Below are 57550 nucleotides of genomic sequence, written 5' to 3'. Positions count from 1 at the left end.
CGAAGCGGTGGCCGCGCGCGGCAAGTCACAGGTTGGCCAGAAAACCATGCTCGATGTGCTGCAACCGGTGCATGACGCGTTAGCCGGGGGAAAGACGGTAGCTGAAATAGTCGACATCGCCGACGCCGCCGCCGAAGCGACCGTGCCGATGAAGGCGCTGCGTGGGCGTGCCTCGTTCCTCGGCGACCGCTCGATCGGCCATATGGATGCCGGCGCGCGCTCGACCGCGCTGCTGGTGCGCACGGTGGGACAGGCGATCGGGGAAAGCGCATGAGCAATGTCGGGATCGTGATCGTCTCGCATTCGCCGCTGGTCGCGGAGGGCACAGCCGACATGGTACGCCAGATGGTGGGCGACGAAGTGCCGCTTGCATGGTGCGGCGGAAACGGCCATGGCGGGCTCGGCACCAGTGTCGAGGCGATCATGGGCGCCATCGACAAGGCCTGGTCGGAAGCCGGTGTCGCCATCCTTGTCGATCTCGGCGGCGCCGAGACCAATTCGGAGATGGCGGTGGAGATGATCGGCGAACCGCGCGCGCAGAAGATCATCGTCTGCAACGCGCCGATCGTCGAGGGCGCGGTAATGGCGGCGACCGAGGCCTCCGGCGGCGCCTCGCTCCGGGAAGTGGTGGCGACGGCGCACGAATTGTCGCCGTCGTGAGTGAACGGGGTTTTTGAAGACATGTCCGCAACCGCAGAAGCGACCGTCCTGATCACCCACGATGTGGGCCTGCATGCGCGTCCTTCGGTGAAGTTCACCAAGCTGGCCAAGAGCTTTGCCGCCGATGTGGAAATTGCACTCGCCGCCAACGGCCCGTGGTTCGACGCAAAAAGCATCGTCAAGGTGATGGCAGCCAAGGCGCCGAAGGGCACGGTGCTGCATATCAGGGCCAAAGGCGATGGCGCCGATGATGCGATCCGCGCGCTGATCGAACTGGTGCAGCGCGATTTCGACGAGGACGCCGGCCATGTCCGCTCGGCTTGAGGCCGTTGCATGCCTTGGCCGGCCCGCAGGGAATGCGGGCCATGCGCATTGAAGGTGTTCCGGCCTCGGCCGGCTATGCCGAGGGGCCCCTGTTCGAACTGGACCGGCCTGCCGGCGTCTATGCAAGCAAGGCAAGCTCCGCCGAGGAGACGTTGTCGCTGGAAGCCGCGATCGGCAAGGCGGTGAGCCGGCTCGTGGCCATGGTCGGGACCGCCGACAGCGATGCCGCCGGCATACTCGAATTCCACATCGCCATGCTGGAAGACGATGCGCTGAGCGGGCCGGCCTTCGCATCGATCGCTTCCGGAAAAACCGCCGACGCGGCCTGGCGGCAGGCACTCGATGCCGAGATCGCCGGCTACGACGCCTCGGACCAGGATTATTTCCGCGCCCGCGCCGCGGACCTGCGCGATATCAGGGACCAGGTGCTGCGCGCGCTCACCGAGGACGGTGACAGCACGGCACCGGCCGGCGCCATTCTCTGCGGCGAGGATATCGCGCCGACGCGGTTTCTCGAAACCGACTGGAGCCATGGCGGCGGCATCGCGCTGAAGGCAGGCAGCACTGCCAGCCACGTCGCCATGCTGGCGCGCTCGCGTGGCGTGCCGATGGTCGTGGGTCTGCGCGAGCCGCTCACCGCTGGTTCCGGCATGGCGCTGCTCGACGCCGAGCACGGGACTATCGTTCTGGCGCCCTCGCTCACGGAGATCGGCTCGTTCCGACAGGCGTCGTCTTCCTTCGCGGCTCGACAGGGCAAGGCACAGACATTTCTGGCGCGGCCGGCGGCGACGAAGCGCGGCACCGCGGTGCGCGTGCAGGTCAACATCGCCGACCCCCGCGATGTCGATGCCATCGACATCGCGACCTGCGATGGTGTCGGCCTGATGCGTACGGAATTCCTGTTCGGCAAGACGCTGCCGGATGAAGAGACGCAGTATCGCGCCTATCGCAAGGTGCTGGAATGGGCCGGCGAAAAACCGGTGACGATCCGCACCGTCGATGCCGGAGGCGACAAGCCGGTGCCGGGCTTCACCGTCGAGGAAGGAAATCCGTTCCTCGGCCTGCGCGGCATCAGGCTGTCGCTGGCCAGGCTGGATATATTCCGTGTTCAAATCAGGGCATTGCTGCGCGCCGCACCACACGGCAATCTCAAAGTCATGTTTCCGATGATCGCCACATCAGAAGAGTATGAACGCGCCGCCGCCCTGTTCGCCGAGGAGCGGGCGGCGCTCGCCGCGCGCGGCGTCGCGCACAAAATGCCGCCGCTCGGCATCATGGTCGAGGTGCCCTCGGTGGCCATCGCGCCGGAGGCGTTCGCCGGCGTCGCCTTCTTCTCGATCGGCTCCAACGACCTCACGCAATATGTGATGGCGGCTGCCCGCGACAATGCCGCGGTCGCGCATCTCAACTCCGTCCGCCATCCGGCCGTACTGCGGTTGGTCGGTTCGGTCGCGGCCTTCGGACAGGAGAACGGTATCCCCGTCAGCCTGTGCGGCGACGCCGGCGGTGATCCTGCTTCGATCCCATCGTTGCTCGAGGCCGGCCTGCGCGATCTCTCGGTCGCGCCGGCGCAACTCGCCATGGCCAAGGCGGCCATCGCGGACGTCCCGGTCTAGGCGGCTGGCATGATCGACAACGCATACCAACCCGGCTCCGAGGAGGCGATCCGCGCCTACAAGACGATCCTGTCGCAGGTCATCGACCAGCGCCCGTCGGGCATGCGCCAGCGCCTCGCCGACGCGCTCGGCAAGCACCGCAGCTTCGTCACGCAGATTTCGAGCCCCGCCTATTCGATCCCGATCCCGTCAAAACATCTGCCCGCCATCTTTTCCGTCTGCCATTTCAGCCCAGCCGAGCGCGACCAGTTTCTCGCCGCCTATCACCAGGCACATCCCGGGAAGATCTCGGTCGCCGCGGGCGCACGCAAGACAAGGCACGTTTCGCTCATCGTGCCGGATTTCGGCGATGACAAGCAGAATGCAGCGCTCGACCGCGCGATCAACGAATTCATCCAGAAGGTCACCAGCATCACCGGCAAGAGTGGCTGATCGACCCTTGATGCCAGGCTATTTCGGGAGGAGACGGCCGTGAAGAAATTCATGAACTCGGTGGACACGGTGCTGACCGAGAGCCTCGACGGTTTCGTGGCCGCCCATGCCGACATCCTCGTGCTTGGCGAGGAGCACAAATTCATCCGCCGCAAGGCCCTCGAGCCGGGCAAGGTGGCGCTGATCTCCGGCGGCGGCTCCGGCCACGAGCCGCTGCATGGCGGCTTTGTCGGCCATGGCATGCTGGACGCCGCCTGTCCCGGCCAGGTGTTCACCTCGCCGACGCCGGACCAGATGCTGGCAGCCGCGCAAGCTGTCGACACTGGCGCCGGCTGCCTGTTCATCGTCAAGAACTATGAGGGCGACGTGATGAATTTCGACATGGCGGCGGAGATGTCGGAAGGCGTCCTGCAGGTGGTGACCAATGACGACGTCGCCGTCGAGAATTCGTCCTATACGACCGGACGGCGCGGCGTCGCCGGCACATTGGTGGTGGAAAAGATCGTCGGCGCTGCCGCCGAGCACGGCCTGGCGTTGCCGGCGTTGAAGGCGCTGGGCGACCGCGTCAACGAGGCGACCCGCTCGATGGGCGTGGCGCTGACCAGCGGCACCGTGCCGGCGGCCGGCAAACCGACCTTCGACATCGGCGATGGCGAGATGGAATTCGGCGTCGGCATCCATGGCGAGCCCGGCCGCCGCCGCGACACCTTGAGGAGCGCCGATGCGATCGCGCACGAGATCTGCGCCGCGATCCTGGGCGATCTCGGCGACAGGGCGAACGGCCCGGCGCTGCTGTTCGTCAACGGCTTCGGCGGCACGCCGCTGATGGAGCTCTATTTGATGTACAACAGCGCCCGCCGGATTTTCGAGCAGCATGGCGTGACGATTGCCCGCTCGCTGGTTGGCACCTATGTCACCTCGCTCGACATGGCCGGCTGCTCGGTCACGCTGACCCTGCTTGACGACGAATTGACGGGCTGGTGGGACGCACCTGTCCACACGGCGGCGCTGCGCTGGGGCATGTAACGCTGGCTTCCCCTTGGCTTTTCTGCGACCATCCGGGCGATCCCGCTATCGGTAACACCTGTCCGGATTGATGCTGCCATCCCTTACGCCCGCCGAGGAAAAGTTGCTGCTGCGCTTCGCCGACCCGGAGGCCGCCGCGGTCGAGGACAATTTGTCGGCAAAGGCGCTGTCGGCTCTGCTCGACAATGCCGAATTCCACGGCGTCCTGCCGATCATGCTGCGCAAGCTCAGGGAGCGCGGCGACGCGCACCTTCCGTCGAACGCTGGCTTGCAGGACAAACTCGACGATCTGCGCCAGAAGGCGACGATCGCTACCGGCCAGTCGATGCTGCTGCAGTATCATGGCGACCGCATCATGAAGGGGATGGCGGCGGAAGGCATTCCAGCGCGGATCGTCAAGGGGCCGGTGTTCGCGCGAAAACTCTACCGTAACGCATCCGACCGGCCGTTCACCGACATCGACATCCTCGTCGAGCCCGCCAACCTTGCACGGGCAAACCAGGTGATCGCGGCGTCAGGCTTCGAGCTTGGCAGCAACGAGGCGGAATCCTACCAGCTGCAGGAATTCAAATGGCTGGAAAAGGAGAATTCCAGCCTGCTGGTCGAGCTGCATGGCGACCTTGTGCACGACACCGGCATGCGTCGCCGCCTGTCGCTGGGGTTTCGCGAGCTGGGCATCATCGACGGCGAGGCTATGGACACGCCGGCAGCCCTTTTGACAATCGCCATCGTGCATGCCGCCGGCGGGCATAAATTCCACCGGCTGCAGCTTTGTGTCGACGTGCTGCAAGGCGTACGCGCGCTGCGATCACCCGAATCGGAAGCCCGCCTGCTCGACGCCGCCCGCATGACCGGCATCGAACTCGAACTGGCGATCGTGCTCAACGTGACCGGCCGCCTGTTCGGCGAACCGCATGCGCTCGAACTTGCCGGGCGGATCAAACCCGACCTGTCGATACGGTTGGCCAAGAAGCTGATCACGACGAACACGCTGCTCAGAGTCAATTCCAGGGAGAAGATCGGCTCGCGCCTGCGCCGCGATGCCTTTCGCTGGATCCAGCGCCTGGCCAAGGCCAGGCCATACGCCGCTTGAAGTGGCCGTCAGTCCCGTGATGTCAACGTGGCGCTTATCAGCGCCGCCGCATCGGCCGGGCGCGCGCCTACTTCCAGCGTGAAGGTCGGCACCGACGAGACCAGTCTGCCGATCGTCGCCAGCCGGCGCTTCTGCAGCGGCAGCAGGCCGGTCGCGCCGGTTCGGACGTTGTCCATCGCCAGCGCCACCATGGCGTCGGTCCTGGCCATCGGCACGAGCCGGGTCTCTTCGTCGGCGGATCGCGCGAGGTGCAGGAGCGCGGCCACCGGACGGGCGGTCGGGGTTTCGATTTTCACGATCCCGCCCAGCTTTTCCAGCGAAACAGCCTGTTCGCCATTGCGGTCCCAGGATGGCCCGAGGCATGGCGCCACCTGCGGGATCATTCGCGCGGTCTTCTCATGGATCTTGACGTGGCGTGGCAAACCCCAGGCAACCGGCGTGGCGCCAGCGACATTCAGGATCATGGCGTCGTCGGAGCACAGGCCGAAACCATGCGTTGCCAGGGCCAGCGAGGTCGTGGTCTTGCCGGTACCGCTCGGGGCATGGATCAGCACGACGGCATCCCGGCCCGGCAGCGTCAGGCCCGCGGTATGCAGCATATGCTGGCCGCCGGCATCGAGCGCGGCGTCCAGCATCAGCATCGACGGCGTCCAGGCGGCCTTGCTGTCGGGCACGATGCAAAGCCGAGCCCAGCCCTTCTCGCTGATCTCGACGGTCTGGCGTCCTGGCAAGACCAGATGGACGCTGGCGCCGTGGGTGATCATCCGGCAGTAGCCGTCGTCCGGTATCTCGCCCTCGAAAACCAGGGATCCGGCGGGTGTCTCGTCCAATGCTTCCGCGTCGGCGATGTCGAAACGAAAATCCGCTTCGGTCGAACCTTCGACGCGCAGGCCGGCGAGCATCCTGTCGAAGTCTAGCCATAGTTCGGCCCGTTCGGCTGAAATGCCGAGCACCTGGCCGTTGAGATCATAGTAGACGCAAGGTCTGGTCAAGCGGGGCGCACCTTCGTGGCGCGGTCATGGTGGCGATAGATTTCGACCATGCCGGGAAGGCTGTGGCTGACCACCGGCCTGCCGTCGAGGCAGACCCAGCAATGCGCCGACAGCCGGGACGCTTGCAGCGACTTCGGATCGACGCCGAAACGCAACTCCGGATCGAAGCCGGCGAGGCGCAGGAAACGGTGGCCGAGCAGCCCTTCCCGCAGGCATCTGCGGTCACGCATCAGCCAGGGATGGCGGACAATGCGGTTGACGCGAGCGACAATGTAGGCGGCTGGCAAGCCACGATAGGGCGTCGGCGAGGCAAGCGGCGCCCATTTCAGCACCTCCTCGAAGCTGCGGTTGGCAATGAGGACCGGCATCAGCCGCGCGCTTGCCCAGAGATGGCAGCGGAACAAGGCGCGCAGGAGAGGACTGTCCGCCATCAAGCAATACTTTCAGCTATCAAGTCCCGGAGCGGCCAGAATGCCTTCCGAGACCAGATCGGCGGCCAGTGCCGCCATGTCCTCGTCAAGCGTGCCCTTGTCGACTTCGAACTCCTCGCAAAGCAGGCCGACGATCTGGCCGAGGCTGCGCGCGCCATCCACCTTGTCGAGAAAGGCTTCGGTCGTGCCGTTGCAGGTATAGAGCTGGCCGCTCCGGGCCAAAAGCACGACCGCGCCGTCGCCGACATGCTGGACCGAGGCATCTTCCGCCAATCTCAGAACCGTTCCAGAGGCAATTTCCATCACGAACCCCAAAAGCCATGCGAAACCCCGGAATGAGATAGCGCGGTGGTGGGGCTCTGTCTATCGACCGGCTGGGGGATGGCCCGCGCAGCTCTGTGTGAGCGACAGATCCTTGTCAGTCGCAACATCCATCCACAGCTGAAATCCTCCCAGAAATAGCCGCCGGAATGACACGCGAGGCAAGCGCGTGGACCGGCAGGACCGTTGCTTTTCTTCCCTTAGGTAAGGTAAGAACTCCCCGTATCTTGGGGAGATAGGGTATGCGTTACAATTGGGAGCGGGCTCCGACGACTTTCGAACGTCATCGAAAAGCGCTTGCGACAGCCATTTTGATCTTCGGCGGCGTCGGCCTCATGCTGGTGGCCTTGCCGATCTAGCGTGATCGACTTTTGTCCAGCAAATCCGGTTCTTTAGACGGCTATCGACGGGTTGCTCAGCGGGGTTGTCCGGTCACCGCGATGAAGCGGCGATCGCGCCCCTCAAAGCCCTGGCTGAAGCGCTGCACCAGCACAACGATCACCGCCGACTTGCCGGCCGGTTTTTTTTCATAGGATTCCGACAGGCTGTAGCCCGGCACGGCCTTGTCCTCATGCAGGGTCTTGAACCAGCACAATCGCGGGCCCTGGCGCGATACGCCACCGATGGTGCATTCGTTCACCCCTCGATGGCGCGCTTCACGACACCGCGCCTATCAGGTCAAGACGCGGCCAACTGAGACGAAAATGCAGGGAGACAACGCCCGAAGAAACAACATAGGCTACTGGCGAGGACGGCAGATGGTTCCTGGGGAGGATATGGATGGCTTCACGCTATCACGAGGTCTATGACGGCTGGAAACGCGACCCGGAAAAATTCTGGGCCGACGCGGCCGAGGCCATCGACTGGTATTCGCCCTGGGACAAGGTGTTCGATGCAGCAGCCGGCGTCTATGGCCGCTGGTTCACCGGCGCGACCTGCAACACCTGCTACAACGCCCTAGACAGGCATGTCGCCGGCGGGCGGGCCGACCAGATCGCACTGATCCATGACAGCGCCATCACCGGAACGGTGAAGAAGTTCACCTATGCCGAACTCAAACGCGAAGTGGTGGCGCTGACCTCGGTGCTGAAGAACCGCGGTATCGGCAAGGGCGACCGCGTCATCATCTACATGCCGATGGTGGCGGAAGCGGCCATCGCCATGCTCGCCTGCGCCCGCATCGGCGCCGTGCATTCCGTCGTGTTCGGTGGCTTTGCCTCGCATGAGCTTGCCACCCGCATCGACGACGCGAAGCCGAAACTGATAATCTCGGCCTCCTGCGGCCTGGAGCCGGGCCGGGTCGTCGCCTACAAGCCGCTGCTCGACAAGGCGATCGAGATATCTCGCCATAAGCCGGACGCCTGCCTGATCCTGCAGCGCGACCAGTTGCGCTGCGATTTGAAGGACCATTTCGACATCGACTATGCCGACGCGGTCGCCCGCGAACGGGCGGCCGGCGCCAATGTCGACTGCGTGCCGGTGCTGGCCACCGACCCGCTCTACATTATCTACACCTCGGGCACGACCGGCCAGCCCAAGGGCATCGTGCGCGACAATGGCGGCCACATGGTCGCGCTGAAATGGACGATGGACAACGAGTTCGGCGTCAAGCCGGGAGAAGTATTCTGGGCAGCGTCCGATGTCGGCTGGGTGGTCGGGCATTCCTACATCGTCTACGGACCGCTGCTGCATGGCTGCACCAGCGTGCTCTTCGAAGGCAAGCCGATCGGCACGCCAGATGCCGGCACCTACTGGCGGGTGATCTCGGAGCACGGCGTGGTCGCGCTGTTCACCGCGCCGACCGCCTTCCGCGCCATCAAGGGACAGGACCCCAAGGGCGAGTTCGTGCCGAAATACGATCTGTCGAAATTCCGCACGCTGTTCCTCGCCGGCGAACGCGCCGACCCCGAAACCATCAAATGGGCGGAGCAAAAGCTCAACGTGCCGGTGGTCGACCATTGGTGGCAGACCGAGACCGGCTCGCCGATGACGATCAACCCCGCCGGGCTCGGCCTCTTGCCGGTAAAATACGGCTCGCCCGGGGTGCCGATGCCGGGCTACGACATCCGCGTGCTCGACGATGCCGGCCATGAAGTGCCCCGCGGGACTCTGGGCAATGTCGTGGTCAAGCTGCCGCTGCCGGCCGGCTGCCTGCCAACGCTGTGGAATGCCGGCGACCGCTTCCGCCAAGCCTATCTCGATGAGTTCCCCGGCTTCTACAAGACGGCCGATGCCGGCATGGTCGACGAGGACGGCTATCTCTACGTGATGGCCCGTACCGACGACATCATCAACGTCGCCGGCCACCGGCTGTCGACCGGCGCGATGGAAGAGGTGCTGGCCGCCCATCCCGATGTCGCCGAATGCGCCGTCGTCGGCATCGCCGATGCGATGAAGGGGCAAATTCCGCTCGGTTTCGTGGTGCTGAACGCCGGTGTCGCGCGCGACGGCGGCGCCATCGAAAAGGAGGTCGTCGCGCTGGTGCGCGAGCGCATCGGCCCGGTCGCTGCCTTCAAGACGGTGATAACGATCAAGCGGCTGCCCAAGACACGGTCGGGCAAGATCCTGCGCGGCACCATGCAGAAGATCGCCGACAAGGAAGCGTGGACGATGCCGGCGACCATCGACGACCCCGCCATCCTCGAGGAAATCACGGCGGCTCTGAAGGCGCGCGGTATCGGCGTCTGAGGAGCACTGCCGGCAGATGAGTGGAGCTTCAGTTCCGCGATGTTGCGGCGCGGCGAACTTTGTGATGGACGCATCGCACAATCGTTGATTGTGCAATGCAACATTCCGCCTTACAGTTCGCGTGGGGGGCCATTCGATGGGATCGCATGGCTCAGCAAAAAACAACGTTCGGCGGCATCGACATCCTGCGGTTTCTCGCCGCCGTGCTGGTCATGGTCTACCACTACGGCTTCTGGGTGTGGGCCTATCCCGACGGCATCTCGGCGCAAGCGACCGGCGGCGTTCCCGCACAGCCCGGTATCGGCGCCTGGGTCGAATCCGGCTGGGTCGGCGTCGAGATCTTCTTCGTCATCAGCGGTTTCGTCATTGCCTTCAGCGCCGAGAATTCGACGCCGCTGCGGTTCTTCGAGGCAAGGGTCAAAAGGCTGGCGCCGGCGGTGTGGATCTGTGCGCCGATCACCGCGGCGCTGTTGCTGCTGATTGGCTCGAGCTGGCCGACCGATGCGGTGGTAAGGCTCGCCCGGACGGCCCTGTTCGCGCCCTATGGTCCGTGGGTTGACAGCGTCTACTGGACGCTCGGCATCGAGATCGCCTTCTATGCCATCGTCTGGGTGCTGCTGCGGCTCGGCCGCTTCCATCTGATGGAAGTGGTTGCCATCGTCATCGGCCTGGTCAGCACGCTGTTCTGGTGCCTCTATTATCCGCTCGGCTGGTCGGACTTCGCCGAGACGCGCTGGCTGCAGCTCATCCTGGTGCATCATGGCTGCTTCTTCGCGGTCGGCGTGCTCATCTGGCTGATGCGGTTCAAGGCGGTGACGCCTTCCCGCCTTGGCTTCTGCCTGCTGTTCCTCGGCGGCGGCGTGCTGCAGATCGCGAGTTCCGTCGACGTCCACAGCATCAAGGTCGGAGCCGTGATGCTCTACGCACCGCCAATCCTGATCTTCCTCGTGGCCATCGCACTGATGGCGTGGTCGCTCAGGCTCAACCTCAGCTGGAGCGGCTGGCGCCGGATCGGCCTGATGACCTATCCGCTTTATTTGATCCACGACGTCATCGGCGCGGCGATGCTCGGCGCCATGGTCCGCGCCGGGCTGCCATATCTCTTCTCGATGGCGATGGTCGCCGCGACCATGATCGCGGCAAGCTGGCTGGTGGCAACCGAAGCCGAGCCGCGCATCCGGCTACTGCTCGACCACACGGTTTTCCGCTACCGGCTTAAGGCAGCGTAGCCGTCCAGCTTCGCCGCCGCGCTTCTTGTCCAGCCGCATAAAGGCGGCGGCAGACGGAACTTTGCGTAGTCTCGAAACAAGAAGCGCAGCGCGCTCTCAGGAGATGGTAGGCAACGGCCTATCTCAGACCGCTGTCTTCGACCGCACTTCCGACTTGTCGAGATAGTAGCTCGAGTACTTGTCGAAGAATTTCTCCGATGCGCCGAACGATCCGTATTTGGCCAGCTTCTTCAGGTCGACCTTGTTCAGCACCGCGCCGACGATCTTGTTGGCGACATAGGGTTCGGATTCCAGCATCGAGCGCACCATGGCGCGCGGCGTGCGGCCCCATTCGGTGACCAGCACGAAGCCGTCGACGAGCGGCGCGAAGGCCTTCGCGTCGACCACCGGCCCGAGCGGCGGCAGATCGACGACGATGTATTCGAACGTCTCCTTGGCGTTCTCGATGAAGCGCCGCATGCCGGCCGAGGAGAGAAGCTCGCTGGTGTGCGAGAAATGCCCACGCGACACGGCCGGGATGATGGCCAGCTTGGTCTGCCTGTCGATCTTGCCAACGGACTGCCATGTCTGGCCGCTCACCACCGCTTCCATCAACCCTTGCTCGGCTTCCATGCCGAGGCTGCGGCTGAGGCCCGGATTGCGCAGGTCGCCGTCGATGAGCAGCGTCCTGGCGCCATTGGCGGCGAGCAACCCGGCGAGATTGGCCGCGACCGTCGACTTGCCTTCGCCGGGCAGGACCGAGATCACGCCGATGACGCGGCTGCCTTGCCCTTCCATGACGACATCGAAGGCGATCTTGGCACTGCGCAGCGTTTCGGAGAACATCGATGCCGGAGCGTCGATACTCACCCGCATTCGCGCCCGCCTTTCGATGGCGGCCGGCGATCTGGCGACCTTGAGATCGGGCTCGGCCGGCTTGTCTTCCTTCGTCGGTTTGCTACCGATGGTGGGCAGGTAACCGAGGAATTTGAGGCCGACGCGGTCGCGCACCTCCTCGCCGGTCCTGAAGAACCGTTCGTTGAACTCGTTGAGGCCGCCGAAGCCCGCGCCCATCAGAACGCCGAGCACCAGCGAAAGACCGAGCACGATGATGGTGCGCGGGCTCGAGGCGGCAAGCGGGGTCGACGCATCCGAGATGATGCGGATCTTGCCGACCGGGAAGGACTGCTGCTGGGCGGCTTCCTCGTAGCGGCCGAGGAACGTCTGGTAGAGCGTGGTCAGCGCCGTCGCCTTCTGGTCGAGATCACGCAACTGGACCTGCGACTGGTTGTCGATGGAGCTCTTGCCCTGCGCGGCGGCGACATTGGCCCTGAGCGCGGTTTCGCGCGCCAGCGCCACCTCATACTCGTTGCGGTAGCTTTCGGTCAGCTGCTTCAGTTCGCCGAAGATCTGCGCCGATATGTCGGCCTTCTCCTTGGCGAGCGCCACCGCTTGCGGATGCTGCGGGCCGAAATTCGCCTCGACATCCTGCTGCCGTTTGGCGACGGTGAGGTAGCGTGTCTTCAGCGCCGCGATGACGGAGCTGCTTGGCTGGTCGCTGGATATTGCGGCGTCCTTGAAAGCGTTCTCCGAACCGCTGTCGACGATCGACTTGTATTGCTGGTAACGGGCGCTGGCACGCGCGGTGTCGGCCTGCGCCACGATGAGCTGGGCATTCAGGTCGGCGAGTTGCTTGGCGCTCATCAGCTGGCCGTCGCTGCTGGCGGACAGGCCATGTTCGGCCCTGAATTTCTCGACCGCCAGCGATGCCTGCTGCGAGCTTTCGCGCAGTTCGGTCAGCCGGCCCTGCAGCCAGACCGCCGCGCGCTCGGTGGCGTCGAAGCTGGCATCGAGCTGGTCGGCGAGATAGGCGTCGGCATAGGCCTTCGTGATGGCCTTCGCCAGCGCCGGATCCGTCGCCTGGTAGCCAAGCGCGATGACGTAGCTTCGTCCGACGCGATCCGCCTGGATCTCGTTCTGCAGCTTGAGGATGGCGTAGTCACGGCCGGATGCGGCAATCAACGCGTCGCGCGCGGCGGGGTCGAGCTTGCTGATATCGCCGACGCCCGGCATGACCGGGCTTGGCCGGACATATTGGATCAGTCCGCGGATCAAGCCGATGCCCTGGGCAAGCGCCGATTGCGGCGGGTTCATGAACGCTTCGTTCTGATCGAGCTTGAGCTTGTCGACGACCACGGCGGCGAGCCGCGTCGAGGTCAGGATCTCGATCTGGCTGAGAATGGCCGAATCGGTCTGCATGGTCGTCGACGCCGCCGAAATGTCGTCGACGATCTTGTTCAGCCCCTCATCGATCAGCACGCTGGAGACCGACACGAATTTTGGCGGCGTGGTCTGCAGATAGAGCATGCCCAGGAAAAGGCCGATGACGGCGCACACGCCAACCACCTTGGCCTGCCGTGCGGCCATGCCAAGCAGCCGCTCGATATCGATGAAGTCGTCGCCGTCTCCTGCGTCCGAATTCGGCAATGGCATCCTCTTGTCGAGAGGAAAGTTGGCATAATTCATCTTCGGTCCAATTCTGGCTTGTCTCGCTCGCAGGCCCCAGAAAGATCGGGAGCATCGGCGGACGCGACACACGCTTGGTGCCGGACAGCGCGGAGCCGGCCGGCCCTTCCGCCGTCAGCCACCCGACAATACTCCCGAAAGATGGGCATTATGCGGCTTCTTCCTGGCGTTCATGCGTCCGGACGAACTCCCGGAGCATCTCGAAAACCGGGCCCTTCATGTCGTCGCGCGCCAGCGCGAAGGCGATATTGGCCTGGATGAACCCTTCCTTGGAACCGCAGTCGAACATGCGGCCCTTGAAAGGCTGGGCAAAGAATGGCTGCTCCTGCGACAGGCGGACCATGGCGTCGGTCAGCTGGATCTCATTGCCGGCGCCGCGTTGCTGGTTGCCCAGAAGCTGGAAAATCTCGGGCTGCAGGATGTAGCGGCCGTTGATGTAGAAGTTCGACGGCGCGTTGGCCGGCGCGGGCTTTTCGACCATGGCCGTCACCTCGAAGCCGCCGCCAATGTCGGCGCCACGGCCGACGATGCCATATTTGTTGGTCTCGGTGGGATCGCAGCGCTCGACGGCGATGACGTTGCCGCCGGTCTCGGCATAGAGGTCGGTGATCTCGGCCAGGCATCCGCGACCGCCGAAGGAGACCATGTCAGGCAAAAGCAAGGCGAAGGGCTCGTTGCCGATGACCTCGCGCGCGCACCAGACGGCATGGCCGAGGCCTTGCGGCGATTGCTGCCGGATGAAAGAGGTGGCGCCGGCCACCGGCAGCATGCTTTCGAGCGCTTCCAGCTGTGTCTTCTTGCCGGTCTGCTCCAGGGTTCCGATCAGTTCCGGATGAAGGTCGAAATAATCCTCGATGACCGCCTTGTTGCGGCCGGTGACGAAGACGATGTGCTCGATCCCGGCCTCGAAGGCCTCGTCCACCGCATATTGCACGACGGGCCTGTCGACCACCGGAAGCATTTCCTTCGGCATCGACTTGGTCGCCGGCAGAAACCTTGTTCCAAGCCCCGCCACCGGTATCACGGCCTTCCTGATTTTCTTCATCGCAAATTCCTTCTGAGGAGATCGACTACAGTCCATTCACAGGCCACGAAAAATCCCTCCATGTGCCTGCATCTTCACCTCCCCACCCCCACGGCAAACTGTGCCGCTACTCGTCGCAACCGCACGGCGATCGGCATGCCCATGTGCCTGACCGCCGCCGGGTCGCTGAGCGCCGTCCGGATCGCCTTGAGCGGGGACCGCGCCTTGATGTGCTGGACCATCGCCAGGAACGAGGCCGCCTTGCGCAAGCTGCGGCCGCGCCGGGCGAAGGCTGCCTGGGCCTCCTCGTCCATCCGATGGGTTTGCGCGAATTCGGCATCCGCCTTGCGCATCGCCTCGACATGATGAGGCTCGAGCACGCGCGAGATCGAACCGCTGCGGATATGATAGGCATAGCCGATATCAGGCTCGACCACGCATCTGCCGCCCATGGCCAGGGCTTCGGCAAAAAGGATGTAGTCTTCGCCGATCCTCAGTTCCTCGTCATAACGCAGCCGGTTTTCGTCGAGGAAACTGCGCAGGAAGATCGGCTTGAGGTAGCCGAGATTGAATTTCGATTCGAAGACGACATTGCCGGCGATGTAGGTGGCCAACGAAATCTCGCCCAGGCCTTCCAGATACTGGCGCGGGAACATCGCGTCCTCGACCACGCCGTCCTCACGGACGACCTGGAGATTGTCGACGGCGATCTCGGCGTTCGCCCTTTCGGCGCGGCCGATCATGGCGGCGATGCGGCCGGGAAAGACGGCGTCGTCGGAATCGAGAACCGCGATCCACCTGCCCCGGGCGGCGGCGAGCCCGGCATTCCTGGCCCCGCCGGGGCCCCTGTTCTTGTCCAGCGCCAGGACGCGCACGATGTGCTCCGGATAGGCCCGCGCCACATCGAGGGTGCCGTCACGGGACTTGTCGTCGACGACGATGATCTCGAAGCTGACACCCTTCTGGGCGATGGCGCTGGCGATCGCCCGATCGAGGGTTGCCTCGGCGTTGTAGGCAGCAATCACAAAAGAAACATCGGGAACGGAGGAAATGTCAGGCCGCACGCTTGCCTCCTTCCCCTGGTGAAGGCTGGCCGTAGAGGCGCAGTTCGCGAACGCCGACAAGGCCGCTGACGACGCCGACATGCATGATGCCGCGCAGCACGCTGCGGTTCCTGCGTATCGGGCTGGCGACAACCGGAAGGGCGGCGGCAAAGCAATAAGCGGCCTTTGCCGCGGCAAGGGCGGCCTGCTTCACCCGTGCAATGCCGCCGGCGTCGCGGCCCAGGAGATGGCCGTGCGTCTGGCCGACCCGGAAACGGCGGCGGCTGAGCCAGTCGAATGCCGCCCTGGCCTGTGGCACGGCCTCATCCACCCATGCCTCCGGCGCAAACGCGATCCGGCCGCCTGCCTTGTGCATCTGGTCGAAGAATTCGGTGTCCTCGCCGCCGGTCTGACCGCGCGCCAGGCTGAAGCGGCGGCCGCGCAGGCTGTCCGACCCCATGCGCAGCAGGACGTTGCAGGTGTAGCCGGTGCGGATTTCGCCGCGCACTCGTACCGGCAAGGTGGAATGGAAATCGCCGCGGCGCATCCAGTCCGGCGCATCCGGACGGTAAAGCGCGCGCACCGGGCCGAGCACGGCTGTTGCACCGCTTTCCTCAGCTGTCGCGACCAGCTCGGCCAGCCAGCGGGCGGTGGCGGTTTCGTCGTCGTCGATGAAGGCCAGGAAATCCGCTTCGCTGGCATCGAGGCAAGCGTTGCGGGCAATCGAGATGTTGCGCGCCGGGCAATGCCGGTAGCGGACCGTCAGCTTCAAGTCCCGTGACAGCGTCGCCACCAACTCCCTGGCGCTTGGCGTGTCGTCATTGTCGGCGACGATGACGCCGACCTCGAAGCCGTCAGGCATGGCAAGCGCGGCAAGCGAGCGCAGCGTCTCGGCCAGTTCCGGCCGCCGGAACGTGCACACGCCGATGTCGATGCGGCGGTTCCTGGTCTCAACCGCCATCACACCGCCCTCCGCCGTGCGCCGAGGCCGAGAAGCTGCAGCCAGAAGCCGACGGACCAGCCGAAATGCATGACCATCGCCGAGACGCCGGCAAGCGCGATATCGGCATTGCGCTGGCCGATGGCCGTCACCAGGCCGTAGCCCAGGCACACCGCCACCCACAGCAGCAGCGGCAGCGCCGCAATCCAGTGCACGAACGAGAAGGCCGCGAGAAGGACCACCGGGAAGACCGCCAGCGGCACCATCTGCCTGACCTTCGGGATCACCCGATGTTTCAGCACGTTCTTGGCCCGACCGCGGCCATAGCCGAGATACTGGAAATAGAGGCCGCGCAGCGAGGTGCGCGGATAATAGACCATCTGCGTCCTGCCGCTCATCCAGATCCTGTAGCCGGCCTGCCTCAGCCGATAGTCGAGTTCCGCATCCTCGTTGTGGCTGAACGTCTCGTCATAGCCGCCGACGGCCTGGAAGGCCGATATCCGCATCAGCGCGTGATGGCCGTGGTCGACCCATTCTCCGGCGGAGAGGTGGCGGTGCTTCGAGCCACCGGTGCCGAGCTTGGAATTCTGCGCCGCCGCCGCCGCTTTCTGCACGGTGCCGCTGCCGCTGGTCAGCATCGAAACCACGACCGAATCGGCACCGGTGGCCTGCGCCTCCTCGACCAGCCGGTCGCAATAGTCTTCCGGATAGCCGCCATGGGCATCGATGCGGATCAGATAGTGCGCGCCCTCGCCAAATCTGGCCACCGCCAGGTTGATCGCCGCGCTCTGGATGCGCTTTTCATTGTGAAGCAGCACGATGCGCGGATCGTTCTTCTGGCGCTCGCCGACAATGGCGAGCGTGCCGTCGGTGCTGCCGCCATCGGCAACGACGATCCGCGCGCCAAGCCGTTCCGCCGCCGGGCAGAGCTGGTCGAGCAGCGCACCGATATGGGTTGCCTCGTTGAGACATGGGATCACGATCAGGCTGGGGGCAAGCGCTTGCGTCATCGGGCGATGTCCATCCTATGCCAAGGCTTCGGCTGCGAGGGGCTCGCGCATGGTGGTCAGGCGGCGCAGTTTTTCGACCAGGGCGCTGCAGTCGCCGCGATCGTAGCTCCACATCCTCGGATTGTGGGCCAGCACGCGCGTCTTCAGCCTGCCGAAACGGTGCTGCTCCATCCCGCCAAGCGCGGTTTCCAACGCCTCGGGCGTGGCCTGCGGCAACAAAACGCCGATATCGCGCTGCCGCAGGAACCGTCCGGTCTCGGTGTTGTCCATCGAGATCGGCACCGCGCCGAAGCGGCAGCCTTCATAAAGGCGGTTGGGCAGCAGCCATTCGGAGTTCTGTCCCTCCTCGAAGAAATCGATCGCCCAGGAGAAATGGACGTCCTGATAGATCGCCGCCATGTCCTCCGGATTGCGATACGGCCCGCCAAACGACAGGTAAGGTTCGGCCTCAACGAAGGCATGGAAATCCGGGAATTCGGAAAGTGCCGGACGGCCGCGCAGCACGATCTCGAACCGGCCCTCCATGCGGCGCGTGAACCCGGCAAGCAGTTCGAGCGAGCGGCGGCAGCGCAGCGCCCCGAACCAGCCGATCCGCCATGGCGGGGCTACGGGTCCTTCGACCGCCTCAGGCTCGCCAGGCAGAACAGCCGCTGCCTCGAAATATTTGTTCTCGACCAGTTCCACCGGTGCCGCGACCTGGCGGAAGGGCCTGAAATAATTGGCGATGAAGGCGGGCGAACTGGTCACCAGCAGCTTCACGTCGCGCGCCAGATGGCGCTCGGTGGCGCGCAGCGCCTTGCCCAGAGCATCATCGCGGAGCACCAGGCGGTGAATGTCGAGGCATTCATAGACGATCGGGACCGCGGCGCCGAAAGCCGACCTTGCCCGGCGCGCCAGCGCCAGCATTTCCAGATTGCGCGCGATGATGAGATCCGGCTTCGGCATGCGCTTGAGCTTCGAACCTATCGATACCGCTGCTTTCGCCACCGCCGTCAGGCGCTGCGCGAATCGGCCATCACGCGTCGCGCCAAGGTCGATGGGCCGCAATCCTTCGATATCGGCGACAGGGGCGGCGGTACGGCGGAAGCCCGCCAGGGTGACCCGGGCGCCACCTGTCCGGAGCATCGTGATCCGTCGGCGAACCGCCGGGTCGGAAATATCGTGCACCAGGTACAAGACATGCAGCATGAAAACTCGACCGCTGTTTGACCCACCCAGGGAAAGCCTAGTACAGCTCTTGCTGCATCGCAACATTTTTGGCACGGCGATCCACGTTTTCTGTTGCACTGCAAAATTATTGCCGTAGTTTGTGGTCGGCGGCGGTTGTGGATTTCGGGCCCCGGAATCCGCGCAAAGATCAGGAATCCTGAATTTGGAAGCCAATCCATTCGATCCGCCGGAAGGCTCTCTGCGCAAATCGGTCGGCCGCGGCGCCGTCGTGACCGCCATGGCGCAGTCGGTGCGGGTCGCCACGCAGATCATATCCGTCATCGTGCTGTCGCGGCTCTTGTCGCCGCAGGATTTCGGTGTCGTGGCCATGTGTGCGCCGGTGCTCGCCTTCATCGCCCTGTTCCAGGATTTCGGCCTGACCCAGGCGACGATCCAGAAGACAGGCATCCGGCACGAGGAGGTGAACTACCTCTTCTGGATCAACGTCGCCGTCAGCGCCATCCTGGCCTGCGTGCTCGCGGGCGCGGCACCCCTGGTCGCTGCCTTCTACGGCGAGCCGCGTGTCGCTGGCCTGGTGGCGGCATTGGGGCTGCAGATCCTGGCTTACGGCCTGGGCGCACAGCATCTGGCGCTGCTGACGCGCCGCATGCAGTTCGGCCGCCTGGCGATCATCGACGTCGCCGGGGCCGTGGCGGGTCTGGCGGTATCGATTGCCTGGACCTTCATCGACCGCTCCTACTGGGCGCTGTTTGCCGGCACGCTGACCGGGGCGGTGCTTCCGACGCTCTGTTACTGGGCAAGCTCGCGCTGGCGCCCGGGCATGCCGCGCAAGGTCGCGGGCATCAGCGAGCTGATCAATTTCGGCGCCGGCATCACCGGTTTCAATTTCGCCAATTTCTTTGCCCGCAATCTCGACAACGTGCTGATCGGCAAATACTGGGGCGAGGCCCAGCTCGGCCTTTACGACCGTGCCTACAAGCTGCTCCTGTTCCCGCTCAGCCAGATCACCAATCCGCTGTCGAAGGTGATGGTGCCGGCGCTGTCGCGGCTGAAGGACGAGCCGGACCGCTATCGCAGCGCCTATCTGCGCGTCATGCCGCTGATCCTTTTGGTGGCGCTGCCCGGCGTCGCTTTCGCCACCGCCATGTCCGATGTGCTGATTCCCTTCGTGCTCGGCGAGCAGTGGCGCGCCAGCGCCTCGATCTTCCTGGCGCTCGGCTTTGCCGGCCTGCTGCAGCCGCTCAACAATCCGGCGGGCTGGCTTTTCGTCAGCCAGGGCCGCTCCGGAGACTTCATGCGCTGGGGCATCATCACGGCGGTGACCTCGGTGCTTGCCTTCGCGCTCGGCCTACCCTACGGCGCGCTCGGCGTGGCGGTCGCCTATGCGGTCAGCGAGTATCTGCGCACGCCCTTCCTGTGGCTCTATGTCGGCAGGAGCGGACCGCTGCAAGCCGGCCATGTGCTGCGCGCGGCAACGCCGTTCGTGCTTGGCGCGCATCTGGCGCTGGGCGCGGTCTGGCTGGTCAAGCCGATGCTGCCGCAGCAGCATGTCGTTGCCCTGGCCAGCGGCGCCATCCTGGCCTACGCGATCACCATCGTCGTCGCGCTGGCATTCGCGGCCGGCCGCGAAGCCTTGCGGGAGGCCTTGAAGATGCTGCCTGCAAGAACGCCGGCGGCGACGCCGCGTGAGGCGCAATAATTTCGGCGCCTTTGTCGTCTAACCCTATCCCACCCGAGCATCAGGCCTGATCCATGCACTACCGATCGATCTCCGACATGAACGACGCGATCGTGAGCAACCTTCACCGGCTGCCGCGCGACATCGACCTGGTGGTCGGCGTCCCCAGAAGCGGCGTGCTGGCCGCGACGCTGGTCAGCCTTGCGGCGAACATTCCGATGACCGACCTGGATAGCTTCCTGGAAGGCCGGGTCTACACGTCAGGCATCACCAAGCGCAGGGCCGCACTCGACCGCAAAATCTCGGACATGCGCAAGGTGCTGGTGATCGACGACAGCGTTTCCGGCGGCAATGCCATGCGCGACGCCCGTGCCCGCATCAAGGGCGCCGGCATCGAGGCCGACTACACCTTTGCCGCCGTCTTCGGTCTGGAGCCCGAGCATCAGGAGACCGATCTGGTGTTCGAGGTCGTTCCGCATCCGCGCATGTTCCAGTGGAACTTCATGCATCACAAATTCCTGGCGCAATGCTGCGTCGACATAGACGGGGTGCTGTGTCTCGATCCGACCGAGGCCGAGAACGACGACGGGCCGGCCTATGAAAAATTCCTGAGCGAGGCGCGGCCGCTTCATGCCGTGACCCAAAAGATCGGCTGGTTGGTCACCAGCCGGCTCGAGAAATACCGTGCGTTGACCGAGGCGTGGTTGGCCAAGCACGAGATCCAGTACGACAAGCTCATCATGCTCGATCTGCCGAGCAAGGCGGAGCGCCAGCGGCTTGGCGCGCATGGCAGTTTCAAGGCCGATTTCTATCGCAAATCCGATGCCATCCTGTTCATCGAAAGCGAGCATGCCCAGGCGCTGAGGATCACGGAACTGTCGGGCAAACCGGTCCTGTGTGTCGAAACGCACATGGTCAGTTTTCCCGATGCGCTGTCGCTTCCGGCCCTGGGCCAAGCCGCGCGGAACCTGCCGGCAAGGCTGCGTCAGGTCAACTCGCAAGAAGGCCGCAAGAGCGCCGCCAAGACCATCGCCCGCGCCCTGCTTGGCGCGCGCGGCTATGAAACGCTGAAGAACCGGGTCAAGCGCCCAGCCTGACGCGGCGCGATCGGGTCGCTGTTTGACTAAGCGGCCTGGCGCGCGCTCTGCTGTGCCGCCCTGTCCAATATCGAGAAGAAGGTGACGAACTGACGGTCGGGGTCGAGCTCCGGCCGCCCGGCGAAGCTGCGCGCGAGGGCCGAGACCCGCTCATATTCCTTGTTGTCATTCCACAAAAGCCTGACGGCGGCGACCCAGTCGGCGAGCGGAGCATCATAGTCGAGCACCGCGCCGCCAGGGCCGATCGCTTCGGGCAGGCCGCCGCGGCGGGAGCCGACGACGGGAATGCCGCTGCAATGGGCCTCCGAGGCCACCCGCCCCCAGGCCTCTTCCCATTTGCTGGGCGCCAGCAGGATCCGGGTGCGGCCATAGACCGTCTTCATGTCGCTGGTGCGGCTTTCCAGCGTGACATTGCCGAGCGGCGCGATCGTCTGCTCGATGCGTGCCCGGTGATCGTCCGCCAGTTTCCAGCTTTCGACGAACAGGAAAGGGATTTCGGGGCACGCGCCGGCGATGCGCACCGCAAGCTCGAAGCCCTTTTCCTCATATGGGTTGATCAGGGTGACGAACTGGCCCGACGTCGGCGTGCTGTAGTGCGTCGGATTGATGGTCGGCGGGATTACGGTTGTCTCGATGCCGAACTCCCTGGCGTAGGTGCGCGCGGTGAACTCGGAATTGGCGATATAGAGCGCCGAGCCCAATTCGCGCAGGTCGCCTCCCAGTTCGTGAAACTCGACATTGCGGAGATAGACGACCAGCGGCACGCCCTTGGCCTGCAACGCCTTGCCGAGCGGAACCGATTTGTGACACTGGACCACCGCGACATCCGGCTTCACCCTGTTGACGGCGAAGGCCGCCGCCTCCCAGGGGAACCATGCCCGGATCACCGGGTAGCCGGGAAAACTGTCGACGACCGCGGGCTGGCGCAACAGCTTCATCTTTGCACGCGCCTTGAAGCCGAAGACACCATCGCCAAACAGGGCGGCGAGCACCGCGGCCTCATGCCCATGCTCGATCAACTGCTCTGCCAGATGGTGAGTGCTCGACTGGACGCCGCCGCTGAACTCCGGTGGGTAGCCATTGCCGCCTGCAAAGAGAACTTTCATGATCCCGGCTCCTCGTCTATCCATTTCAATGCCTCGGCCCATGAAGGCCCGCGTCCAAGGCCGCTTCAGGCAGTCTTTGGCGGATCAAGCGTCGCGAACGGATTTGTGCATGACTGCCATCCGGTGAACCGGATGGGATCATTGGGCGAACCGCGCCAGGCGTAGTCCGTCAGCATGTGGAATTCGGCAACAACCCAGCGGTCGAAATGCCCGAGGTCGCGCTGCTTCTGTTTTGGCAACAACTGGCGTGCCTGACCGAGCTTCGCCTTCTCGAGCAAGGTGACGGCATCGCTCAGTTTTTCGCTGGGAAACATTCCCGGATTGCGGTTGCGGAACTCGAGCACGAACTGCTGCAGGTGCTCGATGCGCATGTTCAGCCTGCCGAGGTATTTTTCGAGCGTGACGCGAACCAGGTCCTCGTCCGAGAACGAGGACACGGCCGCGTAGGCCACGCCCGTCGATGCAACTCCGCCTGCCATGATGGCCAGTGCCGAACGCCGCGTGATTTCGATCATCGCATACCTCCCCTCACGCCATCCGGCTCGCTGCCCGCAAGGACAGAGCTGCCGCGGTCAGGCTCGGATTGGCGCAGGAACAGCTGGGATAGGTACTGGTGCCGACGACAACCAGGTTTCTCAACCGGTGATGGATCATGTTGCTGTCGATTACCGAATCGGCCGGGCCGGTGCCCATCCGCAACGTGCCCTGGACATGCGATTCCGTTGGCCGGATCCCGCGGTCGAACAACCGCTCCACCGGTAGCGGGGCAAGCAGTCCAGGCAATTTCTCAAGCGCCCGGGCCATGCCTTTGACCGCGTAGTCCGACGGTGCCTTGAAGCTGACGAAAGCATTGTCGTCCTCGTCGAGAGTGACGAAATTCTCGTGGTCGAGCAGGTTTTCGGTGACCACGACCAGCGGCAGCGCCTGGCGCAGCCGCCCCTTCTCGGCGCGCATCCCGTGCTGCCAGCGGTTCTCGAAATAGACCAGGGCCGCCGCATGCTCGGACCGGTGCGGACCGTCATAGAGGCTGAAATTCAGGCCGGTGGTGATGGTGCTGCCGTCGAAATTGTCGACGCCGTCGAGATAGACCTCGAAATTCCAGCCATAGGATTCATGCAGGCCGCGCCCGACGAATTCATCTCCGAGGCCGGAGCGCAGCATGATCGCCGCGCTCTGGATGGCATTGGCGCCGAGAACGAAGAGGTCGCCGCTGGCCTGATATTCCTTGCCCTCATGGACGAAGGCGACCGAACGCACCGTGCCGCCGACATGGTCGAGCCGCCGCACCTCGGAGCCGAGGCAGACCGATACGTCGGGATGCTCGAAGACATGCATCAGGCCATTATTGGCGGTGAACTTGGCATCGGCCGGGCACAGCCAGCAACGCAGATTGGCGCAGCAGGAGCTGCGTTGCGCGGTCGGCACGCGGGCCCGCGCGGTCGGCATGACGAAATGCTGGTCGGGCTGGGCCGCCTTCATCATCCTGTCCGGCGTCGACATGCGATGCGGCGGCTGCGGAAACGGCCTTGAGCGCGGCAGCATCGCCGCCATGTCCGGATCGCCCGAGATCGACATGATGTCTTCGGCGTCGCAATAGAACGGCTCGACATCGTCGTAGCTGATCGGCCAGTCATTGCCGATGCCGTAGGTGCTTTTCAGCCTGAAGTCGTTGGGATGGAAGCGTGGCGTCTGCGCGAACCAGCAATTGGTCCCGCCGCCCAGCCCGATCGTGTAATTCCACGGCTTGTCGGAATTGGTCTTGTAGGTCGTCTCGTCGTCGATGTCGGTGTTGACGTTCTGGTCGAGCTGCCATTGATGCGTGTTGTGACGGCCCCATTCGAGGACGAGTATGCGCGCCTTACGCCCCCTGGCGAATTCATGCAGGAAGAAAGCCGAACCGAAGCCGGAACCGATCGCGACAACATCGAAATGATCCTTGGTGACTTGCTCGGGCTTGACGTCCAGCACCATCAGTCGCAACTCCTTTCCGCGCCGGGCGCAGCCGTAGGGTCGAGCGGTCTCATGCCGCCATTCTGCCGATCGAGTGATATTCGATGCCGTGGCGCGCCACGACCTTGGGATCGTAGAGGTTGCGGCCGTCGAAGATGACCGGCGTGGTCAGTGCATCCTTCAGCGCATCGAAGGACGGTGCGCGAAAACTCTTCCATTCGGTGGCGATCAACAGCGCATCGGCGCCGCGCAGGGCCGCTTCCTTGGTACCGCACAGCATCAGGTCGTCGCGCAGCCCGTAGATGGCCTGGCATTCCTGCATGGCCTCGGGGTCATAGGCCTGCACGTTCGCGCCGGCCTTCCAGAGCGCTTCCATCAGCACACGCGCTGGCGCCTCGCGCATGTCATCGGTGTTGGGCTTGAAGGCCAGGCCCCACAGCGCGAAGGTCTTGCCCTTGAGGCTACCCTTGAAATAGCGATGCACCTTGTCGAACAGGATGGATTTCTGGTCGTTGTTGCGCTCCTCGACGGCGCGCAGCAGCTTGGCGTCGAACTTGACGCCCTCGGCGGTCTTGATCAGGGCGCGTACGTCCTTGGGGAAACACGAGCCGCCATAGCCGAGACCCGGATAGATGAAGTGATAGCCGATGCGCGGATCGCTGCCGATGCCCTTGCGCACCTCCTCGATGTCGGCGCCGAGCTGTTCGGCGAGGTTGGCCATCTCGTTCATGAAGCTGATCTTGGTCGCCAGCATGCAGTTGGCGGCGTACTTCGTGAATTCGGCGCTGCGCACGTCCATCACGATCATCTTCTCGTGGTTGCGGTTGAAGGGCGCGTAGAGTTCGCGCATCACCGCCTCGGTTTCCTCGCTGTCGGTGCCGACGATAATGCGATCCGGCCTCATGCAGTCGGCGACGGCAGAGCCCTCCTTGAGGAATTCAGGATTCGAGGCGACGTCGAAGCTCAAATCGTCGCGGCCTCTTTTCTTCAGCGTCTCGGCGATCCTGGCCTTCACCTTTTCACAGGTCCCGACCGGTACGGTCGACTTGCCAACGACGATCTTGGCGGCATCCATCTCGCGGCCGATGGTCTCGGCGACCGCCAGCACATATTTGAGGTCGGCCGAACCGTCCTCGCCGGGCGGCGTACCGACCGCGATCATCTGGATTTCGCCGTGCCTGACGGCAGCCGCCGCATCGGTGGTGAACTTGATGCGGCCAGCGGCATGGTTCTCCCTGACGATGCTTTCAAGGCCTGGCTCGAAGATCGGGACGAAGCCCTGGTTGAGCCGCTCCACCTTGCTAGCGTCAATGTCGACGCAGACAACCTGGTGACCAACCTCGGCAAGCACCGCCGCCTGTACGAGGCCGACATAGCCAATTCCAAACACCGTCAAGTTCATTCGGTTTCATTCCCATCCAGGGCCTGGAGCCGTTTTCGGTCCGGCCGGTTCAATTCGTCTTTCCCAACTCTTTTAGGCTGCAGACCAGCGATTCCGGAAACTGGCAGGGCTGGCCGAGCGCGGTGAAGGCAACGCGCTCTACCTGCAGCGAAAGCTTGCGGCCCGGATCGGCGAACGCTCCCATCCAGCCCTTCATCGTCTCGCTGCCCCAAAGGCTGAAGAAAATCTTCTGCGCATGGCTGGGCAGCTTGGCGGGATCGGTGATGGTGTTCACCAACTGACCGTTGAGGTACCAGCGCAGACTATCCTTCTCCCATACGAAGGCATAGTCGTTGAAGGCACTGTCGGTGCCGCCGGCCACGTCGACCAGTTTTTCGTTCTTGCCCTTGCCGTTGATGTAGGCGTTGACCTGCACCTTGGACGTGTCCTTGGTCAGGATCTCGAAATCGATCTCGTCCCAGGGCTGCTTGTCGGACGGGCCGATATAGGAGAAGAAAGCCGCGTTGAGGCCGGGGCCCGTATCGGTTTTCATCCGTGCCTCATAGGTACCATAGCCGAAGCGCTGCTTGGTCTGGATCTCGCCGCAAGCGAACTCGCGATCCTTGGTCTTCTGCTTCGCGAAACCGAGCGAAAGAACGCCGTCGGAAAGCTCGACCAAGCCTTTCGACCAGGTGCAATTTTGATGGCTGCCGTTTGTCCAGCCGTCTGAAACGTACCAGCGCTCACGGTCGAAACTTTTGAAATCGTCGACGAAAGAGGGCGCGGACTGGATATCCTGCGCATGAGACGGGGTTGCCGGCAGGCTGCCAAGAGCGGCGAGCAGCAAAGCGGCCGCCAGACCGGACCGGCAGCCGAAATGCTGGATTGAAGGGGCGTCGATTGCTGTCGTGGACATGGTTTTTGGTTCCGAACTCATGACAAACTCACCTTTGCGCTGTGTCCCCAACCCAAAGTCGACGTTTGAACCGCTTCCAAACGGGCCAACCTTGACCTCTTCAATCACCCTCCCGACTGCCAACCTTGCATCACCTCCGTCGTAACGGTCCCGCGCCGCCACCTTCACCCTCGGCCGGCTCCCGTCTGCCTGGCCGATTCGACCGCAGCCGGCGAATCGGCGTCCGCATTCTCGTCGAAGACCGCATCCAGCGAATGACGGAGCTCGCGCATCATGCCGCCCTGGCGCGCCAATGCCGCGATGCGGCGCTCGCTGTTCAAGATCGACTGCGTCAACGCGCTGACCTCGGACGAGCGGCGGTCGGAGGCGGAACCATTTTCCATGGCTTCAACGAGGAAAGCCGCGTTGGTCGCCTCCTTCTGATAGCGGCTCTCCAGGCCGGTTTTCTCGGCATCGATTTCGGCCGCGATCTGCTCGAACAGCTTCGCCAGCCGGTCGAGACGTGCAACATCGGTCTGCCTGTCGCGGGCCGGATCCCTTGATCTGAAGCCGAATATCGAGGCCATGAACTTAAATTCCCGTCATCGCTGGCTTTTTGGGCCGGCTTTCTGGCCGGGCCACTGGCCAATCCCCGCAACCGGGGCTGAAAACTCGTACCGCGTCGTCCACTCCTCCGCCGAAGAGAGACTTCGGACCAGTCCGATCGGGGGCCAGTTCGGCTGGTCGTTCAGTTTGCTGCACCGCAACATAGACTGCCATCCCCGGAGCCGCGAGGCAACCACCCAATTCGTAAACTCATAAATCCGATCGAAATGGTTGCGTGGTGGGCGGGCGGCGGGCCGGCAAGAGCCAACGCTCCCGCGCCTTACCGTGCCTTGCCCGTGCTGGTTCCGGCCATCAGGAAACGCAGCGGCGGCACGTGTTTGTTCCTGGACACGAGGCCAACGCTGCGAAACAGCGCCTCGAGTTTGTCGGACGCCACGCCCTGGACGATGGGAAAGAAGTTGGATTGGCTTGCGAACGCATAGGCCGCGGCCGAAGCCAGGCCCCGCTCGGCCTTCACGTCGAGGAAATTGCGCAGCCGATATTTGTCGCGCACATGCCTCTCGTGCCGCCGCAATACCGCCTTGGACCCTTCCGGCAGGCTGTCGATGGCCAGCAGCGCCAGATCGGCATCGGCCAGTCGCTTCAGATCCTGCGTCTTGTGGCGGCCGCTGAGCGAATCGGCTCGCACGATAGCGCCGTAGCCACAGGAACGGATGACCTTGAACCGGGCCCCGTGGGCGACCGCCCGCGCGTAAAGCTCATAGTCCTCACCCAGTCGCAGGCTTTCGTCGTAGCGCAATCCGTGGCGGTCGAGGAAGGCACGGCTGATCACGGGCTTCAAGAAACCGAGTTCGCCTCTTTGCACGCGGCGCCTGGAGATGTTGCCTTCCACGAACCGTTCGAGATTGAGGAATTCGGGATCGGCGGCAAAATCCGGGGCGACGATCTTGGTCGCGTCGCCGGTCGCGTCATCCCTGATGAGCATGATGTTGTCGGCGGCGAAATCCCAATCGGCGCTGGCAAACAGGTTGCGAAACCGGCCATTGAGGAAGAAATCGTCGGCGTCCAGAATGCTGACGAACGGCGCTCGTGAGCGGGTGATCGCGGCGTTGCGGGCAAAGGATGGACCGCGATTGACGTCGAGGCGCATCACCGAGAGCCGGCCGCTGCCGTCGTCGGCCGAGCGGGCGACCTCGGCGGTATTGTCGGTAGAGCCATCGTCGACGACGACGACCTCCGCCACTTCCGGTTCGCGCAGCGCGGATGCGATGGCAACCGCGATCGTGCGCGCCGCGTTTTTGGCCGCGATGATCACGCAAACCTCGGATTTCGTCATCGACATGGAATTTGCCTCTTGCACAGGTTTCGTTCTGCCCTCGCCCTGTACACGTTCGATATCTGCCCTCGTGGACTGGCCGGCCGTTCGAAGATGCGGCGGCTGATGTCCGCCGACGCGGCCCAGCCAGCCTCGGCCAGGTAGCGGACGGGAGCCCGGCCGCACAATTCCCACAACACAGTCCGCCGCTGCGGCCAGCGCAGCGACGACAGCCATGGCGCGATGACCATGTTGAGCAGGTCCTCATTGCCGATGCGCGACAGGATCGGCTTGGCCCGCTCCGATAGAAGCGTGCCGGTGCCGCCTAGCAGCACGTCGGCGGCGCGCAGGCCGAGCAGCAAGGTGTCGTCCAGTCCCTGGCCTATCGCGGCATCGAGCACACGCTGCTGATCGGCCTCGCCGAGGCGAGCGGCGCTGGCCCTGATATCGCAGACATAGCCGGCGCAGGGCTCGCGGTTGAACAGGGCCTTGGCGACGCTGATGCACGACAGCATCAGTGTGTCGGCGGCCGAAGTGAAAGGGACCTCGACGCCGGTGATCTCGACCAACCGTTTCCGCCGCAGGAACCCGTCGGCATCGCGCGGGCTGGGCGAGCCGGGCTGCTGGAGCCGGTAATGAAGATCGACCGTGGATGATCTCGGCCCGCTGCCGCGAACCATGTGCTGTTCGCCGAGGAAGCGGATCCACCAGACCGAACGCGACTTGCCCGACACCTCGTAGCCGATCAAGCGCAACGCTTCGCGCGTCTTCAGGAACCCGGCCGGCGCAACCAGGATGTCGACATCGCCCGCAGGCTTCATGAAGTGATCGTCGTAAAGCAGATGCTGCTGGAACGGCCCCTTCAGGAAGACGAAATTGATCCGCCGGTCGGCCAGCGCCTCGTTGATGGCCATCGAATCCATCAGGCAGGCGGCGTTCATCGAAACCGTCCTTCTGCGATAGGTTTCGAGCCACTGGAAGAGCTCGCCCGGCCTCTCATGCGCCGGCGCACGCGCCAGCGCCTTCAGAACGAAGACACCGACCTTGTTCAGCCTGGCGATATCGGTGACGGCCTCGACCGAAAGGTCCGAGGGCAACGCCTCGGCGGCCGGGGCGGCGGGCGCCGCGAAATACAAACGTAAGCAGGCCCGCACATAGGCGATCTCGTCGGCGCAGTCGGTTGCGCGCAGTCGTTCATAAGAGCTTTCCGGCAAGGCCATTGAGCGCACAGTCTCCAAAAAACGGTTTGCGCGTCGCGTATGCTGCAAGTGCGAAACAAAGCATCCTTAAAAACCGCGGCGCCGTAAAGCCTTTCCTTTCGCGGTGCAAGATTTTGCAACCATAGCGTTTGCCGGCTTCCTCCGAAGGTGACGAGGTGATGGACGGAACACCCCGTCGCGGTGCCATCGGCGGTGGCCAGATGAAAGAGGGATATAGTTTAGCGCTATCTAAAATCAATCGCTTGCGTGAATTTCCCTTCAGGAATTCCCCTTAAAAATGACCAAATCAATGATTTAAAGTGTTGTCACTAGCAAACGCCGAAGTGAAGCAGCTTCCCTTCCTAAATGGCGGATTTCTCACATGGGGAGTGACGTTCGCAACCCATAATTGATTAACGGCGGGTAAATGAGACTTGACTCATAAATGCTGCTATGCAGCTATTGCGCCGCAGCATGAAAGTGCTGACGGTAATCGACAGGCCGTTTCCAGTCCTTGATAGGAGAGTACAATGGAACAGAATGTTGAAAAGCAAGAGTACGAAACGCCAAACCTGACCGTGCATGGTTCGATCGAGACCATCACCCAGGGCGGCGGCGGCAGCACGGCGATCGATGCGTCGTTCCCCGCACATACGCCAATTGGCGACCTCACGTTCTCTTGAGACTATCCTGATCCCGGAGGATGACGTTGGAACCTCCAGTATCCAAAAATCATAAGAAGGAGCCGGGGGTGAAAATCCCCGACTCCTCCAGCCTGTCGATGCGGGGCAACGTGTTGCGAAAGAGGTTTTAGGATGAACTGGAACCCATCCGACCGCGATTGCGTAAGCGCGACCAAGGATGCCGTGGCCTGCGAATTCGGCGAAGGCCTCGCGCTTCTCAACCTGAAATCCAATATCTACTACAGCCTCAACGGTGTCGGCGCTTTCATCTGGGACCTGATCCAGGAGCCCAAGCCGGTCGCCGATATCCGCAGCGCCGTCCTCGCTCGCTACAATGTCGACGCCGAGCGCTGCAAGGGCGACGTCGACGCATTGCTGAAAGGCCTGGCGGAAAACGGGCTTGCGAGGCTTGAGCATGAGGCCGTCGTCTAGGCAGGTGTCGCAGAAGGCCATGGTTGCGCGGCAAAGACCTGTGACGCAGAGACCCCCCGTGCCGATGAAGCGGCCTGGCAGGCGGAGCCTGGCCAGGATTTTGGCCTTGAGCGGTTCGGAAGCGTTTTTCCTGGCCCGCTGCCTGCTGGTGGTCGCGACCGTGCGGCTCGGGCTGACAGTGTTCTCCTACAACCGCGTCCGCAGGATGGTGACACGGCTCAACGCGCGCCAATGTGCCAGCATGGGCGAGTTGCGGCTTGTCGCCTGGGGGGTCGCAGCGGCCGCGCGGTTCGTGCCGGGCGCCACATGCCTGACCCAGGCGCTTTCGGGCCAGTATCTCCTCGCGCGCAAGGGCAATGCGTCGAATATCCGCATCGGCATCGAGCGCGGCACGGGCGAGCAATTGAAGGCGCATGCCTGGCTGGTCAGCGACAACCACATCGTGCTCGGCGGATCCATCGATGGTTTCGCACATCTGGTCGACCACGGCAGCCGATGAGCGGCGTGGCCGGAATCCTGTTGCGGCAGGGCCACGCAGTAGCGGTCCGAGGCCCCGCGCCGGCTGAAGCGGCGAGCGGCATCCAGCAGATGTTGGCGCGCATGCGACATCGTGGTCCCGACGGAAGCTCATGGTGGCTGGACAGCGGCATCGCGCTTGGCCACGCCTGGCTGAACACGACCGACGAAGCCGGCCCCGGCCCGCTGACCATGGCCGGCGGCAAGCTCGCCATCACCGCCGACTGCCGGCTCGACAACCGCGACGAGCTGCTCGCCAGGCTCGGCATCAGGGACAGCTCAGTCGCCGATGCTGCATTGCTGATGCGGGCCTATCTGCGTTGGGGTGAAGCCTGCCCCGTGCATCTGCAAGGCGATTTTGCCTTTGCCGTCTGGGATGCCGAGCGGCAGCTTCTGTTCTGCGCGCGAGACCATTTCGGGGTCAAGCCATTCTATTACCACGCGGCGGAACGACGCTTTGCCTTTGCCTCCGAGATCGGACCAATGCTCGGCCTCGACGGGGTTGGTGCGCACCTCAGCGAGCACCGGATTTCGGGCTTCCTGGCCGGGTTGCCCGACGACCCGCAGTCCACGCCCTACCGCGACATCTTCGCCCTGCCGGCGCGTCACAGCCTTACCGTCACCGCGCAACGCCTGGTGCTGCGCCGGTATTGGCAGATCGAGCCATCACAGCGAGTGCCACGGTCGGATGCCGCGGAGGAATTCGCCCATCTTTTCTCGCAATCGGTTCGCAATCGCATGCGGGGAAGTCCATCGGTCGGCGCGATGCTGAGCGGCGGCCTCGATTCCTCCTCGATCGCCTGCGTGGCCGGGCTGCAAAATGCGGCCGGGCGCAAACCGAAGCTGCCGACCTTCTCCCTAGTTTTCGAGAAGGGTTCGTCGATGGACGAGCGCTCCTTCATCGATGCCGTGCTGGATCAGCAGAAGACCGACCCGACCTTGATCCCTGTCGGCAATTATGCGCCTTTCGCCGAATTCGAACGGGTGCTGGAGGAACAGGAAGGCACCTTCCTGGCGCCGGGCCTGACGCTGACACGCGGTATCTACCGGACGGCGGGCGCCAAGGGCATCAAGGTGCTGCTCGACGGCCATGGCGGCGACGAGGTCGTTTCGCAGGGACATGGCCATCTGCACGAGCTTGCCAATGGCGGCAGATGGCTGGACCTCTGGCGCGAGGTTCGCAGCGCCTCCAACACCTATGGCGACAGCACGCTCGGCCTCTATTTTCAGTTCCTCACTATTTACGGGCCGGCCTGGCGCATCGCCAGGCTGCGGCAGTTGGGGAACCGAGCCCTGAACAAAATACGCAAACCTGCCCAATCGCGGCGTGGCCGGAGCTGGCGCGACCTGATCAATCCGGACCTTGCCAGGCGAACCGAGCTCATCGACCGGTTCCACCGAGCCGGCTATATGCCACCCGGCGTCCAGGCCAGCGATGCTCTCAGTCACCGCTGGATCCTGTCCAACGGTTATGTCCCGCACTCTTTCGAGGTTCTGGACAAGGCCGCCGCCAATTTCGGCGTCGAGCCGCGTTATCCGTTCTGGGACAAGCCGCTGGTCGAATTCTGCCTGGGGCTGCCGGGCGAGCAGAAGCTCAGTCACGGCTTTGGCCGCTACGTGTTGCGCCGGGCCATGGAGGGCATCCTGCCGGCGGCGGTCCAGTGGCGGCGCGACAAGATCGATTTCACCGCCAATCTCGTCAACGGCATGGTGCGCAACCATCGCGGCCTGCTGGACCAGTTGCTGGTTTGCGACGCGGGTCGCATCGCGCCCTATGTCAACCTGCCGGAAGTAACCGCTGCCTATGCGCGGCTGTTGCGCCAGCCGGACCAGGTGGCGCCGCTCGATGTCCAGTATGTCTGGCGCTCGGCGTCATTGTCGCTGTGGCTGCGGCAGGTCCAGCATGGCGGGAGCCCGGCATGATGTCCCGCCGAGAGCCGTTCGCCGGCGATCTCGACCATCTTCCCCGGCGCGGCGGGATCGCGGGAGAACGACGTTACTACCGCGCCTACGGCCTGATCATCGCATCCGGCGTGTCCCTGCCCGAACTGGAGCCGGCGGACCCGGCGTCGGCCGACATCGAGATCGCCATCGGCCCGATCGATATGCCCAAGCCTTCGGCGGAGGCCGCGACCGTCTTCCGCTTCGAGCCCGGCCGGCAGTATTTGGCCTGGGAGGCCGTCGGCGCATTCCTGATCAGCGACGCCCGCCGCATCGATGTCCAGCCGGCGCCCGGCGTCGACGACGCCTTGCTTGCCTTTCCGTTGCTGGGGCCGGTGCTGGCGCTGCTTCTGCACCAGCGCGGCCTGCTGGTTCTTCATGCCAGCGCCATTGCGGTAACCGGCAGGGGCGCCATCTTCATGGGCGACAAGGGCGCCGGCAAATCGACGACGGCAAGCGCGCTGATCCGGGCCGGACACGATCTGCTTACCGACGATGTCGTCGCGCTCGACCTGGCAAACCCGAACCAGCCGATGATCGTTCCGGGGTTTCCGCAGATCAAGCTTGCCGCCGATGCCGCAGCGGCAATCTCGCTTGGGCAGGCGCAAGTGCGGCCGCAAGTGCATCCCGCGATCGAGAAGATGCAGCATCGCCTGCACGGCGCCTTCTCCGGCAACAGGGTGCCGGCGGCCAGGATCTACATACTCGAGCGTGGCGAAAGGGCTGGGATCACCCCCTTGCCTTCCATTGCCGCCTTGCCGGCCATCATCAAATTCTCCTACGTGACGCGTTTCGGCCGCGCGGCGCTCTCCGGCGATTTCGCCGCGATGCACCTTCGTCACTGTTCAGCAATCGCTAACCATGTCGGCGTGTGCCGGCTGGACGTTCCGACGGGCATCGACAGGATCGGCGAGGCTGTGGCGCTGATCGAAAAGGAACTGGCAGGAGATGCCTAGGTCATCGGTCTTCAGCCTGTCGCTGTTTCGCGATGTCGCGGCATTTGGCGCCGTCATTGCCCAGATCGGCGGGCGGCGGACCTGGACGGCGCTGTTGTTCCTGATCCTCGGCAGCCTGACCGAAGGCATCTCGATCCTGCTGCTGATTCCGCTGCTGCACCTGGTTGGGCGCGCCGACCAGGATTTCGCGGTCAGGCTGCCGAATATCGATCTCGTCCGCTGGCTGGTGCCCGGCGGAACGCTGCAACTGACGACGGTGCTTTGCGCGCTGGTCGGGCTTGTTGCCGTGCAGGCAGCCTTCAACCGCTTCAAGTCGGTCTATATGGCAAGGCTGCTCTTCGATTTCATCAACCGCCTGCGCATGAACCTGTTCGAGAGCATCGGCAAGGCGCGGTGGGGCGTGTTCACGCGCATGCGCGGCTCCGATCTCGACCATGCCCTGACCGGTGACATCGACCGCGTCCAGGGGGCCGCCTTTTCCCTGCTGATGTTGGTGCAGATCGCCGTGCTGCTGGCGGGCTATCTCGTGATTTCCATGTTCATCTCCCCGGTTATGACGGCGTTTGCCGTCGTCATCGGCATCGTGATGTTCATAGCGCTGCAGCCGTTTCGCTCGCGGGCCACGGCCTTCGGCCGCATCCTGACGAGCAATCGCCAGAACCAGTACCGCACGGTCTCGGAATTTCTCGGCGGCATCAAGGTGGCCAAGAGCCTGAATGTCGAGGCCAGCTATTTCGCGCAGTTGCAGGCCACGCTCGAAAAGATGAAGGCCGATAACATCGCTTATGTGCGGAACAGCTCGATCGGCACCGCCGTGTTCCAGGTGGCGAGCGTCGTGGGCCTGAGCGTCTTCATCTATGTGGCGCTGGTCCGCTTCAACCTGTCGCTGGCCGAGATTGTCGTGCTGCTCCTGGTCTTCATGCGCATCGCGCCGCGCTTCATGGACATGCAGACGCAGGCCCAGCAGGTGCTGATCAACCTGCCCGCCTATACGGCAATGCGCAGCCTGCAGGCACGTTTCGACGCCGAGCGCGAGCCGGGCCATGTCGAATCCGGGGATGACCGCAAGCTGGCCCTCGATACGGGGCTGAACATTCGCGACGTCTCCTTTGCCTATGACGGCGGCGCCGGCAAGGCGGTGGTGAGCGACGTCACCTTCGGCCTTCCGGCCGGCAAGGTCACCGCCCTGATTGGCCCGTCCGGATCAGGTAAGAGTACGATCGCCGACATGCTGCTCGGGCTGCTCGAGCCGACCGTGGGCAAGATCCTCGTCGATGGCGTCGAGGTCGATGCCGGCAACCGCCGCCGTTGGCGCGATCAGGTGGCCTATGTGCCGCAGGACGTATTCCTGCTGCATGACACGATCGCGGCGAACCTGCGGCTTGCCGCACCGCAGGCCAGCAACGACGAATTGTGGACGGCACTGCGCGCCGCGCATGCCGGCGAATTCGTGGAACGGCTTGACCTCAGACTGGAGACGGTGGTCGGCGACCGCGGCGTGCGCATGTCGGGCGGCGAGCGTCAGCGCATCGCGCTGGCGCGCGCGCTGCTGCGCAAGCCTTCACTGCTCATCCTGGATGAGGCAACAAGCGCGCTCGACTGGCAGAACCAGTCACTTATCGCCAAGTCGATCGACGGCCTGCGCGGCTCAATGACGATCCTGACAATCGCTCACCGGCCGTCGATGATCGCCTTCGCCGACTGGGTGGTGGCAATGGAGGACGGCCGTGTCGTGGAAGTTGGGCAATATCGGCGCCTGAAGGCGAAGCCGGGGAGCCGACTGTCCAGGATGCTGTCGGGAGAACAGTCGGAGACCGAACCAGCGGACGTGGCCTGACCCGGCGTGCGCCTTGCGCCTAATGCAGGCTCCGCCGGGCGCTGCCAAGTTTCTCGCCCTCGGGCACTTCGGTGGATTTCTTCTTTCTCTCGGCTTCGCGCAGCCTGTCGGCCGGCGTCGGCTCGCTCCTGGCGATCATGGCGTAGACGACCGCGAAATAACCGACCTGGATGACCACCGCGCAGATGACGACACGCAGCAGTGTCGTGCCGAGCGAAGCCCCACCCAGCCACGACCAGGCAACGACGATCGCGAGCGCGAAAAGCATCCCAAGGATGAATTTTGGAAGCGACATACCCAACAGCCCATAAACCGGCTCGGGTTATATCCAATCGATAGCCCCACCCGAGCGCCGTCCCTTGTCATGCGGGCTTGTTAAGTCACCCGCTGCCGACCGGTTGCTTCCGGCCTTTCAACCTGTCGCCACCATGACAGGTATAATTTGCAATTCTATTAAGGCGAGCAGAAGGCGGCAAGGGCAACCGCACATATTTTTGAATGAGCTTACGCGCTCGACTCTGCCATGCTGCAACGCACACGGCCGCATTTCACTCAACCTGCAGCCGTTATAAGGTGCGAGTACAATCCATAATATTAAGCAGTATTTTATGTGAATAGTTTCAAATATGGCACCTTCCTAAAGCACTTATATGTTCCGCCCCTCGACGCCGAGAACGCGTCGCCTAGGAATCGCCTCAAAAATGTCCGGATTTTTTTATCCTTGCCCATTTATTGTCACAAATGTGCTAAAAATTTCGAAATTTGTGCAGATCGAGCTTATTATTTAGTCAATTCATGACGCGACTATTTCAATGGGATGGGAAATTGTGTGTTGCGCTGCAGCATTTTTTTGATATCGTGCGGTCAACCATTCGTTCACCGCATGGAGTTTCCGTATGAGGGATATTGCCAAGTCGGCCACGGCGGGCTTTTCGCAGGCTGACACCGACTTTCCGCCGCCGATCGGCGGTCTCATCAAGCGGAGTTTTGATGTCGCCGGTTCGCTGGCTGGGCTGATCGCGCTCAGCCCGCTATTCATCATGATAGCATTGCTGGTCAAGTTCTCCGATGGCGGATCGATTTTTTACGGTCACCGCCGAATCGGGCGCGGCGGACGGCTGTTCTCCTGCCTCAAGTTCCGCACCATGGTTCCCGACGGGGACAAGGTGCTGGCCGCCTATCTTGCGACCAATCCGGACGCCAATGCGGAATGGATAGCGACCCGCAAGCTGAAGAACGATCCCCGCGTCACTCGCGTCGGAGCGGTCCTGCGCAAGCTCAGCCTCGATGAGTTGCCGCAGATCATCAACATCCTCCAGGGCGACATGAGCCTTGTCGGACCTCGCCCGGTGGTCCGTGACGAACTGGAAATCTACGGCAGCGCGGCCGTCTATTATCTGAAGTCCCGGCCCGGCCTGACCGGCCTGTGGCAGGTCAGCGGCCGCAACGATGTCTCCTATGACAGCCGCGTCGCGTTCGATCGCCACTATGTCGAGAACTGGTCGCTGTTCGAAGACGTTCGCATCATCATCAGGACCGTGCCGGCCGTCTGGATGTCACGCGGTTCTTATTGATCGGCCCGCGTGACCCAGGCATCCGGCGGCAAGCTCATCGGGCGATGGGGCTAAAAACGGATCGGAACGTTCAGTTGAAAACAGACATGTTCGAAGCCTTTGGCGGCGGCCCGTTTTTCGGCCGCTCGCGGCTCGTGGCGACGTGCCTTGCGATTTCGCTCGCTTTTCCCCAGCTGGCCGCCGCCGACGACTACCGTCTGGGCTCCCAGGACAAGCTCACCATCCGCATCGCCGAATGGCAGACTGTCGAAAGCACGTTCCGCGACTGGTCGTCGGTCAATGGCCAATACACGGTCGGTCCGGCCGGCACGCTGTCGGTGCCTTTCGTCGGCGAACTGCCGGCTGCCGGCAAGACCACGGCGGAGGTCGCCGCGGCGATCGGCGAGGCGCTTCAGCACAAGCTCGCTTTGTCGGACAAGCCCGAAGCCTCGGTCGAAATGGCGCAATTCCGGCCGTTCTACATTTCGGGCGAAGTGCAGAATCCCGGCCAGTTTCCCTATGTGCCCGACCTTACCGTGCTGAAGGCGATCAGCGTCGCCGGCGGCATGAGGCGCAGCGCCGACTACGGTCCCCAACTCGGCAAGGACCTAGTCACCGCCAAGGGCAATTTCGATATCTCCGACGACCTGCGTGTCCGGCTGATCGTCAAGCGCGCCCGCATCGACGCGGATCTCGCTGGCAAGACGAGCTTCGAAGCGCCGAAGGAGGTCCAGGGCGATCCTCGGCTGGCGACCATCGTCAACGACGAGATGACGATCCTGACCGCCGACCAGAAGGCGCTGAAGCTGAAGCTCGAGTCACTCGACGATCTCAAGGGTGTGCTGCAGGCCGAAATCGAATCGCTGCAGAAGAAGATCGTCAACCAGCAGAAGCAGGTCGATCTTGCGCAGCAGCAGCTGGCCAGCATCGGTCCGCTGGCGCAGAAGGGTCTGGTCGCCAATGCGAGACTTCTGGATTCGCAACAGTCCGTCACCGACCTGCAAGGCAAGATCCTGGACTATGAGACGGCCATACTCACCGCCAAGCAGGCGATCAGCAAGGCGACGCAGGACGCCATCGACGCCCAGAACACCTTGAGCTCTAGCCTCGCCGCCGCCCGGCAACAGACGGAAGCCGACCTGAACGAGGCCGCGCTGAAGGTGAACATGCAGAAAGGCCTGATCGCTCAGGCCACCGATCCGGCGACGACGGCCGCCATCACCAACGACCAACAGCCTACCTTGCTCTATTCGCTGGTGCGCAATGTCGACGGCAAGACCAGCGAAATCGCCGCCAAGGAAGACACACCGGTGCTGCCTGGCGATGTGATCAAGATCAAGCTGGCGCCGCTGGCGAGCCAGTAGGGACGCGGAAGTTCGCACGACCCGCCGCTTCGATCCCCAGGGCGGCTCAGCGTTTGATAGAATCGCCGACCGGCTCCAACTCTTGTTTTCACGCAACTCCCAAGGGAAAGCGCTACGCGCTTTTCCGGGAATTGCTCTAACGCAAAGACTTTGAACCTCCGCCTGGCTGCCTGGCGGAGGTTTTTGCTGGACAGGGTTTCCAGAGCCGGAAACCAGAACGGCTTGTTGACGCAATTCCCAAGGGGAAGCGCTACGCGCTTCTCCCGGGAAAACCGCTACCCACTTTTCCTGGAATTGCTCAGGCGGCCCCTCATCGCTACTCGGCCGCCGCCGGACGGTGCGGCCAGGCTGGCTCCCCGCCCTTCGCATCCGCCGGCTCGAAGGCTGGCGACCACCGCGTGCGGGTGACCGGCAGCCGGGCCAGCTTGAAGTAGCTGAAATACATCAGGAAGGAGCCCATGATGTAGGGGTTGAGAATCTCGACCTCGACGAAGGAGCGGATGAGCAGCAGCACCATCACGCCGATGAGAACCACCGATTCGGCCTGCCATGTCTTGAAGACCACCGCCGCGATGTGGCCGAAGAGCGTGCGCAACATGATCAGCGATATCAGCACCGCCCCGGTGAAGCCGAGCTCGACAAGGGCCTCGACATAGGTGTTGTGGAAATGGAAGCCGGTGCGGGTGGTGATGTAGAATTCGTTCCACAGCCGCTCGGCCTCGGCGAAGCCCTGCACCCAATAGGCGGCATAGCCGACGCCGAGGATCGGCGACCGCATCGCGGCATTCCAGCCCTGCTCCCAAAGATAGGTCCGCCCGGTAAGTGTCGAATCCTTGCCGAAGATGCCTAGCACGAAGTCCATGAGCCCGAGATTGAGGGCGACGATGGCCACCACGACGATCATGCCGGCGCCGACCAGGAAGACCACCCGGCGATAGCGCCGCGACAGAAGCTTGCTCATCGCAAGCAGCGCCACCAGCGCCAGAACCGCCGGTATCGAGGCCATCGAGGTGGCGGAATGCGAGACGACCAACACATAGGCCGACAACAGCACGACCGGCACGGTCAGCATGAAGCTCAGGCGACCTCGCCGAAGGAAAGCAAGGAAAACGACGGAGAAATAGATGCCGAGCGAGCCGACGAAGCCGATCTGGTTCTTGGAGGCGAAGGCGCCGACGAAATTATAGGTGCCGTCGAGGACGTCCTCGGAATAGGCGTTGACCTTCAGCGAATAGATCAGGACGAAGAATATGCCGACCAGGGCGCCTATCGTCAGGGTGCGCACGCTGACGGTGCGCGCCGCGACATAGGCACAGGCGATATGGGAAAGGTACTGGACCGCCGTTCTGGCGGTCGTGCCGGGTGCCTGCGACCAGAACACTGAGAAACAGACATAGGCGGCGAACAGCAGCGGCAACCAGGCACTGGACAATTGCCGCAGGAACCGCCGGTAGTCGACCAGGATGAGCGGAAGCCAGACGACATAGTAGGCCAGGATCAGCACCTGGCCGAAAATGACGGAATAGGAGAACGCCCAAATCGAGACGGCAACGGCAAAACTGCCATAGACCGAATTCTTCTCGGGATCGACGAGCAGGGATTTGGGAATTTTCATCTAAAGGGTCCCGTCAACACGACCCCGGACCGGCAGGCCGCAAACCAGCCGGCATATCCGCAAACAGGGGCGTACAAGAAACGGCGTCTCCATTGTGCAGTGCAATATAACCTATCGCACCCCATGCTCAATGGCAAATCCGGTCACCTTGTCTTACAGCGAGGCGATCGCCGAGAGATAATCCGGCCGATGTTGGCACAGACGATCCGGCCACATGCCGGCTTGAACTCGATCGGCGGTCACCTCACAGTCCCGACGAGCCATCACATGGACCGGGATGGACAGGGGGAGTGACATGCCGATGAATTTCGCGGGACGATTCGCCGGCCGGTCGGCGGTGATTACCGGCGGCGCCTCGGGCATCGGCCTGGCGGTCGCACACAGGATCGTCAACGAAGGCGGGCGCGTCAGCGTCTGGGATCGCGACCCCGCACAGATCGAACAGGCGAAAGCCGTCATTCCCAGCCTGCATGGGGTGATGATGGACGTTGCGGATGCGGCAAGTGTGGAGGCCGGCGCACAATCGACGATCGAAGCCCTCGGCGGCGTCGACATACTGGTCACCAGCGCCGCCATCACCGGGCCGAACATGACGACCTGGTCCTATTCGACCGAGGATTGGCAAAGGGTCATCGACATCAACATCAACGGCGTCTTCTACTGCAACAAGGCGCTGGTGCCGCACATGCTGGAGCGCGACTATGGCCGCATCGTCAACATCGCCTCGATCGCCGGCAAGGAAGGCAATCCCAACGCTTCCGCCTACAGCACCTCCAAGGCGGCGGTGATCGGCCTGACCAAGTCGCTCGGCAAGGAACTCGCCAAGACCAAGGTGACAGTCAATTGCGTGACGCCGGCAGCTGTACGCACAGCGATCTTCAAGCAGATGAGCCAGGAGCACATCGATTTCATGCTGTCGAAGATTCCGATGGCGCGCTTCGGCGAGGTCGAGGAGGTGGCGGCGCTGATCTCATGGATCGCCTCCGAGGAATGCTCGTTCACCACGGCCGCCGTATTCGACGTTTCGGGCGGCCGGGCCACTTATTGAGCCGGGTCGAGACGGTTCCGAGTTTGGCCCGAGCCAACTACAATTCCGCGTGACGAAGCAACGATTGGAGCTGGACAGGCTTATGGTAGCTGACGTCTGAATGAGGGTGCCATAACAGGGGTGCCATAACAGGGGAGAGCCATGACACGACGAGAGAGCCCGGCAGGTGCGATGCCCCCCGGCCATTGTGCCGATGGCATGCGATCGACGGAAGCCGCGATCACCAGGCCGGAGTTTGCTTCGTTTGCTTAGAGCAGATCCAGCCGCGCTGGCCGATGACGAGCTTCTGGACCGCTATCAACGCGCCGCCTTCGGCTATTTCCTGGAGAATGTGAACCCCGACAACGGGCTGGTCGCAGACACGTCGCGGCCGAATTCACCGTGCAGCATCGCTGTGGTCGGTTTCGCCCTGTCCTGCTATCCGATCGGCGTCGAACGTGGCTGGATGGCGCGCGACGCGGCTGCCAGGCTGACCCTTGCGGCGCTGCGCTTTTTCCAGACCAGCACGCAAGGCAGCGGCCCCGACGTTACCGGCCACAAGGGTTTTTACTACCACTTCCTCGACATGCGCACTGGTTTGCGCGTCTGGCGCTGCGAGTTGTCGATGGTCGATACCGCCTTGCTGATCGCCGGCATGCTGGTGGCGGGCGCTTATTTTTCCGGCGACAATGATGACGAGGCCGAAATCCGCCAACTGGCCGAGGCGCTCTACAGGCGCGTCGACTGGCGATGGGCACAAGGCAGCAGCCCGACGCTCCGCCAAGGCTGGAAGGCCAGGACCGGCTTTCTGCACTATGGCTGGGAAGGCTACAACGAGGCGACGATCCTCTATGTGCTGTCCATGGCCTCACCGGACCGGCCGACCTCCGACGACAGCTACGAGGCCTGGACGGCGACCTACCAGTGGGAAAACATCTACGGCCACGACGTGCTCTATGGCGGGCCGCTGTTCATGCACCAATTCTCGCATGCCTGGATCGATTTCGCCGGCATCCGCGACGCTTTCATGCGCGAGAAGAATTCGGACTATTTCGAAAACAGCCGCCGCTCGACATACCTTCACCGCGACTACGCCCGGCACAACCCCTACGGCTTTGACGGCTATGGCGAGAACCTGTGGGGTCTTTCGGCAGGGGACGGACCAGGCGGCTTCCGCGCCAGCGTGGAGCGACGGCGCCACCGGTTTTCCGGTTACGCGGCGCGCGGCGCGCCTTTCGGTCCTGATGACGGCACGATCGCGCCATGGTCCTATCCGGCGTCGCTGCCTTTCGCGCCTGATATTTGCCTGGCGGCGATGCGCCATCTCGCCGATCGTTACCCGGAGGTGATCGACAATTTCCGGCTGCCGAGCGGTTTCAACCCGACATTGGCCAACCGGCGAAATTTCGGCCGCAACGGCTGGGTGTCGGAAGGCCATTACGGGCTGGACCAGGGCATTGCGGTAATGATGATCGAAAACCACCGTTCCGGCATGATCTGGGAGCTCATGCGTTGCAATCCCCATATCCGTCGTGGGCTGGACAAGGCCGGCTTTACCGGCGGATGGCTGTCGCGGCCGGCAAGCCCGGCATCCGGGGGGCGCGATGTCACGTGAACCGACGAGAGCCGCCGCCTTCCCCGTCGACCACAACGACGTCGAGCTGGTCAGGGGCGCGCATCCTCCGCACTGGAAGAACCCGACCCCGAACGGCCCCTACAATCTCGTCGTCATCGGCGCCGGGCCGGCCGGGTTGACCGCCGCGCGTGACGCGGCGAGCCTTGGCGCGAAGGTCGCGCTGATCGAGCGTGGGCTGATTGGCGGTGCGTGTATCAATGTCGGTGGCATTCCGTCGAAGTCGATCATTCGCACAGCCAGGCTCTATGCCGACATGCGCGATGCCGAGAGCTTCGGCGGCGACCCGCCAGATCATCTTCGTGTCGATTTTCAACGGGCGATGACACGGATGCGGCAGATCCGGCAGCGGATCAGCCGTGCCGATTCCGCCGCGAGCCTGGTTTCGGAAGGCATCGACCTCTATTTCGGTGCGGCGCGATTTGCCGGCCCCGATACGGTCACGGTCGAGGAAAGCACGCTGCATTTCAAGAAGGCGCTGATTGCAACGGGCGCACACCCGGCCTTCCCTGCTATTCCGGGGCTGGTCGAAGCCGGTTATCTCAGCAATGAGACGATGTTCAACCTGACGCAATGCCCGCCGCGGCTCCTCGTCATCGGCGGCGGGCCGCTTGGCTGCGAGACGGCGCAGGCTTTCTGCATGCTCGGCGCCAAGGTCATCCTGGCGCAGAGCGATCCGATGTTCCTGCCCGGCGAGGAGCGCGACGCCGCGCAAATCCTTTCGGACGCCCTGGCGCGCGAGGGGGTGGAGGTGCGCCTGAACACCGAAGTGGTGGCAGTGCGCAGGGAAGGTACCGCCAAGTTCGCCGACCTGATGCGGGATGGTGACACGACGACGATCTCCGTCGACGAGATCATCACCGGCGTCGGCCGTTCACCCAACGTCGATGGTCTCGGCCTCGAAGAGGCCGGCGTGGCGTATGACGCCGACGGCATCAAGGTGGATGATTATCTGCGAACCAGCAACCCGCACATCTATGCGGCGGGCGACGTCTGCCTCGAATACAAGTTCACCCATACCGCCGAGGCAACGGCGCGCATTGTCGTGCGCAATGCCTTGTTTCGCGGCCGCGAAAGGCTCAGCGACCTCGTCGTTCCCTGGTGCACCTATACCGATCCGGAGATCGCCCATGTCGGCCTCTATCCCCTGGAAGCGCGCCGCAATGGCATTCCGGTCAAAACCTATACGATACTGATGCACGATGTCGCCCGCGCCGTGATGGACGGCGAGGAGGAAGGATTCGTCAAGATCCATGTCAGGGAGGGGTCCGACCGCATCCTGGGCGCGACGGTCGTCGCCAGCCATGCGGGCGAGATGATCAACGCGGTGACCCTCGCCATCCGGTCCGGCATGGGACTGCATGCGTTGGCCGACGTCATCCATCCCTTCCCGACACAGGCGCAAGGCATCAAGATGGCGGGCGACGCCTATAGGCGGACACGCCTCACCTCGTTGCGCAGGCGCCTTGCGGCGCACTGGCTGGCGTGGTCCAGACGATAAGCCCAAAGCCATCACATATGCCGAAATGCTCACAAATACGCAACCAAGTGCGCGGCGGCGCTTGACGGATCCCTGCGAGGCTAATGAAATCGAGACGACGCCTTCGGCCGCGGAACATTCGTGGATGCAGCCTTTAGTCGAAACGGAATACGCAATCGAGCTCTTGTCCAAGGGTTACATCTGTGTGCCTCTGCGCGAAGGTGGCAAGCATCTCGATCTTGAGGCGATGGAATATCATCCGCTGCATTTGAAGGCCCGTCGAAAGGATCTGAAAGAATTGGCGTTCCGGTCGATTGCCTTTCAGTTGTCGCAGAAGCCACCAACACCGGAGGAAATCCGGCGCTGGTTTCGGGACTTTGCTGGAAATGTCGGCATCATCGGAGGATACGGCAACCTTCTCATCTTGGATTTCGACGATTCAGCAGACTATCGCGCCTGGTCTGGCAAGCACGCGCACCTTTCAAGTTGCACGCCGGTCGCGAAATCCCCGAATGGATTCCACATCTATCTCAGGACGCGCGAACCGGCGGTATCATCCAGCCTGTATCTTGGCATGCGGCGGATCGGCCACCTGAAGGCGCTTGGCGGTTACGTCGTTGGAAGTCCTTCCGTACTCAAGGATGGCTGCTGCTACAGCTGGTTGAAGGACCAGTCGCCATTCGACGTCGAGCCGCAGCCAGTCGAAAGCCTGGCCAGTCTTTCACTTCGCGCGGTCTCGCCGTTCAAACATTGCTATGACCGCGTTCTGAAGCGCGGTTTTTTCGTGCCGCAATGAGAATTTCGGGGCGTGAGCAACCCGACATCAGCATCGTCATCCCGGCAAGAAATGCCGCCGCGACGATCGACGCCACGCTGCGAAGCCTTCTGCCGGAGAGGGGCCTGATCAGCGAGATTCTTCTCGTCGACGATGGCTCCATCGACCAGACCACGGCGATATCGATGCAAAGCGCCCGCAAGTACGGATTGCCGCTGGAGATCCTCGCCGTGCGGCTGGGCAGCGCGGGCGCTGCCCGCAACGCCGGAATTGCGCGAGCCAAAGGCAAGTTCATACTTTTCCTCGATGCCGACGATGAGGTGATGGCGGGAGGGTTGGGACTGCTGCATGACGCGCTCCTGCGCAATCCCGAGGCCGGCCTGTCGATAGGAGCCAGCATTCGCCGCACCAGGGGGAGGCCGGACAAGCTCAAGGTTCCGCATGGGTACACGAGCGACCGGGCATTGAACGCCCGCCGCTACCTTCTTAACGAGACATGGCCGATCGCCATGGGCAGCGCGTTGGTCGCAGCCTCGGCAACGGCCACCGTCCGCTTTCCGGAAACTACCAGCCTGGATGAGGACACGTGCTATTGGGCGGCCGTGCTCGCCCAAGCCGACGTGACAACGATCTCTTCTCCGGTACTTCTCTACCACCATGACGAAGAGAGAATGGCGCGGCGATTTGTCGAAACCCCGCGGGCCACGTTTCTCGCGATAGCACTGGAGCTGGACAAGCTTGCCGGTTCAGCCATTGCCAGGGACGTTCTGCAGTGGAGGAAGGCCTGGATAGCCTTGCGGATCTCAAGGCAGCTTATCAAACACAACCGATACAGCTATGCGATGAGCATGATGCGTGCCGTTCGCGCCCACAAAAGCCTGGGGCCGAGCTGGAAGGCGTCGCAATATCGCATACGAATTCGCATCGGAGCCATGATGGAACGGCCTGACCACTCGTCCAGCGCTGGCGCGGTCACGGAAAGACGTACGCTGATCGTGTCCTTCGACCCGGCATTTCCGCCGGTTTCCGGTGCGGACCTGAGAAATTTCAACAATGCCAGCCTTGCGGCCGAGTTCGGCCCGGTCCGGCTTGCCTCGATCAGACCGCTGGGCGACCCACGACAACCGTCCGACGCGCGCATCAACGCGGTTGGCCTGGTGATCGATGGAGAACCGCGTTCGGCCTCTCTCGGTTGGTGGAGGATCGCGGGGGAGAACCGTATCCCGCGCACGGCACTGGTGCGGCTGCGGAAACTGGTGCAAACCTTCAAACCCGATACGGTCATCGTCGAGGGGACCGGCCTGTTCAAGCTGCTGCGACATTTGCGGCCGCTGACCAAGCAGCTCATCCTCGACATGCACAATGTCGAATCCGACCTGGCGGCACAGCTGCGACATATCAGTCCAGGGCGATCCCCGGCGGTGCTTGGCATCCGGCGGCTGGAGAGAAAAGCGCAATCCCTCGTCGACAGGGTGTGGGTCTGCTCGAACCAGGATCGCGAAAGGTTGATGGCCGCATCCCGGCACAATGTGCCGATCGATGTCGTTCCCAATGGAATCCCCAACGTCGAGGACATTCCGCGGGGGCTGCCCGCCGAAGCCGCGACCGACAGCGGTTATCCGACGATCGTATTTATCGGGCATCTCGGCTATCCGCCGAACGTCGATGCGGCCGAGCGCCTGGCGGGCACCATATTGCCCCGCATTCGGCAGGTCTTGCCGGGTGCAAGACTTACTCTTGCCGGACGAAGCCCAAAGGCGGCCGTACGGGCGCTGACCAGATTGCCTGGTGTGGAGCTTGTCGAAGACCCCGAAAGCGTGGCGCCACTCCTGTCCGGCGCGCATCTCAGCATCATCCCACTCAGGGCCGGCGGGGGCACGCGCATCAAGATCCTGGAGGCGATGACTTGGGGGGTGCCGGTGATCGCGACACCGCTCGCTGCCGAGGGGCTGGACATGGTCGAGAATGACCAGGTGATGCTGTCGACCAGCGACGAAGGACTAGCCGACATGGCCATCGAACTCTCTCTCGACGCCGAACGCCGGGCGCGGCAGCGCACGCGCGCGCATCAGGCCGTATGGGCAAGGTTTGGCCCGCAAGCGATCCGCGATGCCGTCCGCGCCGGGCTTGCACTGGACAATGACGGCAAGTGACACCAGGCCACCTCCATCACCTCATGAGCCGTCGATGATTCCGCCGATCCTGCACCAGACCTGGAAGACCGACAGCGTTCCCGCCCGCTTCCAGGCCTATGCCGACAGCTGGAAGCGGCACAATCCAGACTGGACGGTCATGCTCTGGAGCGACCGGATGCTGCTCGAATTCGTGGCCGAGCAGTACCCGGATTATCTGCCGATGTTCTGTGGCTACACCAACGGCGTTCAGCGGTCGGACGCGGCCCGCTACATGCTTCTGCATCACTTCGGTGGGGTCTATGCCGACATCGACTGCGAATGCGTCGCGCCCTTCGATGCGATCATGAACGAGACACGGGTCGTGCTGTGCAAGGAGCCGGCTTCGCATGCGGCCGTCCAGGCGGATTTCCGGGGCCTGCCCTACCTTCTGTTCAACGGGACGATAGCGAGCCCGCCCGGTCATCCATTCTGGGTGCATCTCCTGTCGATGATGCCCGGGCTCGCCGGCGCCAAGGACGTGCTCGACGCGACCGGCCCTTGCCTGCTCACCTCGGCGCAACGCTGTTATGGCGATCAGACGGCCTTCGCCATTCATCCTTCCGGCCTGTTCGTGCCGGTGACGTCGGCCGGGAGTACGGAGCGCGACGCTGGCGACGGCACGGCGTCGCTCTCGATCCATCACTGGGCCGGCACATGGTGGACCCCGGAACCGCCGCCGAACTGGTGGACCAAGTTTCGCAATCGGGCCTATGGGCTCCGGTATCACCTGACGCGCGGCGCGTATCTGGATGAGGCGCAGGCGAAAGCAGGCGTCGACAGAGCGGTCCTGTCGGCGCCGCCGCCATCGGGCCGAAACATCGCTGTCCTGGTGCCGCTTCGCGACTCCGCCGACCTTATCCAGCCCTTTCTCGATGCGCTGGATGGGCTCGACTATCCCAAGGACCGGATCAAGCTGGTCTTCTGCGAAGGCGACAGCCAGGACGGAAGCTGGGAGCGACTACAGGCCGCAACCGCTGGATTGGCCGGCAAATATCGTGACATCGTCCTGTTGCAAAGACAGGTCGGCACCCGCCTCGACAGGGCAAAACGGGCGAAGCCCAGGATGCAACGCATCAGGCGCGGCGCGATCGCCAAGGTGCGAAATTATCTGATCGATCACGGGCTCAGCGAGGACGATGACTGGGCGCTGTGGATCGACATCGACGTCTGGCGCTTTCCCGGCGATGTGCTGAACCGCCTGATCGCCACGGCACATCGCATCGCGGTGCCCAACTGCGTGAAAATCGCCGGTGGCGCCAGTTTCGACCTCAACAGCTTTGTCATCAGACGGCAGACCAAAAACTATCGCTATTACCGCGAGATACGCGGCGGCCTTCACCAGCCTCCGATGCAAACGCCAAGCCGGTATCATCTCAGCGATGTCAGGCATCTCGACATCATCGGCCTCGATGCGGTCGGCGGAACCATGCTCCTGGTCGATGCCGCCCTGCATCGCGGTGGCCTTCGCTTTCCCGAAATTCCATACCGCGATCTGATCGAAACCGAAGCTTTTGGCCTCCTTGCCAACGACCTCGGCATCCGGCCGGTCGGCCTGCCCAAGCTGGAAATCCTACACGTCCCGTGGTGAGACGACGGCCCGCCGAAGCTCTTCGCGCAGAGGCTGCAGATAGGCTTGCGGGCGCAGACGCCCCCACACATAGTCCCGGTCCGTCAAATGCGCGGCCTGCCTGATCCAGCGCCCCGGGGCATCGGGGTCCCGCACCTCGCGCCAATCGTCGACGATGATGACGGGCAGGCCTTCGTAAAGTGGATCGAGCGGTGAAGTCTTGGTCACCACGATGCAGCCGAGATAAAGCAGTTCCCATGTCCGGTGACAGTCCAGGCCGTTTCCGACGGTCGACAGCACGAGCGGATATTGCGAATAGAGCTGCCATATCGAGCGCTGCGATACGCGTTGCCCTAGAAAATCGACATGCGGGCATCCGTCCAGAGCATCAAGCAATTCCCGACGCTCGCCGGACTCTCTGCTGACGCTGAAATCGCAGAATATCCTGGCCGGACGACGATCCGCGCTCCCCTGCCCGCGCAGGGTTTTCAGTTGCCTCACCAGTCCGCCAGGGGTCGCCAGGGAACGTGGGGTGTGGAGATCCAGCCCAATCGGAAACGGCTTGATCCTGAGATGACCGCCATCGCAGTTCTGGCTGTACCAGGAAACCAGATAGGGGTTGGCGAGAAGCCGCTCGACAGTGTCCTTGGCCAGATCCGAAGGCACCGAGGAATCACCGTCGGTCGTCAGCAGGATGAAGGGAGCCTTGATGGTGGGCAGGGCTATCCTGGCGAAAGTGTCGAGATCACAATTTCGCGCAAGCCTGGCCAGGGTGCTCAGCCGCACCCAGACGATGCCATGCGCGCCGCTATAATGGTCGCGGAAAAAAGCCTCGCTTTGCGTCGATTCGGTCGGCGCCCAGCGATACCAATCGGGTCCGGCGAAGTCGCAGAAACGCCCGATCCCTTGCGACCAAAGCACGGAAGGAACGCTGAAAAACCTCAGCGCCCCGGAACGAACGGGTTTCTTGAGTTTTGCCCGCCAACGCGACATGCCCATGGGCAACCCTTAGCCCAGACGCCGTTATGGCCACAACGTCCGGCCTGCTTGCTCACACAGGCCAAGGCGGGCTCGTGGCGTCAGTCGTGCAGGTCCCGCGCAATCGGCGGGCCGACCGAAAATCCGGAGAACGTGACCTCGAAACCCTCACGCTGCGGCGAACAGCACATCATACCGACATCGACCAGCTTCGAGATCGGGAAATAGGCGAGCCGCACCGGCTTCCAATGACCGTCGGAAGCGTCGAGATACTGCACGCGGATCGCCTCGCCATGACGGGTCAGGCGGATCCTGACGCCGTCCGGGCCGGCGGCAATGGCCACCAGCGACCAGTCCGACATGTCGTTGGTGACGACGACGGATAAATAGGCGAGGCCGTCGGTGTATTCGATGCCGGCCTTGATCCAGTGCGTTTCGCTCAGCCGGACCATCAGCCCGGCCTGGTCGTAAAGCACCTCGTAGTCGCCCTTGACGGTGACCTCGGCGGTGAAGTCACCCTCGACCTGCCGATAGAGGAAGTGGCCGTTGTCGCGCCAGAAACCATAGAAGGTCTCGCGCCAGAAATCGGTCTCCTTGCCGGTGCGCACGCGCACGGCATCACCGTCGACGGCATGGTGCGGCGGCGGGTTGAGCCAGGTCAGGTCCTGCAGTGTCATCGCGCCGGTCCGTTTCTCGAGGAGGTGGCGGCACGCCGACCGGCAAGCCGGCGCCGGATCATCCCGCGAACGTATAAGCGGTCTTTACCGTGGTGTAGAATTCCATGGCATAGCGGCCCTGTTCGCGCGGGCCGAAGCTCGAACCCTTGCGCCCGCCAAAGGGGACGTGGAAGTCGACGCCCGCCGTCGGCAGGTTGACCATGACCATGCCGGCTTCGGAGTTGCGCTTGAAATGCGTGGCGTGCTTGAGGCTCGTGGTGCAGATGCCCGAGGTCAGGCCGAACGGCGTGTCGTTGGCGCCGGCAAGCGCTTCGTCATAGTCCTGGACGCGGATGACGCTGGCGACGGGGCCGAAAATCTCCTCGCGCGAACTGCGCATGGCGTTGGTGGCCTCGGTCAGCAGCGCCGGCTTGAGATAGAAACCCGGCGTCTTGCGGTCGAGCCGTTCACCACCGAAGGCGAGCGTGGCGCCTTCCCGGACACCGATGGCGATATAGTCCTCGTCCTGCTTGAGCTGGGTCGCGTCGACCACCGGGCCGATCTGCGTCTGCGCGTCGAGCGCGTCGCCGATCACCAGCTTTTCCATGCGCTCCTTGAGCGCGTCGACGAAGCGGTCGTGGATGCCGTTGGTGACGATCAAACGCGACGAGGCCGTGCAGCGCTGGCCGGTCGAGAAGAAGGCGCCGTTCAGCGCGCAATCGACAGCGACCGCGAGATCGGCGTCGTCGAGCACGACCAGCGGGTTCTTGCCGCCCATTTCGAGCTGGAACTTGCGCATGTGCTCGACACTTGCCGCGGCGACGCGTTTGCCGGTTCCGACCGAGCCGGTGAAGGAGATGGCGTTGACGTCGGGGCTGTCGAGCATTGCCTGGCCGACCACCGAGCCCTTGCCCATGACGAGGTTCAGCACGCCCTTGGGCAGGCCGGCGCGATGCAGGATGTCGACGATGGACCACGCGCTTTCGGGAACGAGTTCGGCCGGCTTGAAGACGACGGTGTTGCCGTGAGCCAGCGCCGGAGCGATCTTCCAGGCGGGGATGGCGATCGGGAAATTCCATGGCGTGATGATGCCGACAACGCCAACCGCTTCGCGCGTGATCTCGACGCCGACGCCCGGCCGCACGCTTGGCACCACCTCTCCCGACAAGCGCAGTGTTTCGCCGGCAAAGAAATCGAATATCTGGGCGGCGCGGATGGTCTCGCCAATGCCCTCGGCCAGCGTCTTGCCTTCCTCGCGCGCCAGGTTGCGGCCGAGTTCGTCCTTGCGCGCCATGATCTCGTCGGCGGCCTTTTTCAGCACCGCATGGCGCGCCAGCGGGCCGGAGCGGGACCATGCCGGAAACGCCGCCTTGGCCGCCGCGATCGCCTGGCCCGCCTGTTCGACCCCCGCCGAGGCATATTCGCCGACGACGTCGCCGGTATCCGAGGGGTTGATGTTGCGGGATCCGGCATCGCCGACCCATTCGCCGTCGATGAGGTTCTTTCGAAACGCTGTCATGTCCTTGCCTTCCCTGGCTGTTGGCCGCGCGGCGGCATCCGTCTGAAGTGGTATTTGCCAGACAATTGCCTTGCGGGAAAGCACGCACTGGGCTCGAAGGCCGCCACAAAAGTCCCCGGGCCTGCGCTCATGCCTCCGGTGCAGCGGCGGCAGTGCGCGTCGACAACCACTCCAGCTAACATCGGTGGATGGCTCGCCGGGTCAAGGTCGAATTGCCATGTACACATATGTCCACGAACTTGATTTGCCTGATCCGGCATGTCATGCGTCGTGGCGATGACAGCACTCGAGACGACGATCCAACGTGCCGGCGCCACCGGCAACATCAAGGCCACTCGCGAAGACTGGCTGAAGCTTGCGCTTGAAACTCTGATCTCGGACGGCGTCGAACGCGTCCGCGTGCTGACGCTTGGCCAACAGCTCGACGTCTCGCGCTCGAGCTTCTACTGGTATTTCAAGAGCCGCCAAGACCTGCTCGACCAGTTGCTGGACCACTGGCGGCAGACCAATACCCGATTCATCGTCGAGCGCGCCGAACGCCCTTCCGCGACTGTCATTCGCGGGGTGATGAGCATTTTCGAATGCTGGGTGGACGAAAAGCTGTTCGACCCGCGGCTGGATTTCGCGATCCGGGCATGGGCTCGCCGCTCCCCCGCGACAAGGCGCGCGCTGGACGAGGCTGACGAAGAACGAGTCAATGCCATCCGCGGCATGTTCATGCGTCATGGCTACGAGGAGGAAGACGCGTTCGTGCGGGCCCGGGTGCTCTATTTCATGCAGATCGGCTACTATTCGCTCGAACTCGACGAGCCGATGAGCAGCCGCCTGCCGCATGTTGCCGCGTATCTGCGCAGCTTCACAGGCCGAGAGCCTACGGCGGGCGATGTCGAGGATTTTTCACGTTACGTGGAGGAGACCATCTCGCGTAACCGTTAGCGTTGGCTGCCGCAAGCCGGGAGGACCGGCAACTAGACATACATGTCCATTACCACTAGCTTTGCCCTGATCAACCAGGCTTGTCGCCCACACAATGACCCGCATCTATTCCGCTTTGTCGCTGTTCAAGGAAGGCCTGGCCGGCCAGACCGGCTGGAAACAGGCCTGGCGCTCGCCCGAGCCGAAGCCGTCCTACGACGCGATCGTCATCGGCGGCGGTGGCCATGGACTGGCGACGGCCTATTACCTGGCCAAGAATCACGGCATCGCCCGAGTGGCCGTGCTGGAAAAAGGGTGGATCGGCGGCGGCAACACCGGCCGCAACACCACCGTGGTGCGCTCCAATTATTACTATCCTCAGAGCGTCGAGCTCTACGGGCTGGCGCACCGGCTCTACGAAGGCCTGTCCAAGGATCTGAATTACAACGTCATGCTGTCGCAGCGCGGCATGGTCAATCTGTGTCACTCGACCGCCGAAATGGAAGTCGGCGTGCGCACCGTCAACGCCATGCAGATCAGCGGCATCGATGCGGAGCTGTTTTCGCCCGAGGACGTGCGCCGGGTGGCGCCGATCTATAATTTCTCGGCCGGCGCGCGGTTTCCGGTGTTCGGCGGCATCTGGCAAGGCAGGGCCGGCACGGCGCGCCATGACGCGGTCGCCTGGGGTTATGCGCGCGCGGCGAGCCGGCTCGGCGTCGACATCATCCAGAATTGCGAGATCACTGATTTCATCGTCGAGGGCGGCCGCTGCCGCGGTGTCCAGACGACGCGCGGCATGTTCCGTGCCGAGCGCATCGGCATGGCGGTGGCCGGGCACTCCTCGGTTCTGGCTGAAAAAGCCGGCTTCCGGCTGCCGATCAACTCCTACGCGCTGCAAGCCTGCGTTTCCGAACCGGTGAAGCCGATCCTCGACACGGTGGTCCTGTCGCCCGGCACCGGCGTCTATGTCAGTCAGTCGGACAAGGGCGAGATCGTCATTGGCGGCGGGCTCGACCGCATCCCTTCCTATGCACAGCGCGGCAATTTGCCGACGCTGGAGACGGTGATCGCGGGGGTGCTGGAGATGTTCCCAATCTTCGGCCAGTTGAAGCTGATGCGGCAATGGGCGGGCATTGTCGACGTCGTGCCGGATTCCTCGCCGATCATCGGGGAATCGCCGCTGCCCAATCTGTTCCTCAATTGCGGCTGGGGCACGGGCGGCTTCAAGGCGATCCCCGCCGGCGGCACGCTGCTGGCGAACCTGCTGGCGAGCGGCAAGCACAACGACATCAGCCGGCCCTTCGATCTCGACCGCTTCGCCAGCGGGCGGCTGATCGACGAAGCGGCCGGCTCCGGCATCGCGCACTGATATGCACAGAGACCAGGACTAGGCGTCATGCAGCTCTTTCCTTGCCCGTTCTGCGGCCCGCGCGACGAGACCGAATTCCACTATGGCGGCGATGCCGGCAATACCAGGCCGGATGGCGGAGATGTGCCCATCGATCGCTGGGCCAACTATCTCTACCTGCGCTCCAATCCGAAAGGCGCGGCGCGCGAAATCTGGGTGCACATGAACTGCGGCGAGTTCTTCGTCATGGAGCGCGACACGCTCACGCACGAGGTGCAGTCCTCGTCCGCGCTGGGCGAGGAGCACGCGGCATGACCGCCTCGCGTCTTGCCACCGGCGGCAGCGCCATCGACCGCTCGCGCCCGCTCCGCTTCAGCTTCGACGGCACAAGCGTGGACGGCTTTGCCGGCGACACCATCGCCTCCGCGCTGCTCGCCAACGACGTCGCGGTCGTCGGCCGCAGTTTCAAATACCACAGGCCGCGCGGCATCTGGGGCGCCGGCGTCGAGGAGCCCAACGCGCTGGTCGATATAGGCGGCTCACGCGCGACGCCGAACACGCGCGCCACGACCGAGCCGGCACACGATGGGCTGGCGGCCAAAAGCGTCAATGCGACGCCCAATGCATTGAGCGACCGCAACGCCTTCCTTGACCGTTTTGCGCGCTTCATTCCGGCGGCGTTCTATTACAAGACCTTCATGTGGCCGGACTGGCACATGTTCGAGCCACGCATCCGCGCCATGGCCGGACTGGGCAAGGTCGACACGGACTGGATCTCATCAGGCCCGCCGGACCAGATCAATCATCATTGCGACGTGCTGGTGGTGGGCGCCGGGCCGGCCGGACTGGCGGCGGCCAAGCTCGCGGCCGGCGTGGGCCTCTCCGTGACGCTGGTCGACGACCAGCAGAAGCCGGGCGGGTCGCTCGGCCACCGCGCCGGCGAGATCGACGGCAGGCCAGCTGCCGGATGGCTCGAGGAGACGCTCGCGACACTTGCCGCCGGGGGGCATCTGATCCTGCCCTCGACCACGGCCTTTGGCATCTACGACCACAATCTGGTCGGCCTGAACCAGCGCCATTTCGATGGCCGGCCCGACACGCTATGGCGGGTCCGGCCGCGCCGGATCGTGCTGGCTACCGGCGCCATCGAGCGGCCGCTGCCTTTCGCCAACAATGATCTGCCGGGAATCCTGTCGGCCGATGCCGCGCTCGCCTATCTCAGACGCCATGCGGTGCTGGTTGGCCGGCGCGTCGTCGTCGCCACCAACAATGACAGTGCCTATGAGGTCGCGGAGGCGATCGCCGAGGCCGGCGCCGAAGTGACGCTTATCGACATCAGGCGTGACGGGATGCCCGCCGCGCCCGCCACGATACGGTTGTCCAAGGGGCGGGCGCTCGCCTCCGCCACCGGCAGGCTACGCGTTGAAGGTGTGACGCTGGACGACGGCACCAGGCTCGACGCCGATTGCGTGCTGGTCTCGGGGGGCTGGACGCCGACCATTCATCTCTTTGGCCAGGCCAAGGGCAAGCTTGCTTGGAGCGAGGCCCGCGCCGCCTTCCTGCCTGGCAATCCGGTTGACGGCATTTCCGTGGCGGGCGCCGCCGCCGGCGCGGTTTCCTTGTCGGACGTGTTCGCCTCCGCGGAGAAAGCCGGCGCATCGCTCGGCCAGACGGAGGCGGTAACCCCGCGCAGCACCGGTCCGGAAGCGACAGCCGGGATTGTAGCCGCCTGGCCGGTGCCCGGCTCGAAAGGACGAATCTGGATCGACTACCAGAACGACGTCACGGTGAAGGACGTGGAACTGGCGGCCCGCGAAAACTTCGTCTCGGTCGAACATCTGAAGCGCTACACCACGCTCGGCATGGCGACCGATCAGGGCAAGACCTCCAACCTGCCCGGACTGGCGCTGATGGCCGGGATCACCGGCCGAACGGTGCCGGAAGTCGGCACCACCACCTATCGCCCACCCTTCACGCCGGTGCCGTTGGCGAGTTTCGCCGGCGCGCGCGTTGGCGAGTTAATGGCGCCGGTGCGCCGGCTGCCGCTGGAAAACGTCCACCGCGCCAGCGGCGCCGTCTTCCAGGAATATGGCGGCTGGCTGCGCCCGGCGCACTATGGCGGTCGCAATGCGGACGCGGAACGCGCCATCCAGGACGAGGCGTTTCGCGCGCGCCAGTCGGTCGCGCTGTTCGACGGTTCGACGCTCGGCAAGATCGAGGTGATCGGACCCCGGGCGGCCGAATTCGTCGATTTCCTCTACTACAACACCATGTCGACGCTGAAGCCGGGCCGCTGCCGCTACGGCTTCATGCTGTCGGAGAACGGCGTGGTCTTCGATGACGGCGTGCTGGTGCGGCTGGACGAGCACCGTTTCGTCGTGTCGTGCTCGTCCTCGCATGTCGCCGCCGTGCATGCCAGGCTGGAGGAATGGCGCCAGGACCGGTTCGGGCGCGGCGCCGTCTACATCCACAACGCCACTTCGGAGATGGCGACGCTGACCGTCTCCGGGCCGAACGCCCGCAAGCTGCTCGAAACGGTGGGGCTCGGCCTTTCACTCGCCGACGCCGACCTTCCGCATATGGCGGTCGGCCATGGCAGCTATCCGGGAGACGCGGTTCGGATTGCCCGCGTCAGTTTCACCGGCGACAGGAGCTATGAAGTCTCTATCCGGGCCGACCGCGCCGAACCTTTGTGGGCGCATCTGCGCCAGGCCGGCCAGGCGTTCGATGCCGTTCTCATCGGGCTCGAAGCACTGATGATCCTGCGTGCCGAGAAGGGCTTCATCGTCATCGGCAAGGACACTGACGGCACCACGCTGCCGCACGATCTCGGTGTGGCGGGTCCCCGGACGAAGCGCCAGAGCGAGTTCGTCGGCCGCCGCTCGCTGT

Annotated in this window: 52 protein-coding genes (2 of these 52 running past the window's edge); 29 read left to right on the top strand and 23 right to left on the bottom strand. The window is 63.7% G+C overall.

Going from position 1 to position 57550, the window contains the following annotated elements:
* The 7 genes from dhaL to EN850_RS12235 form a co-directional block, all read left to right on the top strand.
* On the top strand, nt 1-274 hold the 3' portion of the coding sequence (dhaL, locus tag EN850_RS12265) for a dihydroxyacetone kinase subunit DhaL (protein WP_127278075.1). The gene continues 329 nt to the left of window position 1, outside the view; 274 of the gene's 603 nt are visible here — the last part of the coding sequence; the start codon falls outside the window, past its left edge; the stop codon is at nt 272-274.
* Nucleotides 271-660 carry a dihydroxyacetone kinase phosphoryl donor subunit DhaM gene (gene dhaM / locus EN850_RS12260; protein WP_127278068.1) on the top strand — a complete coding sequence of 130 codons (390 nt, stop codon included), beginning with the start codon at nt 271-273 and terminating at the stop codon, nt 658-660. Before dhaL ends, dhaM begins: the two co-directional genes overlap by 4 nt.
* A gap of 21 nt (nt 661-681) precedes the next feature.
* A complete protein-coding gene (locus EN850_RS12255; protein ID WP_127278067.1) occupies nt 682-984 on the top strand; it encodes an HPr family phosphocarrier protein in 303 nt (100 codons plus the stop codon).
* A gap of 41 nt (nt 985-1025) precedes the next feature.
* A complete protein-coding gene (gene ptsP, locus EN850_RS12250; protein WP_189521957.1) occupies nt 1026-2600 on the top strand; it encodes a phosphoenolpyruvate--protein phosphotransferase in 1575 nt (524 codons plus the stop codon).
* Nucleotides 2601-2609: 9 nt separating this feature from the next.
* Nucleotides 2610-3032, top strand: coding sequence for a hypothetical protein (locus tag EN850_RS12245; protein ID WP_127278065.1), 423 nt, complete (start codon nt 2610-2612; stop codon nt 3030-3032).
* Between the two features lie 39 nt (nt 3033-3071).
* The gene (dhaK, locus tag EN850_RS12240; RefSeq protein WP_127278064.1) at nt 3072-4058 is read left to right on the top strand and encodes a dihydroxyacetone kinase subunit DhaK; all 987 of its coding nucleotides are present in this window, start codon (nt 3072-3074) and stop codon (nt 4056-4058) included.
* Nucleotides 4059-4128: 70 nt separating this feature from the next.
* On the top strand, nt 4129-5151 hold the full coding sequence (locus EN850_RS12235) for a nucleotidyltransferase family protein (RefSeq protein WP_127872998.1): 1023 nt from the start codon (nt 4129-4131) through the stop codon (nt 5149-5151).
* An 8-nt stretch (nt 5152-5159) separates the two neighbouring features.
* On the opposite strand, the gene EN850_RS12230 is transcribed toward EN850_RS12235, so the two are convergent.
* From EN850_RS12230 to EN850_RS12215, 4 genes are all read right to left on the bottom strand, one after another.
* A complete protein-coding gene (locus tag EN850_RS12230) occupies nt 5160-6143 on the bottom strand; it encodes a serine kinase (RefSeq protein ID WP_136091325.1) in 984 nt (327 codons plus the stop codon).
* On the bottom strand, nt 6140-6574 hold the full coding sequence (locus EN850_RS12225) for a lasso peptide biosynthesis B2 protein (protein WP_135883682.1): 435 nt from the start codon (nt 6572-6574) through the stop codon (nt 6140-6142). The genes EN850_RS12230 and EN850_RS12225 overlap by 4 nt, the downstream gene beginning before the upstream one ends.
* A gap of 12 nt (nt 6575-6586) precedes the next feature.
* Nucleotides 6587-6877 carry a PqqD family protein gene (locus EN850_RS12220; RefSeq protein WP_127280436.1) on the bottom strand — a complete coding sequence of 97 codons (291 nt, stop codon included), beginning with the start codon at nt 6875-6877 and terminating at the stop codon, nt 6587-6589.
* 433 nt (nt 6878-7310) lie between these two features.
* Nucleotides 7311-7535 carry a hypothetical protein gene (locus tag EN850_RS12215; protein ID WP_136091324.1) on the bottom strand — a complete coding sequence of 75 codons (225 nt, stop codon included), beginning with the start codon at nt 7533-7535 and terminating at the stop codon, nt 7311-7313.
* Between the two features lie 140 nt (nt 7536-7675).
* Here EN850_RS12215 and EN850_RS12210 point away from each other — a divergent pair, with 140 nt between their 5' ends.
* Both EN850_RS12210 and EN850_RS12205 read left to right on the top strand, forming a co-directional pair.
* A complete protein-coding gene (locus EN850_RS12210; protein WP_136091323.1) occupies nt 7676-9583 on the top strand; it encodes a propionyl-CoA synthetase in 1908 nt (635 codons plus the stop codon).
* Nucleotides 9584-9729: 146 nt separating this feature from the next.
* Nucleotides 9730-10812 (top strand): acyltransferase, encoded by a 1083-nt coding sequence (locus EN850_RS12205; protein WP_136091322.1) that lies wholly within the window; start codon nt 9730-9732, stop codon nt 10810-10812.
* Nucleotides 10813-10935: 123 nt separating this feature from the next.
* On the opposite strand, the gene EN850_RS12200 is transcribed toward EN850_RS12205, so the two are convergent.
* From EN850_RS12200 to EN850_RS12175, 6 genes are all read right to left on the bottom strand, one after another.
* Nucleotides 10936-13317 carry a polysaccharide biosynthesis tyrosine autokinase gene (locus tag EN850_RS12200; protein WP_127279769.1) on the bottom strand — a complete coding sequence of 794 codons (2382 nt, stop codon included), beginning with the start codon at nt 13315-13317 and terminating at the stop codon, nt 10936-10938.
* 148 nt (nt 13318-13465) lie between these two features.
* A complete protein-coding gene (locus EN850_RS12195) occupies nt 13466-14362 on the bottom strand; it encodes a UTP--glucose-1-phosphate uridylyltransferase (RefSeq protein WP_127279770.1) in 897 nt (298 codons plus the stop codon).
* Nucleotides 14363-14436: 74 nt separating this feature from the next.
* Nucleotides 14437-15405 carry a glycosyltransferase family 2 protein gene (locus EN850_RS12190; protein WP_136091321.1) on the bottom strand — a complete coding sequence of 323 codons (969 nt, stop codon included), beginning with the start codon at nt 15403-15405 and terminating at the stop codon, nt 14437-14439.
* A complete protein-coding gene (locus EN850_RS12185) occupies nt 15395-16345 on the bottom strand; it encodes a glycosyltransferase family 2 protein (RefSeq protein WP_136091320.1) in 951 nt (316 codons plus the stop codon). Before EN850_RS12185 ends, EN850_RS12190 begins: the two co-directional genes overlap by 11 nt.
* A complete protein-coding gene (locus EN850_RS12180; RefSeq protein ID WP_127872992.1) occupies nt 16345-17334 on the bottom strand; it encodes a glycosyltransferase family 2 protein in 990 nt (329 codons plus the stop codon). The genes EN850_RS12185 and EN850_RS12180 overlap by 1 nt, the downstream gene beginning before the upstream one ends.
* A gap of 15 nt (nt 17335-17349) precedes the next feature.
* The gene (locus tag EN850_RS12175) at nt 17350-18522 is read right to left on the bottom strand and encodes a glycosyl transferase family 1 (RefSeq protein ID WP_127872991.1); all 1173 of its coding nucleotides are present in this window, start codon (nt 18520-18522) and stop codon (nt 17350-17352) included.
* 184 nt (nt 18523-18706) lie between these two features.
* On the opposite strand from EN850_RS12175, the gene EN850_RS12170 reads away from it, so the two are divergent.
* The gene (locus tag EN850_RS12170) at nt 18707-20203 is read left to right on the top strand and encodes a lipopolysaccharide biosynthesis protein (RefSeq protein ID WP_135862310.1); all 1497 of its coding nucleotides are present in this window, start codon (nt 18707-18709) and stop codon (nt 20201-20203) included.
* Between the two features lie 53 nt (nt 20204-20256).
* The gene (locus EN850_RS12165; protein WP_136091319.1) at nt 20257-21279 is read left to right on the top strand and encodes a phosphoribosyltransferase family protein; all 1023 of its coding nucleotides are present in this window, start codon (nt 20257-20259) and stop codon (nt 21277-21279) included.
* Between the two features lie 26 nt (nt 21280-21305).
* Here the strand turns inward: EN850_RS12165 and EN850_RS12160 are convergent, their stop codons facing one another.
* The 8 genes from EN850_RS12160 to EN850_RS12125 form a co-directional block, all read right to left on the bottom strand.
* Nucleotides 21306-22385 (bottom strand): glycosyltransferase, encoded by a 1080-nt coding sequence (locus EN850_RS12160; protein WP_135921609.1) that lies wholly within the window; start codon nt 22383-22385, stop codon nt 21306-21308.
* A 65-nt stretch (nt 22386-22450) separates the two neighbouring features.
* Nucleotides 22451-22900 carry a hypothetical protein gene (locus EN850_RS12155; RefSeq protein ID WP_127872987.1) on the bottom strand — a complete coding sequence of 150 codons (450 nt, stop codon included), beginning with the start codon at nt 22898-22900 and terminating at the stop codon, nt 22451-22453.
* A 13-nt stretch (nt 22901-22913) separates the two neighbouring features.
* Nucleotides 22914-24356 carry a GMC family oxidoreductase gene (locus EN850_RS12150; RefSeq protein WP_136091318.1) on the bottom strand — a complete coding sequence of 481 codons (1443 nt, stop codon included), beginning with the start codon at nt 24354-24356 and terminating at the stop codon, nt 22914-22916.
* A gap of 49 nt (nt 24357-24405) precedes the next feature.
* Nucleotides 24406-25737 (bottom strand): UDP-glucose/GDP-mannose dehydrogenase family protein, encoded by a 1332-nt coding sequence (locus EN850_RS12145; protein ID WP_127872985.1) that lies wholly within the window; start codon nt 25735-25737, stop codon nt 24406-24408.
* A gap of 49 nt (nt 25738-25786) precedes the next feature.
* Nucleotides 25787-26653, bottom strand: coding sequence for a family 16 glycosylhydrolase (locus EN850_RS12140; protein ID WP_136091356.1), 867 nt, complete (start codon nt 26651-26653; stop codon nt 25787-25789).
* A 143-nt stretch (nt 26654-26796) separates the two neighbouring features.
* Nucleotides 26797-27198 (bottom strand): hypothetical protein, encoded by a 402-nt coding sequence (locus EN850_RS12135; protein ID WP_135883688.1) that lies wholly within the window; start codon nt 27196-27198, stop codon nt 26797-26799.
* Nucleotides 27199-27497: 299 nt separating this feature from the next.
* Nucleotides 27498-28520: a glycosyltransferase family 2 protein gene (locus EN850_RS12130; RefSeq protein WP_135862318.1), complete on the bottom strand. Its 1023-nt coding sequence runs from the start codon at nt 28518-28520 to the stop codon at nt 27498-27500.
* A complete protein-coding gene (locus EN850_RS12125) occupies nt 28511-29713 on the bottom strand; it encodes a nucleotidyltransferase family protein (RefSeq protein WP_136091317.1) in 1203 nt (400 codons plus the stop codon). The genes EN850_RS12130 and EN850_RS12125 overlap by 10 nt, the downstream gene beginning before the upstream one ends.
* 509 nt (nt 29714-30222) lie before the next feature.
* Here EN850_RS12125 and EN850_RS12120 point away from each other — a divergent pair.
* The 6 genes from EN850_RS12120 to EN850_RS12095 all read left to right on the top strand — a co-directional run bounded on the left by EN850_RS12120 (nt 30223) and on the right by EN850_RS12095 (nt 36057).
* Complete coding sequence (locus EN850_RS12120; RefSeq protein ID WP_127279240.1) at nt 30223-30375, top strand: lasso peptide; 153 nt, start codon at nt 30223-30225, stop codon at nt 30373-30375.
* A gap of 132 nt (nt 30376-30507) precedes the next feature.
* Nucleotides 30508-30807: a PqqD family protein gene (locus tag EN850_RS12115; protein WP_127279241.1), complete on the top strand. Its 300-nt coding sequence runs from the start codon at nt 30508-30510 to the stop codon at nt 30805-30807.
* A gap of 106 nt (nt 30808-30913) precedes the next feature.
* Nucleotides 30914-31306, top strand: coding sequence for a lasso peptide biosynthesis B2 protein (locus EN850_RS12110; protein ID WP_246689180.1), 393 nt, complete (start codon nt 30914-30916; stop codon nt 31304-31306).
* Complete coding sequence (locus EN850_RS12105; RefSeq protein ID WP_136091315.1) at nt 31303-33246, top strand: lasso peptide isopeptide bond-forming cyclase; 1944 nt, start codon at nt 31303-31305, stop codon at nt 33244-33246. The genes EN850_RS12110 and EN850_RS12105 overlap by 4 nt, the downstream gene beginning before the upstream one ends.
* A complete protein-coding gene (locus EN850_RS12100) occupies nt 33243-34220 on the top strand; it encodes a serine kinase (protein ID WP_135921611.1) in 978 nt (325 codons plus the stop codon). The genes EN850_RS12105 and EN850_RS12100 overlap by 4 nt, the downstream gene beginning before the upstream one ends.
* Complete coding sequence (locus tag EN850_RS12095; RefSeq protein ID WP_136091314.1) at nt 34213-36057, top strand: ABC transporter ATP-binding protein; 1845 nt, start codon at nt 34213-34215, stop codon at nt 36055-36057. Before EN850_RS12100 ends, EN850_RS12095 begins: the two co-directional genes overlap by 8 nt.
* A 19-nt stretch (nt 36058-36076) precedes the next feature.
* On the opposite strand, the gene EN850_RS12090 is transcribed toward EN850_RS12095, so the two are convergent.
* A complete protein-coding gene (locus tag EN850_RS12090) occupies nt 36077-36352 on the bottom strand; it encodes an exopolysaccharide production repressor protein (protein ID WP_127872979.1) in 276 nt (91 codons plus the stop codon).
* A 601-nt stretch (nt 36353-36953) separates the two neighbouring features.
* Here EN850_RS12090 and EN850_RS12085 point away from each other — a divergent pair.
* A complete protein-coding gene (locus EN850_RS12085) occupies nt 36954-37631 on the top strand; it encodes a sugar transferase (protein WP_127275990.1) in 678 nt (225 codons plus the stop codon).
* Between the two features lie 86 nt (nt 37632-37717).
* Entirely contained in the window at nt 37718-38974 is a 1257-nt protein-coding gene (locus tag EN850_RS12080; RefSeq protein WP_189591063.1) for a polysaccharide biosynthesis/export family protein, read from the top strand.
* 316 nt (nt 38975-39290) lie between these two features.
* On the opposite strand, the gene EN850_RS12075 is transcribed toward EN850_RS12080, so the two are convergent.
* Nucleotides 39291-40589 carry an O-antigen ligase gene (locus tag EN850_RS12075; protein ID WP_136091312.1) on the bottom strand — a complete coding sequence of 433 codons (1299 nt, stop codon included), beginning with the start codon at nt 40587-40589 and terminating at the stop codon, nt 39291-39293.
* 295 nt (nt 40590-40884) lie between these two features.
* Here EN850_RS12075 and EN850_RS12070 point away from each other — a divergent pair, with 295 nt between their 5' ends.
* From EN850_RS12070 to EN850_RS12045, 6 genes are all read left to right on the top strand, one after another.
* Nucleotides 40885-41637 carry an SDR family NAD(P)-dependent oxidoreductase gene (locus tag EN850_RS12070; protein ID WP_136091311.1) on the top strand — a complete coding sequence of 251 codons (753 nt, stop codon included), beginning with the start codon at nt 40885-40887 and terminating at the stop codon, nt 41635-41637.
* Between the two features lie 244 nt (nt 41638-41881).
* Nucleotides 41882-43231, top strand: a complete 1350-nt coding sequence (locus EN850_RS12065; protein WP_135883695.1) for a glucoamylase family protein — start codon at nt 41882-41884, stop codon at nt 43229-43231.
* Entirely contained in the window at nt 43221-44750 is a 1530-nt protein-coding gene (locus EN850_RS12060) for a mercuric reductase (protein ID WP_136091310.1), read from the top strand. The genes EN850_RS12065 and EN850_RS12060 overlap by 11 nt, the downstream gene beginning before the upstream one ends.
* A gap of 124 nt (nt 44751-44874) precedes the next feature.
* The gene (locus tag EN850_RS12055; protein WP_245520830.1) at nt 44875-45525 is read left to right on the top strand and encodes a bifunctional DNA primase/polymerase; all 651 of its coding nucleotides are present in this window, start codon (nt 44875-44877) and stop codon (nt 45523-45525) included.
* Nucleotides 45522-47657 (top strand): glycosyltransferase, encoded by a 2136-nt coding sequence (locus EN850_RS12050; RefSeq protein WP_136091309.1) that lies wholly within the window; start codon nt 45522-45524, stop codon nt 47655-47657. Before EN850_RS12055 ends, EN850_RS12050 begins: the two co-directional genes overlap by 4 nt.
* Nucleotides 47658-47691: 34 nt before the next feature.
* The gene (locus EN850_RS12045) at nt 47692-49266 is read left to right on the top strand and encodes a glycosyltransferase (protein WP_136091308.1); all 1575 of its coding nucleotides are present in this window, start codon (nt 47692-47694) and stop codon (nt 49264-49266) included.
* Here the strand turns inward: EN850_RS12045 and EN850_RS12040 are convergent.
* The 3 genes from EN850_RS12040 to EN850_RS12030 all read right to left on the bottom strand — a co-directional run bounded on the left by EN850_RS12040 (nt 49249) and on the right by EN850_RS12030 (nt 52398).
* On the bottom strand, nt 49249-50244 hold the full coding sequence (locus EN850_RS12040) for a hypothetical protein (RefSeq protein ID WP_189591061.1): 996 nt from the start codon (nt 50242-50244) through the stop codon (nt 49249-49251). The genes EN850_RS12045 and EN850_RS12040 overlap by 18 nt on opposite strands.
* A gap of 80 nt (nt 50245-50324) precedes the next feature.
* Nucleotides 50325-50900 carry a DUF1349 domain-containing protein gene (locus EN850_RS12035; protein ID WP_127872974.1) on the bottom strand — a complete coding sequence of 192 codons (576 nt, stop codon included), beginning with the start codon at nt 50898-50900 and terminating at the stop codon, nt 50325-50327.
* Nucleotides 50901-50958: 58 nt separating this feature from the next.
* The gene (locus tag EN850_RS12030; protein WP_136091307.1) at nt 50959-52398 is read right to left on the bottom strand and encodes an aldehyde dehydrogenase family protein; all 1440 of its coding nucleotides are present in this window, start codon (nt 52396-52398) and stop codon (nt 50959-50961) included.
* Between the two features lie 276 nt (nt 52399-52674).
* Here EN850_RS12030 and EN850_RS12025 point away from each other — a divergent pair, with 276 nt between their 5' ends.
* The 4 genes from EN850_RS12025 to EN850_RS12010 all read left to right on the top strand — a co-directional run.
* Nucleotides 52675-53334: a TetR/AcrR family transcriptional regulator gene (locus EN850_RS12025; protein WP_189522249.1), complete on the top strand. Its 660-nt coding sequence runs from the start codon at nt 52675-52677 to the stop codon at nt 53332-53334.
* A gap of 94 nt (nt 53335-53428) precedes the next feature.
* Nucleotides 53429-54682 carry a sarcosine oxidase subunit beta family protein gene (locus EN850_RS12020; protein WP_127276002.1) on the top strand — a complete coding sequence of 418 codons (1254 nt, stop codon included), beginning with the start codon at nt 53429-53431 and terminating at the stop codon, nt 54680-54682.
* Nucleotides 54683-54709: 27 nt separating this feature from the next.
* Complete coding sequence (locus EN850_RS12015; RefSeq protein ID WP_127276003.1) at nt 54710-54976, top strand: sarcosine oxidase subunit delta; 267 nt, start codon at nt 54710-54712, stop codon at nt 54974-54976.
* Nucleotides 54973-57550: the 5' portion of a sarcosine oxidase subunit alpha family protein gene (locus tag EN850_RS12010; RefSeq protein ID WP_136091306.1), read on the top strand. The gene runs 308 nt beyond the window's last position; only the first 2578 of its 2886 coding nucleotides appear in the window; it begins with the start codon at nt 54973-54975; its stop codon lies beyond the right edge, outside the window. Before EN850_RS12015 ends, EN850_RS12010 begins: the two co-directional genes overlap by 4 nt.

It is taken from the genome of Mesorhizobium sp. M8A.F.Ca.ET.207.01.1.1 (genome assembly GCF_004794715.1).
GTDB lineage: Bacteria > Pseudomonadota > Alphaproteobacteria > Rhizobiales > Rhizobiaceae > Mesorhizobium.
This window is presented reverse-complemented; position numbering and strand designations above follow the sequence as displayed.

What these genes read in the sequence shown, in the direction of transcription:
- EN850_RS12175 (WP_127872991.1), bottom strand. Translation starts at nt 18,522, where the DNA reads ATGCTGCATGTCTTGTACCTGGTGCACGATATTTCCGACCCGGCGGTT.
- EN850_RS12060 (WP_136091310.1), top strand. Translation starts at nt 43,221, where the DNA reads ATGTCACGTGAACCGACGAGAGCCGCCGCCTTCCCCGTCGACCACAAC.
- EN850_RS12120 (WP_127279240.1), top strand. Translation starts at nt 30,223, where the DNA reads ATGGAACAGAATGTTGAAAAGCAAGAGTACGAAACGCCAAACCTGACC.
- EN850_RS12180 (WP_127872992.1), bottom strand. Translation starts at nt 17,334, where the DNA reads ATGACGCAAGCGCTTGCCCCCAGCCTGATCGTGATCCCATGTCTCAAC.
- EN850_RS12055 (WP_245520830.1), top strand. Translation starts at nt 44,875, where the DNA reads ATGCAGCCTTTAGTCGAAACGGAATACGCAATCGAGCTCTTGTCCAAG.
- EN850_RS12075 (WP_136091312.1), bottom strand. Translation starts at nt 40,589, where the DNA reads ATGAAAATTCCCAAATCCCTGCTCGTCGATCCCGAGAAGAATTCGGTC.
- EN850_RS12145 (WP_127872985.1), bottom strand. Translation starts at nt 25,737, where the DNA reads ATGAACTTGACGGTGTTTGGAATTGGCTATGTCGGCCTCGTACAGGCG.
- EN850_RS12135 (WP_135883688.1), bottom strand. Translation starts at nt 27,198, where the DNA reads ATGGCCTCGATATTCGGCTTCAGATCAAGGGATCCGGCCCGCGACAGG.
- EN850_RS12200 (WP_127279769.1), bottom strand. Translation starts at nt 13,317, where the DNA reads ATGAATTATGCCAACTTTCCTCTCGACAAGAGGATGCCATTGCCGAAT.
- EN850_RS12245 (WP_127278065.1), top strand. Translation starts at nt 2,610, where the DNA reads ATGATCGACAACGCATACCAACCCGGCTCCGAGGAGGCGATCCGCGCC.
- EN850_RS12235 (WP_127872998.1), top strand. Translation starts at nt 4,129, where the DNA reads ATGCTGCCATCCCTTACGCCCGCCGAGGAAAAGTTGCTGCTGCGCTTC.
- EN850_RS12105 (WP_136091315.1), top strand. Translation starts at nt 31,303, where the DNA reads ATGAGCGGCGTGGCCGGAATCCTGTTGCGGCAGGGCCACGCAGTAGCG.
- EN850_RS12220 (WP_127280436.1), bottom strand. Translation starts at nt 6,877, where the DNA reads ATGGAAATTGCCTCTGGAACGGTTCTGAGATTGGCGGAAGATGCCTCG.
- EN850_RS12185 (WP_136091320.1), bottom strand. Translation starts at nt 16,345, where the DNA reads ATGGCGGTTGAGACCAGGAACCGCCGCATCGACATCGGCGTGTGCACG.
- ptsP (WP_189521957.1), top strand. Translation starts at nt 1,026, where the DNA reads ATGCGCATTGAAGGTGTTCCGGCCTCGGCCGGCTATGCCGAGGGGCCC.
- EN850_RS12025 (WP_189522249.1), top strand. Translation starts at nt 52,675, where the DNA reads ATGACAGCACTCGAGACGACGATCCAACGTGCCGGCGCCACCGGCAAC.
- EN850_RS12205 (WP_136091322.1), top strand. Translation starts at nt 9,730, where the DNA reads ATGGCTCAGCAAAAAACAACGTTCGGCGGCATCGACATCCTGCGGTTT.
- EN850_RS12085 (WP_127275990.1), top strand. Translation starts at nt 36,954, where the DNA reads ATGAGGGATATTGCCAAGTCGGCCACGGCGGGCTTTTCGCAGGCTGAC.
- EN850_RS12130 (WP_135862318.1), bottom strand. Translation starts at nt 28,520, where the DNA reads ATGTCGATGACGAAATCCGAGGTTTGCGTGATCATCGCGGCCAAAAAC.
- EN850_RS12155 (WP_127872987.1), bottom strand. Translation starts at nt 22,900, where the DNA reads ATGATCGAAATCACGCGGCGTTCGGCACTGGCCATCATGGCAGGCGGA.
- EN850_RS12165 (WP_136091319.1), top strand. Translation starts at nt 20,257, where the DNA reads ATGCACTACCGATCGATCTCCGACATGAACGACGCGATCGTGAGCAAC.
- EN850_RS12015 (WP_127276003.1), top strand. Translation starts at nt 54,710, where the DNA reads ATGCAGCTCTTTCCTTGCCCGTTCTGCGGCCCGCGCGACGAGACCGAA.
- EN850_RS12125 (WP_136091317.1), bottom strand. Translation starts at nt 29,713, where the DNA reads ATGGCCTTGCCGGAAAGCTCTTATGAACGACTGCGCGCAACCGACTGC.
- EN850_RS12035 (WP_127872974.1), bottom strand. Translation starts at nt 50,900, where the DNA reads ATGACACTGCAGGACCTGACCTGGCTCAACCCGCCGCCGCACCATGCC.
- EN850_RS12195 (WP_127279770.1), bottom strand. Translation starts at nt 14,362, where the DNA reads ATGAAGAAAATCAGGAAGGCCGTGATACCGGTGGCGGGGCTTGGAACA.
- EN850_RS12255 (WP_127278067.1), top strand. Translation starts at nt 682, where the DNA reads ATGTCCGCAACCGCAGAAGCGACCGTCCTGATCACCCACGATGTGGGC.
- EN850_RS12210 (WP_136091323.1), top strand. Translation starts at nt 7,676, where the DNA reads ATGGCTTCACGCTATCACGAGGTCTATGACGGCTGGAAACGCGACCCG.
- EN850_RS12050 (WP_136091309.1), top strand. Translation starts at nt 45,522, where the DNA reads ATGAGAATTTCGGGGCGTGAGCAACCCGACATCAGCATCGTCATCCCG.
- EN850_RS12100 (WP_135921611.1), top strand. Translation starts at nt 33,243, where the DNA reads ATGATGTCCCGCCGAGAGCCGTTCGCCGGCGATCTCGACCATCTTCCC.
- EN850_RS12225 (WP_135883682.1), bottom strand. Translation starts at nt 6,574, where the DNA reads ATGGCGGACAGTCCTCTCCTGCGCGCCTTGTTCCGCTGCCATCTCTGG.
- EN850_RS12090 (WP_127872979.1), bottom strand. Translation starts at nt 36,352, where the DNA reads ATGTCGCTTCCAAAATTCATCCTTGGGATGCTTTTCGCGCTCGCGATC.
- EN850_RS12030 (WP_136091307.1), bottom strand. Translation starts at nt 52,398, where the DNA reads ATGACAGCGTTTCGAAAGAACCTCATCGACGGCGAATGGGTCGGCGAT.
- EN850_RS12150 (WP_136091318.1), bottom strand. Translation starts at nt 24,356, where the DNA reads ATGGTGCTGGACGTCAAGCCCGAGCAAGTCACCAAGGATCATTTCGAT.
- dhaM (WP_127278068.1), top strand. Translation starts at nt 271, where the DNA reads ATGAGCAATGTCGGGATCGTGATCGTCTCGCATTCGCCGCTGGTCGCG.
- EN850_RS12140 (WP_136091356.1), bottom strand. Translation starts at nt 26,653, where the DNA reads ATGAGTTCGGAACCAAAAACCATGTCCACGACAGCAATCGACGCCCCT.
- EN850_RS12095 (WP_136091314.1), top strand. Translation starts at nt 34,213, where the DNA reads ATGCCTAGGTCATCGGTCTTCAGCCTGTCGCTGTTTCGCGATGTCGCG.
- EN850_RS12040 (WP_189591061.1), bottom strand. Translation starts at nt 50,244, where the DNA reads ATGGGCATGTCGCGTTGGCGGGCAAAACTCAAGAAACCCGTTCGTTCC.
- EN850_RS12045 (WP_136091308.1), top strand. Translation starts at nt 47,692, where the DNA reads ATGATTCCGCCGATCCTGCACCAGACCTGGAAGACCGACAGCGTTCCC.
- EN850_RS12070 (WP_136091311.1), top strand. Translation starts at nt 40,885, where the DNA reads ATGCCGATGAATTTCGCGGGACGATTCGCCGGCCGGTCGGCGGTGATT.
- EN850_RS12115 (WP_127279241.1), top strand. Translation starts at nt 30,508, where the DNA reads ATGAACTGGAACCCATCCGACCGCGATTGCGTAAGCGCGACCAAGGAT.
- EN850_RS12080 (WP_189591063.1), top strand. Translation starts at nt 37,718, where the DNA reads ATGTTCGAAGCCTTTGGCGGCGGCCCGTTTTTCGGCCGCTCGCGGCTC.
- EN850_RS12020 (WP_127276002.1), top strand. Translation starts at nt 53,429, where the DNA reads ATGACCCGCATCTATTCCGCTTTGTCGCTGTTCAAGGAAGGCCTGGCC.
- EN850_RS12160 (WP_135921609.1), bottom strand. Translation starts at nt 22,385, where the DNA reads ATGAAAGTTCTCTTTGCAGGCGGCAATGGCTACCCACCGGAGTTCAGC.